Origin of the sequence: Streptomyces sp. NBC_01551 (assembly GCF_026339935.1) — a bacterium.
Taxonomy (GTDB): Bacteria; Actinomycetota; Actinomycetes; order Streptomycetales; family Streptomycetaceae; genus Streptomyces.
On the sequence record NZ_JAPEPX010000001.1, the window covers coordinates 4,507,925 to 4,562,500 of the forward strand.

The 54,576-nt window shown below is 71.9% G+C and carries 57 protein-coding genes, 1 tRNA gene and 1 pseudogene (2 of these 59 only partly in view); 41 read left to right on the top strand and 18 right to left on the bottom strand.

All coding sequences use genetic code 11. The features are described from left to right. Nucleotides 1-1,147, bottom strand: the 5' portion of a protein-coding gene (locus tag OG982_RS20520) for a glycoside hydrolase family 3 protein (RefSeq protein WP_266949012.1). It extends 629 nt beyond the left edge of the window; the window shows 1,147 of its 1,776 coding nt (coding positions 1-1,147); it begins with the start codon at nt 1,145-1,147; the stop codon falls past the left edge of the window. Between the two features lie 145 nt (nt 1,148-1,292). On the opposite strand from OG982_RS20520, the gene OG982_RS20525 reads away from it, so the two are divergent. Next, nucleotides 1,293-1,943, top strand: a complete 651-nt coding sequence (locus tag OG982_RS20525) for a TetR/AcrR family transcriptional regulator (protein WP_266784638.1) — start codon at nt 1,293-1,295, stop codon at nt 1,941-1,943. A 34-nt stretch (nt 1,944-1,977) separates the two neighbouring features. On the opposite strand, the gene OG982_RS20530 is transcribed toward OG982_RS20525, so the two are convergent. Continuing rightward, nucleotides 1,978-2,529, bottom strand: a complete 552-nt coding sequence (locus OG982_RS20530) for a hypothetical protein (RefSeq protein ID WP_266784636.1) — start codon at nt 2,527-2,529, stop codon at nt 1,978-1,980. Nucleotides 2,530-2,637: 108 nt separating this feature from the next. Here OG982_RS20530 and OG982_RS20535 point away from each other — a divergent pair, with 108 nt between their 5' ends. The 7 genes from OG982_RS20535 (at nt 2,638) to OG982_RS20565 (ending at nt 10,038) form a co-directional block, all read left to right on the top strand. Then, a complete protein-coding gene (locus OG982_RS20535; protein WP_266949014.1) occupies nt 2,638-3,996 on the top strand; it encodes a hypothetical protein in 1,359 nt (452 codons plus the stop codon). Nucleotides 3,997-4,136: 140 nt separating this feature from the next. Then, nucleotides 4,137-4,970: a helix-turn-helix transcriptional regulator gene (locus tag OG982_RS20540; RefSeq protein ID WP_266949015.1), complete on the top strand. Its 834-nt coding sequence runs from the start codon at nt 4,137-4,139 to the stop codon at nt 4,968-4,970. A 2-nt stretch (nt 4,971-4,972) separates the two neighbouring features. Beyond that, entirely contained in the window at nt 4,973-5,212 is a 240-nt protein-coding gene (locus OG982_RS20545; protein WP_266949016.1) for a DUF397 domain-containing protein, read from the top strand. Nucleotides 5,213-5,273: 61 nt separating this feature from the next. Then, nucleotides 5,274-6,098: a sulfurtransferase gene (locus OG982_RS20550; RefSeq protein ID WP_266949017.1), complete on the top strand. Its 825-nt coding sequence runs from the start codon at nt 5,274-5,276 to the stop codon at nt 6,096-6,098. A gap of 78 nt (nt 6,099-6,176) precedes the next feature. Continuing rightward, on the top strand, nt 6,177-6,932 hold the full coding sequence (locus OG982_RS20555; RefSeq protein WP_266949019.1) for a DUF4097 family beta strand repeat-containing protein: 756 nt from the start codon (nt 6,177-6,179) through the stop codon (nt 6,930-6,932). 120 nt (nt 6,933-7,052) lie between these two features. Next, the gene (gene lon / locus OG982_RS20560) at nt 7,053-9,449 is read left to right on the top strand and encodes an endopeptidase La (RefSeq protein ID WP_266784624.1); all 2,397 of its coding nucleotides are present in this window, start codon (nt 7,053-7,055) and stop codon (nt 9,447-9,449) included. Nucleotides 9,450-9,597: 148 nt separating this feature from the next. Then, the gene (locus OG982_RS20565; protein ID WP_266784622.1) at nt 9,598-10,038 is read left to right on the top strand and encodes a MarR family winged helix-turn-helix transcriptional regulator; all 441 of its coding nucleotides are present in this window, start codon (nt 9,598-9,600) and stop codon (nt 10,036-10,038) included. A gap of 64 nt (nt 10,039-10,102) precedes the next feature. Here OG982_RS20565 and OG982_RS20570 read toward each other — a convergent pair whose 3' ends face one another. Next, on the bottom strand, nt 10,103-10,876 hold the full coding sequence (locus OG982_RS20570) for a protein phosphatase 2C domain-containing protein (RefSeq protein ID WP_266784620.1): 774 nt from the start codon (nt 10,874-10,876) through the stop codon (nt 10,103-10,105). 455 nt (nt 10,877-11,331) lie between these two features. On the opposite strand from OG982_RS20570, the gene OG982_RS20575 reads away from it, so the two are divergent. The 5 genes from OG982_RS20575 to OG982_RS20595 all read left to right on the top strand — a co-directional run bounded on the left by OG982_RS20575 (nt 11,332) and on the right by OG982_RS20595 (nt 17,598). Continuing rightward, nucleotides 11,332-14,745: a nitrate- and nitrite sensing domain-containing protein gene (locus OG982_RS20575; protein ID WP_266949020.1), complete on the top strand. Its 3,414-nt coding sequence runs from the start codon at nt 11,332-11,334 to the stop codon at nt 14,743-14,745. After that, entirely contained in the window at nt 14,742-15,230 is a 489-nt protein-coding gene (locus tag OG982_RS20580; RefSeq protein WP_266784616.1) for a roadblock/LC7 domain-containing protein, read from the top strand. The genes OG982_RS20575 and OG982_RS20580 overlap by 4 nt, the downstream gene beginning before the upstream one ends. Next, the gene (locus OG982_RS20585; protein ID WP_266784614.1) at nt 15,227-15,646 is read left to right on the top strand and encodes a DUF742 domain-containing protein; all 420 of its coding nucleotides are present in this window, start codon (nt 15,227-15,229) and stop codon (nt 15,644-15,646) included. The genes OG982_RS20580 and OG982_RS20585 overlap by 4 nt, the downstream gene beginning before the upstream one ends. After that, complete coding sequence (locus OG982_RS20590; protein ID WP_266949021.1) at nt 15,627-16,247, top strand: ATP/GTP-binding protein; 621 nt, start codon at nt 15,627-15,629, stop codon at nt 16,245-16,247. Before OG982_RS20585 ends, OG982_RS20590 begins: the two co-directional genes overlap by 20 nt. Nucleotides 16,248-16,314: 67 nt before the next feature. Further along, nucleotides 16,315-17,598 carry a styrene monooxygenase/indole monooxygenase family protein gene (locus OG982_RS20595; RefSeq protein ID WP_266784610.1) on the top strand — a complete coding sequence of 428 codons (1,284 nt, stop codon included), beginning with the start codon at nt 16,315-16,317 and terminating at the stop codon, nt 17,596-17,598. Here the strand turns inward: OG982_RS20595 and OG982_RS20600 are convergent. The 3 genes from OG982_RS20600 to OG982_RS20610 all read right to left on the bottom strand — a co-directional run bounded on the left by OG982_RS20600 (nt 17,595) and on the right by OG982_RS20610 (nt 20,105). Beyond that, entirely contained in the window at nt 17,595-18,716 is a 1,122-nt protein-coding gene (locus OG982_RS20600) for an NlpC/P60 family protein (protein ID WP_266784608.1), read from the bottom strand. The genes OG982_RS20595 and OG982_RS20600 overlap by 4 nt on opposite strands. Nucleotides 18,717-19,137: 421 nt before the next feature. Further along, nucleotides 19,138-19,716: a hypothetical protein gene (locus tag OG982_RS20605; protein ID WP_266949023.1), complete on the bottom strand. Its 579-nt coding sequence runs from the start codon at nt 19,714-19,716 to the stop codon at nt 19,138-19,140. Next, a complete protein-coding gene (locus OG982_RS20610; RefSeq protein WP_266784604.1) occupies nt 19,716-20,105 on the bottom strand; it encodes a DUF6325 family protein in 390 nt (129 codons plus the stop codon). Before OG982_RS20610 ends, OG982_RS20605 begins: the two co-directional genes overlap by 1 nt. Nucleotides 20,106-20,232: 127 nt before the next feature. On the opposite strand from OG982_RS20610, the gene OG982_RS20615 reads away from it, so the two are divergent. Together OG982_RS20615 and OG982_RS20620 are read left to right on the top strand one after the other, a co-directional pair. Further along, the gene (locus OG982_RS20615) at nt 20,233-21,609 is read left to right on the top strand and encodes an FtsW/RodA/SpoVE family cell cycle protein (protein WP_266949024.1); all 1,377 of its coding nucleotides are present in this window, start codon (nt 20,233-20,235) and stop codon (nt 21,607-21,609) included. Further along, nucleotides 21,606-23,066, top strand: coding sequence for a penicillin-binding transpeptidase domain-containing protein (locus OG982_RS20620; protein ID WP_266784600.1), 1,461 nt, complete (start codon nt 21,606-21,608; stop codon nt 23,064-23,066). The genes OG982_RS20615 and OG982_RS20620 overlap by 4 nt, the downstream gene beginning before the upstream one ends. A 9-nt stretch (nt 23,067-23,075) precedes the next feature. On the opposite strand, the gene OG982_RS20625 is transcribed toward OG982_RS20620, so the two are convergent. Further along, on the bottom strand, nt 23,076-23,327 hold the full coding sequence (locus OG982_RS20625) for a hypothetical protein (RefSeq protein ID WP_266784598.1): 252 nt from the start codon (nt 23,325-23,327) through the stop codon (nt 23,076-23,078). 122 nt (nt 23,328-23,449) lie between these two features. After that, nucleotides 23,450-24,556 carry a ferritin-like domain-containing protein gene (locus OG982_RS20630; protein WP_266949025.1) on the bottom strand — a complete coding sequence of 369 codons (1,107 nt, stop codon included), beginning with the start codon at nt 24,554-24,556 and terminating at the stop codon, nt 23,450-23,452. A 186-nt stretch (nt 24,557-24,742) separates the two neighbouring features. On the opposite strand from OG982_RS20630, the gene OG982_RS20635 reads away from it, so the two are divergent. The 3 genes from OG982_RS20635 to OG982_RS20645 are packed head-to-tail and all read left to right on the top strand — an operon-like array spanning nt 24,743 to nt 26,737. After that, the gene (locus tag OG982_RS20635; RefSeq protein WP_266949026.1) at nt 24,743-25,711 is read left to right on the top strand and encodes a diiron oxygenase; all 969 of its coding nucleotides are present in this window, start codon (nt 24,743-24,745) and stop codon (nt 25,709-25,711) included. Nucleotides 25,712-25,740: 29 nt separating this feature from the next. Continuing rightward, on the top strand, nt 25,741-26,454 hold the full coding sequence (locus OG982_RS20640) for a TetR/AcrR family transcriptional regulator (RefSeq protein WP_266784592.1): 714 nt from the start codon (nt 25,741-25,743) through the stop codon (nt 26,452-26,454). 10 nt (nt 26,455-26,464) lie between these two features. Continuing rightward, nucleotides 26,465-26,737, top strand: a complete 273-nt coding sequence (locus tag OG982_RS20645) for a hypothetical protein (RefSeq protein ID WP_266784590.1) — start codon at nt 26,465-26,467, stop codon at nt 26,735-26,737. 250 nt (nt 26,738-26,987) lie between these two features. Here OG982_RS20645 and OG982_RS20650 read toward each other — a convergent pair whose 3' ends face one another. From OG982_RS20650 to OG982_RS20660, 3 genes are all read right to left on the bottom strand, one after another. Continuing rightward, a complete protein-coding gene (locus OG982_RS20650; protein WP_266784588.1) occupies nt 26,988-28,268 on the bottom strand; it encodes a HAMP domain-containing sensor histidine kinase in 1,281 nt (426 codons plus the stop codon). Beyond that, a complete protein-coding gene (locus OG982_RS20655) occupies nt 28,265-28,936 on the bottom strand; it encodes a hypothetical protein (RefSeq protein WP_266784586.1) in 672 nt (223 codons plus the stop codon). Before OG982_RS20655 ends, OG982_RS20650 begins: the two co-directional genes overlap by 4 nt. 92 nt (nt 28,937-29,028) lie before the next feature. Then, the gene (locus tag OG982_RS20660; protein ID WP_266784584.1) at nt 29,029-29,706 is read right to left on the bottom strand and encodes a hypothetical protein; all 678 of its coding nucleotides are present in this window, start codon (nt 29,704-29,706) and stop codon (nt 29,029-29,031) included. 280 nt (nt 29,707-29,986) lie between these two features. Between OG982_RS20660 and OG982_RS20665 the strand changes: the two genes are divergently transcribed. From OG982_RS20665 to OG982_RS20680, 4 genes are all read left to right on the top strand, one after another. Beyond that, nucleotides 29,987-30,820 carry a nuclease-related domain-containing protein gene (locus tag OG982_RS20665; RefSeq protein ID WP_266784582.1) on the top strand — a complete coding sequence of 278 codons (834 nt, stop codon included), beginning with the start codon at nt 29,987-29,989 and terminating at the stop codon, nt 30,818-30,820. Between the two features lie 102 nt (nt 30,821-30,922). Continuing rightward, nucleotides 30,923-32,098: a Ku protein gene (locus OG982_RS20670; RefSeq protein WP_266949028.1), complete on the top strand. Its 1,176-nt coding sequence runs from the start codon at nt 30,923-30,925 to the stop codon at nt 32,096-32,098. A gap of 61 nt (nt 32,099-32,159) precedes the next feature. After that, on the top strand, nt 32,160-33,074 hold the full coding sequence (ligD, locus tag OG982_RS20675) for a non-homologous end-joining DNA ligase (RefSeq protein WP_266784578.1): 915 nt from the start codon (nt 32,160-32,162) through the stop codon (nt 33,072-33,074). Beyond that, nucleotides 33,071-34,006, top strand: a complete 936-nt coding sequence (locus OG982_RS20680; RefSeq protein ID WP_266784576.1) for an ATP-dependent DNA ligase — start codon at nt 33,071-33,073, stop codon at nt 34,004-34,006. The genes ligD and OG982_RS20680 overlap by 4 nt, the downstream gene beginning before the upstream one ends. Nucleotides 34,007-34,105: 99 nt before the next feature. On the opposite strand, the gene OG982_RS20685 is transcribed toward OG982_RS20680, so the two are convergent. Next, entirely contained in the window at nt 34,106-34,501 is a 396-nt protein-coding gene (locus OG982_RS20685) for a DUF6479 family protein (RefSeq protein ID WP_266784574.1), read from the bottom strand. A gap of 133 nt (nt 34,502-34,634) precedes the next feature. Here OG982_RS20685 and OG982_RS20690 point away from each other — a divergent pair. After that, nucleotides 34,635-34,920, top strand: a pseudogene (locus OG982_RS20690) (plasmid stabilization protein). 505 nt (nt 34,921-35,425) lie between these two features. Here OG982_RS20690 and OG982_RS20695 read toward each other — a convergent pair. Beyond that, nucleotides 35,426-36,409, bottom strand: coding sequence for an XdhC family protein (locus tag OG982_RS20695; RefSeq protein ID WP_266784572.1), 984 nt, complete (start codon nt 36,407-36,409; stop codon nt 35,426-35,428). Nucleotides 36,410-36,656: 247 nt separating this feature from the next. On the opposite strand from OG982_RS20695, the gene OG982_RS20700 reads away from it, so the two are divergent. Continuing rightward, nucleotides 36,657-37,952 (top strand): alpha/beta family hydrolase, encoded by a 1,296-nt coding sequence (locus OG982_RS20700; protein WP_266784570.1) that lies wholly within the window; start codon nt 36,657-36,659, stop codon nt 37,950-37,952. Between the two features lie 414 nt (nt 37,953-38,366). Here the strand turns inward: OG982_RS20700 and OG982_RS20705 are convergent, their stop codons facing one another. Then, nucleotides 38,367-39,572, bottom strand: coding sequence for a restriction endonuclease (locus tag OG982_RS20705; RefSeq protein WP_266949030.1), 1,206 nt, complete (start codon nt 39,570-39,572; stop codon nt 38,367-38,369). Between the two features lie 315 nt (nt 39,573-39,887). Between OG982_RS20705 and OG982_RS20710 the strand changes: the two genes are divergently transcribed. Together OG982_RS20710 and OG982_RS20715 are read left to right on the top strand one after the other, a co-directional pair. Further along, nucleotides 39,888-40,481, top strand: coding sequence for a hypothetical protein (locus tag OG982_RS20710; RefSeq protein WP_266949032.1), 594 nt, complete (start codon nt 39,888-39,890; stop codon nt 40,479-40,481). 527 nt (nt 40,482-41,008) lie between these two features. Then, entirely contained in the window at nt 41,009-41,896 is an 888-nt protein-coding gene (locus OG982_RS20715) for a nuclease-related domain-containing protein (protein ID WP_266949034.1), read from the top strand. A gap of 8 nt (nt 41,897-41,904) precedes the next feature. On the opposite strand, the gene OG982_RS20720 is transcribed toward OG982_RS20715, so the two are convergent. Next, nucleotides 41,905-42,369, bottom strand: coding sequence for an NUDIX hydrolase (locus OG982_RS20720; protein ID WP_266949036.1), 465 nt, complete (start codon nt 42,367-42,369; stop codon nt 41,905-41,907). 18 nt (nt 42,370-42,387) lie between these two features. Between OG982_RS20720 and OG982_RS20725 the strand changes: the two genes are divergently transcribed. The 12 genes from OG982_RS20725 (at nt 42,388) to OG982_RS20780 (ending at nt 50,314) form a co-directional block, all read left to right on the top strand. Further along, nucleotides 42,388-43,170: a GntR family transcriptional regulator gene (locus OG982_RS20725; RefSeq protein WP_266949037.1), complete on the top strand. Its 783-nt coding sequence runs from the start codon at nt 42,388-42,390 to the stop codon at nt 43,168-43,170. 139 nt (nt 43,171-43,309) lie between these two features. Next, a complete protein-coding gene (locus OG982_RS20730) occupies nt 43,310-43,648 on the top strand; it encodes a hypothetical protein (RefSeq protein WP_266949038.1) in 339 nt (112 codons plus the stop codon). A 2-nt stretch (nt 43,649-43,650) separates the two neighbouring features. Beyond that, nucleotides 43,651-44,991, top strand: coding sequence for an FtsK/SpoIIIE domain-containing protein (locus tag OG982_RS20735; protein ID WP_266949039.1), 1,341 nt, complete (start codon nt 43,651-43,653; stop codon nt 44,989-44,991). 102 nt (nt 44,992-45,093) lie between these two features. Next, nucleotides 45,094-45,747: a DUF2637 domain-containing protein gene (locus OG982_RS20740; protein WP_266949041.1), complete on the top strand. Its 654-nt coding sequence runs from the start codon at nt 45,094-45,096 to the stop codon at nt 45,745-45,747. Nucleotides 45,748-45,758: 11 nt separating this feature from the next. Then, entirely contained in the window at nt 45,759-45,950 is a 192-nt protein-coding gene (locus OG982_RS20745) for a mobile element transfer protein (protein WP_266949042.1), read from the top strand. A gap of 16 nt (nt 45,951-45,966) precedes the next feature. Continuing rightward, nucleotides 45,967-46,125, top strand: coding sequence for a hypothetical protein (locus OG982_RS20750; RefSeq protein ID WP_107419551.1), 159 nt, complete (start codon nt 45,967-45,969; stop codon nt 46,123-46,125). Nucleotides 46,126-46,148: 23 nt separating this feature from the next. Then, nucleotides 46,149-46,454 (top strand): hypothetical protein, encoded by a 306-nt coding sequence (locus tag OG982_RS20755; protein WP_266949044.1) that lies wholly within the window; start codon nt 46,149-46,151, stop codon nt 46,452-46,454. A gap of 94 nt (nt 46,455-46,548) precedes the next feature. Beyond that, entirely contained in the window at nt 46,549-47,097 is a 549-nt protein-coding gene (locus tag OG982_RS20760; RefSeq protein ID WP_266949045.1) for a GGDEF domain-containing protein, read from the top strand. Between the two features lie 89 nt (nt 47,098-47,186). Further along, complete coding sequence (locus OG982_RS20765) at nt 47,187-47,372, top strand: hypothetical protein (protein ID WP_266949047.1); 186 nt, start codon at nt 47,187-47,189, stop codon at nt 47,370-47,372. Nucleotides 47,373-47,419: 47 nt separating this feature from the next. After that, on the top strand, nt 47,420-48,754 hold the full coding sequence (gene repSA, locus OG982_RS20770) for a replication initiator protein RepSA (protein ID WP_266949954.1): 1,335 nt from the start codon (nt 47,420-47,422) through the stop codon (nt 48,752-48,754). A gap of 16 nt (nt 48,755-48,770) precedes the next feature. After that, the gene (locus OG982_RS20775; protein ID WP_266949955.1) at nt 48,771-48,944 is read left to right on the top strand and encodes an AlpA family transcriptional regulator; all 174 of its coding nucleotides are present in this window, start codon (nt 48,771-48,773) and stop codon (nt 48,942-48,944) included. Next, nucleotides 48,941-50,314, top strand: a complete 1,374-nt coding sequence (locus tag OG982_RS20780; RefSeq protein ID WP_266949049.1) for a tyrosine-type recombinase/integrase — start codon at nt 48,941-48,943, stop codon at nt 50,312-50,314. The genes OG982_RS20775 and OG982_RS20780 overlap by 4 nt, the downstream gene beginning before the upstream one ends. Before the next feature lie 221 nt (nt 50,315-50,535). On the opposite strand, the gene OG982_RS20785 is transcribed toward OG982_RS20780, so the two are convergent. After that, nucleotides 50,536-50,621: transfer RNA gene (locus tag OG982_RS20785), tRNA-Arg, on the bottom strand. Between the two features lie 276 nt (nt 50,622-50,897). On the opposite strand from OG982_RS20785, the gene OG982_RS20790 reads away from it, so the two are divergent. The 3 genes from OG982_RS20790 to OG982_RS20800 all read left to right on the top strand — a co-directional run bounded on the left by OG982_RS20790 (nt 50,898) and on the right by OG982_RS20800 (nt 53,892). Further along, complete coding sequence (locus tag OG982_RS20790; protein ID WP_266949051.1) at nt 50,898-51,692, top strand: TIGR04255 family protein; 795 nt, start codon at nt 50,898-50,900, stop codon at nt 51,690-51,692. Between the two features lie 1,150 nt (nt 51,693-52,842). Then, a complete protein-coding gene (locus OG982_RS20795) occupies nt 52,843-53,280 on the top strand; it encodes a GntR family transcriptional regulator (protein WP_266949053.1) in 438 nt (145 codons plus the stop codon). Between the two features lie 48 nt (nt 53,281-53,328). Beyond that, nucleotides 53,329-53,892 (top strand): HD domain-containing protein, encoded by a 564-nt coding sequence (locus OG982_RS20800; RefSeq protein WP_266949054.1) that lies wholly within the window; start codon nt 53,329-53,331, stop codon nt 53,890-53,892. Here the strand turns inward: OG982_RS20800 and OG982_RS20805 are convergent. Together OG982_RS20805 and OG982_RS20810 are read right to left on the bottom strand one after the other, a co-directional pair. Beyond that, nucleotides 53,885-54,358 carry an NUDIX domain-containing protein gene (locus OG982_RS20805; RefSeq protein ID WP_266949056.1) on the bottom strand — a complete coding sequence of 158 codons (474 nt, stop codon included), beginning with the start codon at nt 54,356-54,358 and terminating at the stop codon, nt 53,885-53,887. The genes OG982_RS20800 and OG982_RS20805 overlap by 8 nt on opposite strands. Next, nucleotides 54,355-54,576, bottom strand: the 3' end of a protein-coding gene (locus OG982_RS20810; protein ID WP_266949057.1) for an XRE family transcriptional regulator. The gene runs 525 nt beyond the window's last position; the window shows 222 of its 747 coding nt (coding positions 526-747); the start codon falls outside the window, past its right edge — the gene reads right to left on this strand; the stop codon is at nt 54,355-54,357. Before OG982_RS20810 ends, OG982_RS20805 begins: the two co-directional genes overlap by 4 nt.

The following is a 54,576-nucleotide window of genomic DNA, read 5'->3' on the forward strand; positions in this document are numbered from 1 at the left end:
TGAACTTCTCCCGCAGCAGCCGGCGCACCGAGGCGTCGATCCGGGACTCGGGGATCCGGCCCGAGCGGACCAGCTCGACGACCACCTCCGGGCACTGCTCGCCGCCGAACTGGTCGCAGCCCGCCTCCAGCGCGCGGGCCGCCCGCTCGGCGACCGTCAGGTGCTCCACGCCCCAGGCGCGCGCAGGGTGGACCTCGCCGAAGATCGACGCGTCGTTCAGCAGCCCCCAGTCGGTGCAGACGATGCCCTCGAAGCCGAGCTCCTCGCGGAGCAGGCCGGTGACCACGCCCTCGTTGAAGCCGAAGCCGACCTCTTCCCAGTCCGTGCCGATCGGCTGGCCGTAGTACGGCATCATCTGCGCGCAGCCCGCCGCGACCGCCGCCCGGAACGGCTCCAGGTGGTGCTCGCGCATCCCGCCCGGGTAGACCTGCTCCTTGCCGTGGGCGAAGTGCGGGTCCTCGCCGTCCTTCTGGGGCCCTCCGCCCGGGAAGTGCTTGACCATGGCCGACACCGACCCGGCGCCGAGCCGGTCGCCCTGGAGGCCGCGTACGTACGCCCCCACGAGCTCGCTCGTCAGCCGGGCGTCGGAGCCGAAGGTGCCGGTCTGGCGGGCCCAGCGGGGTTCGCTGGCCAGGTCGATCTGCGGGTGCAGGGCGACCCGGAACCCGACGGCGAGGTACTCGCGGCGGACGGTGTCGGCGAAGCGGTGGACGAGTTCGGGGTCGCCGATCGCGGCGAGGCCGAGGGCCTCCGGCCAGGCGGAGAAGGCGCCCGCGTTGAAGGAGGCGCCGACGTTGTCGGTGAAGGCGTGCCGGGGGTCGGTGGAGAGGGTGACCGGGATGCCGAGGCGGGTGGCGGCGGCCATCTCCTGGACGGCGTTCTGCCACTGGGCCATCTCGCGGGCGCCGTAGGTGCCCAGCAGGTTGAAGTGGCTGAGGAGGCGGCCCTCGATCAGCTCGGGGGTGGTGAACGGGAGCATCGAGCCGTCGGTCTCGGTGACCGGGGTGCCGTCCGCGTTCATCATCAGCATCGCGTGGAAGAGCTGGCCGGCCTTCTCCTCCAGCGTCATCCGGGCGAGCAGGTCCTCGACGCGTCGCTCCACGGGGAGGGCGGGGTCCTTGTAGGCGGGGGAGGGCGTCGCGGTCATGGCGGAACTCCTGAGCTCCCGGGAACGGGCTGCGTGGCGGGCGCTTCGGCCCGGAGCCCCACGGTAAGCGCGAAAACCTAGTGCCCACTAGGTTTTCGCGTGTGGCCTGGATCACAGGATCCGGGCACCCCCTAGGGTGGTCCGCATGGCACAGGACAGCGGGGCGGCCCGGCGGAAGACCGCGGCGGCGCGCGGGAGCTACGCGGTGGGCGACGCCCGCCGGCAGAAGATCCTCGACACCGCCGTGGAGCACTTCGCCCAGTGGGGGTTCCACGCCTCCTCGCTGGCCCGGATCGCCCGCGACTGCGGGATCACCCAGGGCGGGCTGCTGCACCACTTCCGCGGCAAGGAGGACCTGCTGCTGTCCGTCCTGGCCCAGAGCGAGCGCCGCGACGTCGAGCGGCTGTTCGGCGAGCCGGCCGAGTCCGTCGCCGCGTACTACGCGAGCGTCGTCGCCCTCGCCGAGGACAACACCCGCCGGCCCGGCCTCGTCCGGATGTTCCACACCCTGGTCGGCGAGGCCGGCAACCCCGGCCACCCGGCGCACGCGTACTTCACACAGCGCTACGAGCGGGTCCTCGGCCACACCGTCGCCGTCCTGGAGGCGGGCGTGGCGCGGGGCGAGCTGCGCCCCGACACCGACTGCGAGGGCGCCGGCCGGGAGGTCCTCGCCGTCATGGACGGCCTCCAGATCCAGTGGGTGCTGGCCCCGGAGGCCTTGGACATGCCGGAGCGGCTGCGCGGCTTCCTGGACCGGCAGCTGCGCGGGATGTCGGCTCCGGGGCGGGCCGCCTAGTGCGGTGACCGGAAAGGTTCACCGGGTCGCGGCACTAGCCGTCGAAGGACGGCAGTTCGGACAGGACGTCCTGCAGGCCCGACGGGACCGACCCGTCGGCCGTGACCACCTCGAAGCCGCCGTGGACGAAGACGTACGTGAAGCCGTCGTACACGGTTCCGCCGCTTTTCGAGACCCGGGGCAGGTGGGCGAAGTCGGCCGCCTGGAGCGCGGAGCGCAGCCGCCGCAGCTGGTCGGGGGGCAGCTTTCCGGTGCCGATCGGCTTGGCCTTCGCGTCCAGCCGGGTCCACGAGCCGTCGCCCTTGATCAGCAGGCTGTTGGTCTTCCCGGCGAAACCGCCGCTGCGGGTGACCGTGACCAGGCGCTCGGCCGCGGAGGTGGGAGCCGGGGCGGACGAAGAGCCGGACGAGGCCGCCGGGCCGGGGCTCGTGGGCGGCGACTGCGAGTCCGAGGGGCCCGGGGCCGATGTCGCGACCGGGGACGGGACCGAGGTCGGGGACGGGGTCGGGCTCGCGGAGGCCCCGCCCGAATCGCCGCCCGCACCGCATCCGCCCAGGATCACCGCACCCAGAAGCGCCGTGGCCATCGCTCGTAGCGCTCGCACACCCCCACCTCCCCGTGGAACCGGACCGAACCCCGAGTATGGAGGCTCCCGCACCCCTGTGGACAGCACTTGGAGGCAGTGATCAGCCGCATGGCTCCCTGGCGCTGGCTCCCGCCGCTGCTCGCCGTCCTCCTCGGCCTCTGGGGCCTGGAACGCGGCGGCCACGGCGGCAGCATGTGGCGCGACGAGTCCGTCACCTGGCAGGCGGCGCACCGCCCGCTCGGCGGCCTGTGGGCGCTCCTCGGCGAGGTGGACGCCGTCCACGGGCTGTACTACCTGCTGATGCACGGCGTCTTCGCCCTCTGGGACGGCGGCCTGTGGGCGCTGCGGCTGCCGTCCGTCGCCGCCACCGCGCTGGCCGCCGCCGGGGTCGCCGCCGTCGGGCGCCGGCTGGCGGGGGAGCGGGCCGAGGGCGAGCGGGCCGCGCTGCTCGCCGGGCTTTGCTACGCCGTGCTGCCGCCCGTGCAGACGTACGCGCAGGAGGGGCGCTCGTACGCCCTGGTCGCCGCGGCGGTGGTGTGGGCGACGTACCTGATGCTCCGCGAGCGCTGGGTCGCGTACACGGTGGTGATGCTGCTGGGGTGCTGGCTCCACGAGTTCGCGGTACTGGCCCTGCTCGCGCACGCGTTCACGGCCCGGCGGGCGCGCGGCTGGCGGTGGAGCGCCGGGGCGGTGGTGGCGCTGCTGCTGCCGCTGGCGGTGGTCAGCCTGCGGCAGGCGGAGCGGCAGCTGGGCTGGCTCGGGCGGCCGAGCTGGCAGGACTGGGCGGCGTACGGGGTGGTCGCGGGCCTGTCGCTGCTGCTGGCGCGCGGGGCCGGGCGGGAACTCGTACGGGTGGCGCTGCCGTTGGTGCTGCTGCCGCCGGGGCTGCTGATGGTGGTCTCACTGGTGAACCCCTGGTACGTCGACCGGTACGTGCTCTACGCGCTCGCGGGGTTCGCCCTGCTGGCGGGGGCGCGGCTGGCGTGGGCGCGGGCCTGGTGGACGTGGGCGCTGGTGGCCGCGGTGCTGGTGGGCCTCGGGTTCTGGTCGGCGTGGCTGCGGACGCCCGAGAGCCGCAAGGACGACGTGCTCGCGGTGGCCGCGGCGGTACGCGAGCGGGCCCGGCCCGGGGACGCGGTGCTCTTCATGCCGGCGCGGCGGCGCGAGTGGCTGCTGTCCTCCCCGGACGTGTACGCCGGCGTGCGCGACCTGGCCCTCGACCGCTCCCCGGCCGCCTCGCACAGCCTGTGGGGTACGGAGCTGGGCCCGGGGGAGATCCGGGCACGGCTGGCGGCGGCGCCGCGGGTACTGGCGCTGCTGGACCCGGCGGGGCAGCCGCTGGACCCGTATCCGGCGGAGGTGGCGAAGCGGGAGGCGCTGGCCGCGGGGTTCGAGCTGTGCGGGGTGAGCGAGGTCCGGGGGGCGAGGGTGGCGCTGTACGCACGGCCGGGACTCTGTGCAACGTAGGGCGTCAAATTACACCGCTATCTTGCGAATTGAGGGTGGCGGGCGTGACTTTCCGCATTCGCATCACTGCGCTGGGCGCACGGGTCTACCGTTTTTCGTGACCCTGAGCGGCGCGGTATCCGGTGGAGTGGAGAAGCCCTATGGCGAAGGCGGACAACAAGGCGACGGCGAGCGGGGTGACCCGTCTCGTGGCCCGTCTGGCGCGCGCGTTACGGGAGAGGGAGAAGCTCACGCAGACGGCGCTGGGGGAGAAGCTGGGGTACACGGGCTCCGCGATCAGCGCGCTGGAGACGTGTGCGCAGCCTCCGAGCGACGAGATGCTGGTGGCGCTGGAGCAGACGATCGGGGGCGGTCTCGGGGTCTTCGAGGAAGCGCGGGAATGGGTGCGGCTGGAGAAGTTCCCGCAGCACTTCCAGGACTTCGCCTTGCTGGAGAAGCAAGCCCTGACGCTGTCGATGTTCGAGACCCAGGTGATCAGTGGTCTGTTTCAGACCGACGCCTATGCCCGAGCGCTGATCGCGGGTGGCTTTCCGGTGCTTTCGGACCAGCGGGTCGAGGAACTGGTCGAGGTGCGGCTGGCAAGGAAGGCTCTCTTCGAGAGGGAGCCTGTAGCGCTCATCGAGCTCATCCTGGATGAGGCCGCATTGCACCGGGCGGTTGGAAGCAGGGACATCATGCGTGATCAGTACCAACATCTGGCTGAACTCGCCCATCGTCGTAATGTCACTGTTCAGATCCTCCCCCTTGACTGCGGGTTCGCCGGAGAGCAGGCGGGTTTGCGCGGCGGAGGAATGACCCTCATCGAAACCCTCAAACATGAGCGGCTGGTCTACATGGAGCCGCAGGATGAAAGCCTGTTGCTTAGCGACCTGGCAAAGGTAAGTGTGTACTCGCAGCGATATGCGAAGATCCGCGCACAGGCCCTCGGCCCGCGTGAATCGCTGGGCCTTATCAAGAAGTTGGCAGGAGAGTAGCAATGAGTGGCACCCTGCGGTGGTTCAAGTCCAGCTACAGCAGCGACAGCGGCGGCCAGTGCGTCGAGGTGGCCTACGACTGGCACAAGTCGAGCTACAGCAACGATGGCGGCGGCGCGTGCGTTGAAGTTGCGACCTGCACCCACGCAGTCCACGTCCGGGACTCCAAGGACCTCGCCGTCCCGTCCCTGACCTTGGCGCCCTCGGTCTGGGCCGACTTCACCACCTGGGCCGCGCGCTAGGTAGCGGAGGATGTACGGCGGGCCGCCTCCCGTGGCCCGCCGACTCTTCCGGAGGTTGCGCATGACCGGCCCGCTCGTGGGGATCGACTGGCTGGAGGAGCGCCTCGGCGCGCCCGGACTCGTGGTGTTCGACGCCTCCGTCGGCGCGCACCGCGGGGCGGACCACCGGATTCCGGGGGCCCGGCCCTTCGATCTGGACGGCGCCCTGTCCGACCACGACGCCGCCGCCCCGCACACCATGCCGTCGGCCGCCGCGTTCACCGAGGCGATGCGGGAGCTCGGTGTCGACGACACCGCCACCGTGGTCGTCTACGACGGCGTCGGCATCTACTCCAGCGCCCGCGCCTGGTGGATGCTGCGCGCCATGGGCTTCGACCGGGCCGCCGTGCTGGACGGCGGACTGCCCGCTTGGACGGCCGCCGGGCTGCCCGTCGAGGCCACCGGCCCGGCGTACGAGGGCCCGCGCGGCTCCTTCACGGCCCGCCCCCGCCCGGGATCGCTGGTGGACGGTGCCACCGTCGAGGCCGCCCTGACCGACCCGGCCGTCGCCGTCCTCGACGCCCGCACCCGCGAGCGGTTCGCCGGAACGGCTCCCGAACCCCGGCCGGGGCTGCGCGGCGGGCACATGCCGGGGGCGGTGAACCTGCCGTTCGGGGACCTCCAGGACCCGGCCGGCCGGATGCGCCCCGCCGCCGAGCTCCGCGACGCCTTCGCGGCGGCGGCCGGGGCGCGCGAGCGCCTCGTCCTCAGCTGCGGCTCCGGCGTCACGGCCTGCGTCCTCGCCCTGGGGGCCGACCTCGCGGGCTACGGCGATCTCGCCGTGTACGACGGCTCGTGGAGCGAATGGGGCGTCCCCTCGGCGCTGCCGGTGGTGACGGGCCCGTAGGACCGGGGGGATAACCCCACCCCGGGTCCGGGTACCGGCCCCATCGGACCGGCGGGGCCGCGGCCCCAGACTCGGGGCATGGCTTATCACACCACGTCAACCCGGCTCCTCCCCACGGCGGTCGCCGCGCTCGCGGCCGGGCTGCTGCTCTCCGGCTGCTCGTTCGGCGAGGGCGACCGCAAGACCGCCACCGCCGACGCCGAAGTCACCGAGGCGGTCACCGCGGTCGAGGTCACCGGGGGCCGGCACGGCTCCATCGAGGTCACCCCCGGCAAGGGGCCCGGCGTCACGGTCCACCGCACCGTCCACTACCGCGGCGACGCCCGGCCCACGCCCGGCCAGCGGGTCTCGGGCGACGGCGTGCTGACCTTCAGCCACGGCTGCACGGGCAGCTGCTACGTCGACTACCGCCTGGAGGTCCCCGCCACCGCCACGGTCCGGCTGGACAACAGCAGCGGCCGGATCTCGGTGGCCGGTGTGGCGGGAGCCGAGCTGGTCTCCGACTCCGGGTCGGTCCGGGCCGAGCGGATCGCGGGCCCGCTGAAGATCCGTACCTCCTCGGGCGACATCACGGCCGCCGGCCTGACCGGCCCGAGCGCGGACGTCCGCTCCGACTCCGGCGACGCCCGGGTGGACTTCGCCGCGCCGCCGGCCTCCCTCGCGGCGCGGACCACGTCCGGCGACGTCACCCTGAAGGTCCCCTCGGCCCCGTACCGGGTGGACGTCTCCACCAGCTCCGGCGACCGCGCCGTCTCGGTGCCGACCTCCCCCTCGGCCGCGTCCCGCCTCTCGGCGAAGACCACCTCGGGCGACGTCAGCATCTCCGCCCCGTAACGGACGAGGACCGGCCCGTGCCGGAGGGTGTTCGCCCGAGGCGAACGGCGGCCCGGGAACATTGCGGCGCTCAGGTGCATTGAGTCGGCATAGCTCAACTTGACTGCCGGAGGGAAGATCATGGCTTCGACGTCCGTAACACTCACTCTGCCCGTGTTGCCGCTCGACGAAGAGGTCGTGCTGCCGGGGATGGTCGTTCCGCTCGACCTGTCCGATGCCGAGGTACGGGCGGCGGTGGAGGCCGCCCAGGCGGCCGCGACCAGCGGGAAACCCCGGGTGCTGCTCGTGCCGCGGGTCGACGGGAAGTACGCGGGCACCGGGGTGCTCGGGACCGTCGAGCAGGTCGGGCGGCTCTCCGACGGCGACCCCGGGGCGCTGATCCGCGGCCGCGGCCGAGTCCGGATCGGCGCCGGCACCACCGGGCCCGGCGCGGCGCTCTGGGTCGAGGGCCACACCGTCGAGGAGAACGTCCCCGACCCGCTGCCCGGGGCCGTCGCCGAGCTGGTCACCGAGTACAAGGCGCTCGCCACCAGCTGGCTCAAGAAGCGAGGCGCCTGGCAGGTCGTGGACCGGGTCCAGCAGATCGAGGGCGTGAGCGCCCTCGCCGACAACTCCGGGTACTCGCCGTTCCTGACCCTGGCCCAGAAGGTCGAGCTGCTGGAGACGGCCGACCCGGTCGCCCGCCTCCGCCTCGCCATCAAGGCGCTCAGCGACCACCTCGCCGAACAGGACGTCGCCGAGTCCATCGCCAAGGACGTCCAGGACGGCGTCGACAAGCAGCAGCGCGAGTTCCTGCTCCGCCGCCAGCTGGAGGCCGTGCGCAAGGAGCTTCGCGAGCTCAACGGCGAGAAGGACGGCGAGGAGTCCGACGACTACCGGGCCCGCGTCGAGGCCGCCGACCTGCCCGAGAAGGTACGGGAGGCCGCCCTCAAGGAGGTCGAGAAGCTGGAGCGGTCCAGCGACCAGTCCCCCGAGGGCTCCTGGATCCGGACCTGGCTGGACACGGTGCTGGAGCTGCCGTGGAACGAGCACACCGAGGACGAGTACGACATCCTCGGCGCCCGCGCGATCCTCGACGCCGAGCACGCCGGCCTGAGCGACGTGAAGGACCGCATCACCGAGTACCTGGCCGTCCGCAAGCGCCGCTCCGAGCGCGGCATGGGCGTCATCGGCGGCCGCCGCGGCGGAGCCGTGCTCGCCCTCGTCGGCCCGCCCGGCGTCGGCAAGACCTCCCTCGGGGAGTCGGTCGCGCACGCCATGGGCCGCAAGTTCGTCCGCGTCGCCCTCGGCGGCGTCCGCGACGAGGCCGAGATCCGCGGCCACCGCCGCACCTACGTCGGGGCGCTGCCCGGGCGCATCGTGCGGGCCATCAAGGAGGCCGGGTCCATGAACCCGGTCGTACTGCTCGACGAGATCGACAAGGTCGGCTCCGACTTCCGCGGCGACCCGGCGGCGGCCCTGCTGGAGGTCCTGGACCCCGCGCAGAACCACACCTTCCGGGACCACTACCTGGAGGTCGAGCTGGACCTGAGCGACGTCGTCTTCCTGGCCACGGCCAACGTCCTGGAGGCCATCCCCGAGGCGCTCGCCGACCGGATGGAACTCGTCCGCCTCGACGGCTACACCGAGGACGAGAAGGTCGTCATCGCCCGCGACCACCTGCTGCCCCGCCAGCTGGAGCGCGCCGGACTCGGCGCCGACGAGGTGGTGCTGGGGGAGGACGCGCTGCGCAAGCTGGCCGGCGAGTACACCCGCGAGGCGGGCGTGCGCACCCTGGAGCGGTCCATCGCGCGCCTGCTGCGCAAGGTGGCCTCGCAGCACGAGCTGGGCGAGCGGGAACTGCCCTTCCGGATCGGCGCCGACGACCTGCGGGGGCTCATCGGGCGGCCGCACCACGTCCCGGAGTCCGCGCAGGACCCCGCCGAGCGGCGCACGGCCGTCCCGGGCGTGGCCACCGGCCTCGCGGTGACGGGCGCCGGCGGTGACGTCCTGTTCGTCGAGGCCTCGCTCGCCGATCCCGAGACCGGCGCCGCCGGGCTCACCCTCACAGGGCAGCTCGGCGACGTGATGAAGGAGTCCGCGCAGATCGCGCTCAGCTTCCTGCGCTCCCACGGCGCGGAGCTGGAGCTCCCGGTCGCCGACCTGAAGGACCGGGGCGTGCACATCCACTTCCCGGCCGGCGCGGTGCCGAAGGACGGCCCGAGCGCGGGCATCACCATGACGACGGCGCTGGCCTCGCTGCTCTCCGGGCGGCAGGTGCGCACCGACGTCGCGATGACCGGCGAGGTCTCGCTGACCGGGCGGGTCCTGCCGATCGGCGGGGTCAAGCAGAAGCTGCTCGCCGCGCACCGCGCCGGGCTGACCACGGTGATCATCCCGAAGCGGAACGAGGCCGACCTGGACGACGTCCCGGCCGAGGTGCTGGAGGGACTGGAGGTGCACCCGGTGACGGACGTCCGCCAGGTCCTGGAACTGGCCCTGGCCCGGGCGGAGGCGGCCTTCACCACGGCCGCCTGATCAGGCGCCCCGATCCGGCACTGCGCCCGCGTGGCACACGGCCCGGGTTCCCGCTCCGGCGGGGCCCCGGGCCGTCCGCGCACCCGCTGGGAAATACTGGGCACTTCACACAGACCGAGGTGCCACACACCACCGATGGGAGCAGGACGTGCACGGGAGCGAAGACCAGGAGTTCCTTGCCTTGGAGCGGGAGCTGTCCGTCTTCCTCCGGCGGGCCCGCGCCTCCTCCGGCGAGATGGCCCGCGCGCTCCACCCCGAGCTGGAGCCGGCCGCGTACGGGCTGCTCGTACGGCTGGAGGCCGCCGGGCGGCAGCGGGCCACCGAGCTCGCCGCGTACTTCGGGGTCGGCAAGGCCACGATGAGCCGCCAGCTGCGGGCCCTGGAGGTGCTGGGCCTGGTCGCCCGCGAGCCGGACCCGGCCGACGGCCGGGCCTTCCTGGTCGGGCTCACCGAGGAGGGCCGGGCCCGCTTCCTGCGGGTCCGCGGGGCCCGGCGCGAGCAGTACATGCGCAAGCTGGCCGACTGGGACCGGGGTGAAGTGGCGGAGCTGGCGAGGCTGCTGAACCAGCTGAACCAGGGCGCGGAGTAACCGACCAGGGCGCGGAACAGCCCGGAGACCGGCCGCGGCTCCCGCCGGCCGCCGCTCCGGCCGGCTACAGCTCCGCGAACACCGCCGAGGCGTCGTCGTGGCGCTTGTGGCGGGCCGGGGGCCGCGCCGGGTCGGACTCGATCGCGCGGACCCGGCCGATCAGGGACTCCGCGCCCTCCTTGCGGAGCACCGCGAGACACTCCGCCCAGTCGCCCTCCCCGAACGTGTCCGTCCACCGGCTCGCCCCGTCGGTGAGCGCGGCCACCGCCCGGACCCGCGCGCGGGGGGTCCGCCCGGTCACCGCCCGGGAGGCCACCGCGGGGTCCGCGGCCGCCGTGAAGAAGCCGCCCTCGGCGTTGCGCAGCGCGTCCGTCGCCGCCACCGAGCCGAAGACCTCGCGCGGGATCCGGTCCAGCCGGTCGTCCAGCACCGCCCGCACCTCGCCCCCGGGCGCCTGGAGCAGCAGGACGGAGTCCGAGAGCACCAGGTGCTCCACGTACGCCTCGTCCCAGCGCACCACGACCACCGTCGCCTGCGGAGTACGGACGTGAGAAAGGTCACACGTTTGCCGGTGCGCGTTGGCCGTGTCCCGGATGGACTCCGCCAGAATCCGGTCCAGTGGCATGTCCCGCCGCGATCCGGACAGTTCGGTCAATCGGCCGCCGAGCCGGGCCGCGAACCACGGCACGCCGTGCCCGCAGCCGACCTCGCCGCGCGGTGGGGTGACCCCGTCGAGGAGTACCAGGACGCCCCCGCCCGAGGCGGGGATCGCCGCCGACACCCAGTCCTCATTGGGGCGTTCCGGGTTGCCCGCGGCGGAGGCCAGGTCGATGCGCATGCGGACATTCTGCCCGGCGGGCCGTTCGGAAGGGGGCGGGACCCCCAGGGAAGGTCCGTACCAACGGGGGAGGAGGAGCGCGGCCCGTCGGCCCCGGACCCCGGGATGTGGGCGGGCATACTGCCAAAAGCCGCGCCGATGTTTCAACCGACCGTCCACGACCGCCCCCTGACACAAGGACGCCGAGTTGGTTGCCAACTCTTCCGTACTGTTCACTCGTTCAGGTGGCCGGGTGGGCGATGTGCGGCTCTCTCCCCAACACACTGCGAAGGTCTGAGGCGGTACGAGGGGGCAGGGGGCGTTTACTTGTTGACCGGCCGTTACCTCGGCCACACGAGTAGACGAGCTAGAGCACACGTACAGGATTGCGAGCACCGGTGCAGAAGAAGCGGTCTCGGAAGAACGGCACCGCCATCGACGGACCAGCCCCCGCTCCCGCAGGACGTCGTGTCCGCGTGCGCAGCAGGCTGGTCGTCGGCGTAGCCGTCGCCGGTCTCACCGTCCTCGCGGCAGGCAGCCCCGCCGTGGTCTCCGCCATGGCGGAACTGAACGACTCCCAGCGACTGGTCACCCTCGCGGAACAGACCGGGCAGACCCTCACCCTCGCGCACCTCCTCGGCGACGAGCGCGACGCCGTCGTCGAGTACGCGGCCAAGGGGCGCCCCGGCGCGGGCAAGGCCGCCGTCCAGGAGCGCGTCGCGCGCACCGACCGGCAGCTCGCCGAAGTGCGCGCCGAAGCCGACGAGGACCTCGCCCGCGCCCTCGGCCGGGTCCAGGCCGTCCGCACCGAGGCCGTCGACGGCAAGGGCACCGCCCTCGCCGCGCACCAGGCGTACGCGGGCGTGATCGCGGACCTCCTCGCGCCGGGCGACCGGCTCGCCGAGCTGACGCCGCCGCGCGCCGAGGCCGCCCTCGCCACCACCCGCCCGCTGGCCCCGCTCGGCCAGGCCGTGGACCAGGCCTCGGCCACCCGTGGACTGCTGCTCGCCGCGCTGGCCGTCCCCCGCGGCGAGCAGCCCCCCGGCGCGGCCGTGGTGGACGAGCTGACCGCCGCCGCCCAGCGCTCGCGCGTACGGGAGCAGGCCGCCCTCGACGACTTCAACCGGGCCGCGCGGCCCGACGTACGCCAGACCCTCGCCGCCACGGTCACCGGCCCCGAGGTCAAGACGGCCGACGACTTCCTCGGCCGCCTCACCGACCGGCCCACCCTGAGCGCGGCCGACCGCAAGCTCGACGGGGCCGCCGTCGGCTCGGCGCTCACCGCCCGGATCGACCGGATGCGGTCGGTGGAGTCCACCCTCGCCGGCCAGCGGGCCACCGCGCTCGCCACGCTGCGGGACGACGACGTGACCGCGCTGGAAGCGCTGATCGCCGGGCTCGGCGTGCTGTTCCTGATCGTCGTCGGCGTTTCGACGGCCGTCGCGCGCTCGCTGACCCGGCCGCTGTCGGTGCTCAGGCGCGGCGCGGAGCGGCTGGCGACGCCGGAGGGCTCGGTGGAGCCGGTCCGGTTCACCGGCCGCAACGACGAGTTCGCCGAGGTCGTACGCCACCTGAACGCGGTGCGGGACCAGACGGTCTCGCTGCACACCCGGATCGCCGGCCTCGACGCCGACCGCCGGCGCCTCATCGGCCGCAACGAGGCGCTGGCCTCGGGCCGCGAAGCGCTGGAAGCCGAGCTGAAGGAGCTGCGGACCGGGCTGGAGGAGCACCGCCGGGTCATGTCGACGACCTCGGTGTCGCTGTCGCTGCGCACCCTGGGCCTGGTGGAACGCCAGCTGACGGTGATCGAGGAGCTGGAGTCCAAGGAGCAGGACCCGGACCGGCTGGCGACGCTGTTCAAGCTGGACCACCTGGCGACGGTGATGCGCCGCCACAACGAGAACCTGCTGGTCCTGGCCGGGCAGGAGCACGGCCCGGGCGCGGGCGGCGCGGTGCCGCTGGTGGACGTCATGCGGGCGGCGGTCAGCGAGATCGAGCGCTACGAGCGGGTCGAGCTGGCTGCGCTGCCGTCGTTCACCCAGGTCGCGGGGCATGCCGCCGACGACATCTCGCACGTGCTGGCGGAGCTGCTGGAGAACGCGACGACCTTCTCGCCGCCGGAGGCCCGGGTACGGGTGTCCGGGTGGCTGACGGAGGCCGGGGACGCGGTGCTGTCGGTGGTGGACGAGGGCATCGGCGTCACCGAGGACCGCCTGGCGGCGCTGAACCTGCGCCTGTCGACGCCGGAGGCGTACGACGAAGAGCCGGAGTCGGAACACGGCCTGGGCCTCGGCCTGTACGTGGCCGGCCGGCTCGCGGCGCGGCACGGCGTCACCGCGGAGCTGCGGGTGGCGCGGCACGGCGGCACGGAGGCCCTGGTCGTCGTCCCGGCGCCCCTCCTCCCGACGACCCCGCCGGCCTCGCCGGTCCACACCCTGGCCACGCCGGGCGCGCCGGAGTGGGTGCTGCCGGGCGTCATCGCGGAGGCGAACGAGAACACCCTGCCGTGGGGCCGCGGAGCCGGCACCCCGACCCCGACCCCGGAATCCCGAACCGCCGCCACGCCGTCGGCGGACGAGGAGCTGCTGGCCCGGGTGGTCCCGGACGCGGCCCCCGCCGAGTCGGCGGAGGAGTTGTTCGCGGCCGCCCCTGCCTTGGACGGCGAGCTGCCGTCTGCCGACCAGGTCTTCACGGCCTCCGGTCTGGAGGGCGAGCTGCCGTCTGCGGACCAGGTGTTCACTGCGTCCGGCGCGGAAGCGGTCCTGCCGTCGGCGGACGAGACCTTCACGGTTCCGGCCCCGGAGGAGGAGTTGCTGGCCCGGGTGGTCCCGGACGCGGCTCCTGCCGAGTCGGCGCAGGAGCCGTTCGCCGTGGACGGCGAGCTGCCGTCTGCGGACCAGGTGTTCACTGCGTCCGGCGCGGAAGCGGTCCTGCCGTCGGCGGACGAGACCTTCACGGTTCCGGCCCCGGAGGAGGAGTTGCTGGCCCGGGTGGTCCCGGACGCGGCTCCTGCCGAGTCGGCGCAGGAGCTGTTCGCCGTGGACGGCGAGCTGCCGTCGGCGGACCAGGTGTTCACGGTTCCCGGTCCGGAGGGCGAGCTGCCGTCTGCGGACGAGGCGTTCGCCGCGTCCGGTGCGGAAGCGGGTTTGCCTTCGGCGGACGAGACCATCACCGACTCCGGACCGGAGGGCGGCCTGCCGTCCGCCGACCAGGTGTTCACGGTTCCGGCCCCGGAAGAGGAACTGCTGGCCCGGGTCGTTCCGGACGCGGAGCCGGCGGGCGCCGGTGAGGGGTTCGCCCCTGCGGAAGGTGACGTGCCGGCTGCGGACCAGGTGTTCACCGTGCCCGGACCGGAGGCCGAGCCGTCGGCTCCGGTGGTTCCGGACGCGGGCCCGGAGGACGGCGCGGAGCCGGCCCCGGCAGACGCGGCCCCGGCAGACGCGGCGCAGGCAGACGCGGCGCCGGCGACGGAATCGGCAGCGCCCGCCGGGTACGGGGCGCGGGGAGCGGCCCCGTTCGGGCAGGTGCCCGAGGCGATGCGCCGGCCCGTGCCGTTGCACGAGGCCGAGCCGCTGTCCGCCGCCGCCGACGGACACGGGCGCGCCGCCGATGCCCAGGGGAACTGGCTGCCCCGCCAGGGCAGTCACCCCGAAGAGGCCGTCACCGACAAGGGCCTGCCCAAGCGCACCCCCCGCGCCGTGGCGGCCCCGCGCGTGGACGCCGTGAGACCCGAGCCGCCGCGCCGCGTCGACGCGGAGGAACTGCGGCGCCGGCTCGGCGGGTTCTACCAGGGGGCCCAGGACGGCCGCCGCGTCGTCGCCGCCGAGCTCGCCCAGGAACACGGGCAAGACACCGACCAGGGGGACACCGCACAGGAGGCACGCACATGACCGCGCCCAGTACGTACGGACTGAGCACCCAGGCCCGCAACCTGCAGTGGCTGCTGACCGACCTGGTCGAGGAGGTGCCCGGCGTCAACTCCGTCGCGGTCGTGTCCTCGGACGGACTGCTGCTGCTCTCCTCGGAGCCCACGGCCGCCGCCGCCGAGGCCGAGGCCCGGGGCGAGCGCCCCAAGGGCCCCCGCGGCGCCTCCGCCGACCTGGCCACCATCGTGTCCGGCCTCGGCAGCCTCACCACCGGCGCCGCCGCCCTCATGGACGGCGGCGGGGTCAAGCAGACCATGGTGGCGATGGAGCACGGCTCCGTCTTCGTCATGGCCATCAGCGACGGCTCCCTGCTCGGCGTGCACGCCACCCCGGACTGCGACATGAGCGTCGTCGCCTACCACATGGCCCTGTTCGTCGGCCGCGCCGGCCACGTCCTGACCCCCGAAGTCCGCAGCGAGCTGCGCCAGTCGATGGAGAAGACCCCGTGAGGAGTACGGCCTCCGACCGGCTGCCGATACGCGGCGCCGACCGCCGCCCCGCCCGCGTCCGCCCGTACTCCCTCACGGGCGGCCGCACCCGCTTCGCGCAGGTCCTGCACGTCGAGACCTTCGTCGCCGCCCTCGACCCCAAGGCGTCCGAGCCGCAGCGCGGCGAGAGCGGCGACGGGACCCCGTCGAAGGGCGACCGCATGCCCGAGATGCCCGCCATAGTCGAGGTGTGCCGCCGCATGCGCACCATCGCCGAGATATCCGCGCTGCTGAAGCTGCCGCTCGGCGTGGTCCGCGTACTCGTCAGCGACCTCGCCGACCAGGGCCGGATCCGCGTCTACGGAACGGGGCACGGCCCCGGCCGCCCCGAACGCGCGCTGCTCGAAAGGGTGCTCGATGGCCTTCGCCGTCTCTGAAACCGCGCTCCTCGACGACGAGCCCGTCCAGCCCTGGCAGTACGACCGCTCGCGCGCGCCCGTCGCCGTCAAGGTGCTGGTCGCGGGCGGCTTCGGGGTCGGCAAGACCACCTTCGTGTCGTCGGTCTCCGAGATCACCCCGCTGCGCACCGAGGCGGTGATGACGCAGGCCAGCGTCCCCACCGACGACCTGTCCGGGACCCCGGACAAGAACACCACCACCGTCGCCATGGACTTCGGCCGCGTCACCCTCGCCGACGACCTCGTGCTCTACGTGTACGGGACCCCCGGCCAGGAGCGGTTCTGGTTCATGTGGGACGACCTGGTCCGCGGCGCCATCGGCGGGCTCGTCCTCGCCGACACCCGCCGGCTGCGCGACTGCTTCCCCGCGCTCGACTACTTCGAGAGCTGTGGGCTCCCGTACGCCGTCGCGGTGAACCACTTCGAGGGCTCCCGCTCGTACGAGCCGGAGGACGTGCGCGAGGCGCTCACCATCGCGCCCCGGGTGCCCGTCGTGATCATGGACGCGCGGAGCCGGGACACGGTCGTCGAATCGCTGCTCGCGCTGGTCGCGCACGCCCTCGACAGCACCCCCGAATAGCCCGGAACAGCAGCCCGGAACGGCAGCCCGAACGGCAGCCCGAACAGCTCCGAATCGAGAACGTGAGATGCGCAGGATACTCGTCGTGGGAGCCGGCCAGTCCGGGCTCCAGCTCGCCCTCGGACTCCAGGACAAGGGGTACGAGGTCACCCTGATGTCCAGCCGGACGCCGGACGAGATCCGCACCGGCCGGGTCATGTCCACGCAGGTCATGTTCGACTCGGCGCTCCGGCACGAGCGGGACCTCGGGCTGAACTTCTGGGAGCGGCAGGCGCCCCGGATCGAGGCCCTCGGCTTCTCCGTCGCCGCCCCGGGCACCGGCACTGGCACCGGTCGCGCCGTCGACTGGCTCGGCCGGCTGAAGGGCTACGCCCAGTCCGTCGACCAGCGCCTGAAGATGGCCGGCTGGCTCGACGCCTTCGTCCAGCGCGGCGGGCAGCTGGTCGTCCACGGGGCCTCGGTCGCCGACCTGGACTACTTCTCCCGCGCGTACGACCTGGTGCTCGTCGCCGCCGGCAAGGGCGAGCTGGTGTCGATGTTCGGGCGGGACGCGGCGCGCTCCCCGTACGACGCGCCGCAGCGCGCGCTGGCGGTCTCGTACGTACACGGCCTGGAGCAGCGCCCGGAGCACCCGGGGACGGAGGCCGTGCGCTGCAACCTGGTGCCGGGGGTCGGTGAGCTGTTCGTGATGCCGACGCTGACGCTGTCGGGGCGGGCGGACATCCTGTTCTGGGAGGGCGTCCCGGGCGGCCCGCTGGACGTCTTCAACGGGGTCAAGAACCCGGCGGAGCACCTGGCGCTGACGCTGGGGCTGATGGAGAAGTTCACGCCGTGGGAGTACGAGCGGGCGGCGCGCGTGGAGCTGACGGACAGCGGCGCCACGCTCGCCGGCCGGTACGCGCCGGTCGTGCGCGACCCGATCGGGCGGCTGCCGGGCGGCGGGCTGGTGCTGGGCGTCGCGGACGTGGTCGTCGCGAACGACCCGATCACGGGGCAGGGGGCGAACTCGGCCGCCAAGTGCGCGGCGTCGTACCTGTCGTCGATCCTGATGCACGGGGACAAGCCGTTCGACGCGTCCTGGATGAAGGCGACGTTCGACAAGTACTGGTTCACGACGGGCAAGCCGGTGACCCAGTGGACGAACGCGATGCTGGCCGCCGCGCCGGAGCACGTGCTGGGCCTGATCGGTGCGGCCGGGCGGCTGCGGCCGGTGGCGGACCGAATCGCCAACGGCTACGACAACCCGGCCGACTTCGACGCGTACTTCTACGACCCCGAGGACGCGGCGGACTACCTGGCGGAGGCGGAGGCGGAGGCCTCCGTCTCGGCGTCCGTCTCCGTCTCCGTCTAGGCGGGGCTCTCCTCGGCGGAGTAGCCGGTGTCGTCGCCGTCGGCCGTCCCGTCGGACTCGGGCAGCGGCGGCGGGGTGAACTCCTTCAGCGGGGTGGCGTCGGAGTCCGGGCGGACGGCGCCGAGCAGCGGGTTCGCGGCGATCGGCGAGACCTTCACCTTCGTTCCCGGCCGGGGCGCCTGGATCACCTTCCCCTCCCCGATGTAGAGCGCCACGTGCGTGGCCTTGGGGAAGTAGACGACCAGGTCCCCGGGGCGCAGCTGGTCCAGCGGCACCCGGGGGAGCTGCGCCCACTGCTCCTGGCTGGTCCGGGGGATGGACCGGCCGGCGTGCGCCCAGGCCTGCGAGGTGAGGCCGGAGCAGTCGAAGGACCCCGGCCCCTCGGCGCCCCAGACGTAGGGTTTGCCGATCTGGGCGGTGGCGTAGGTCAGCGCGACGCCGCCGGCGGCGGTGGGGGTACGGGTACGGGGGCTCCCGAGGGCCCCCGACGTCACCAGCTGCCGCTGCGCGTCGGCGGTGTCGGCGGCCTCCTGCGCGCCGAGCTGCGCGAGCTCCTCGGGGGTGAGCGCGGCCAGCATCCGCTCGACCTCCTTGAGCTGCCGGCCGACCTCCTCCTTGCGCTCCTTCATCTGCCCGGCCAGCCCGGCCTCGGTGTCCCGCGCCTTGCGGGCGGCGGCGGCGAGCCGGTCGGCCTGCCGCTCGCCCTTGGTCAGCCGGTCCAGCAGGGCGGCCTGCCGGGCGCCCTCGCGGGCGGCGAGGCGGCGTTCGTCCAGGGCGGCCTGGGGATCGCCGCTGAGCAGCATCCGGGCGAACGGGGAGAGCCCCCGGGCCCCCTGGTACTGCTCCCGGGCCAGCCGGCCGGCGACGGCCTTCTCGGCGGCGAGGTCCCGGCGGGTCTTGCCGAGCTCGGCGGCGAGCCGGTGCTCCTCGTCCTGGCGGTCCCTGAGGGCGGCCTCGGTGGCGTTGTAGGCCTCGGCGGCCTCCTCGGCCTTCTGGTACAGCCCTTGCAGCCGGGTGAGCAGCACCCCGACGGGTTCGGCCCGCGCCTCTTGGGGCGGCGGGCCGATGACGACGAGCGCCGCGGCGACGCAGGCCGCGCGGAGCAGCCGGTTCGACATGTGATCACCTCCGGGCCGCCGATGCTGCCACGCCCGGTATGACAAAATCCCCGCCCCACCCCGCCCCCCACTCCCCCCTCACCCATCCGGCCCCACCCCACCACCCCCAACGCCCAGCCACCCCCGACAACGCACCAGGCCCCCACCCCGAACACCGCTCGCACCTGCACCTGCGCCTGGGCCTGGGCCTGCGGTTGGGCTGCGCCTGAACCTGCGGCTGGGCTTGAGGCTGCGCTGGCTAGGCCTGGGCCTGCGGCTACGCCTGGGCGTGGGTCTGGGCCGGCTACGCCTGCGCCCGCGGCCAGGGCCAGCGCCCCGGTCCGGGCCCTGGTCCGGGCCACCCGCCCCGGTGGGCCGGCCCCCCGGGGCCGTCGGCCAGGGACTTCGTCGCGGCGGCGCCGGTACCCCGGGCCCCTCCGGGTCAGGGGTGGAGCAGGAGGGCTTTGGCGGCGGTGAATTCGTCCGGGGTCAGGAGCCCCTCGCGGGCCAAGGCGGCCAGTTGCGTCAGCTGCGCCGACAGTCCGGCGCCCGGCCCCGACGGGGCCGCGGCCGGGGGCGAGGGTGGCGGTGCGGGGGCCGGGGTCCCGGGTTCCGGCCGTGCCGCTTCCCCGCCGGGGGCACCCGGGCCCGTCCGCCCGGCCTCCTCGCCGGGGACGGCCGGCCCCGGCCCGTCGGCCTCCTCGCCGGGGACCGCCGGGATCGGCGCGTCGGCTTCGCCGCCCGGGGCGGGCCGGCCCGGCCAGTCGGCTTCCTCGCCCGGGGCCGCCGGGCTCGTCCAGTCGCCCTCTTCGCCCGCGGCGGCCCGGCCCGTCCAGTCGGTTCCCTCGCCCGGGGCGGGGCGGCCCCTCCGGGCGGCCGGGGACATCCAGTCGGACTCCTCGTACGCGCCCTGCCCCGGCGGAGCCACCCCGGCGGCGCGCGCCAGGAGTCCCCGCAGCAGCGGGCGCCCCGGCGGGCGGATCGCCGCCGAGACCGTCACACCCACCGGTCGGATGAACATCAGGCCACCCCCACCCGCTCCGCCGGGATCCGGACCGAGCCGACGATCCGCCCGCCCGCCGCCCGTACGGCGATCGCCGCGTCCTCGGCCCACACGTGCTCCACCAGCAACAGCAGTGCGCAACTGCCCCGGTCCAGGAGATCCGTCGCCTCCCGGACGTCCTCCGGCCCGATCAGCCGCGCCGCCTCCCGGTGCGCCAGCAGGCCCCGTAGCTCCATGAACTCGTCGAACTCCGCCGCCATCACCTCGCCCGCCGCCGTCTTCGTCGCCACCAGCCCGTCGATCAACCGGACGACCCCCGCCTTGCGGAGCCCCATGACGGCTTCCACCGCCGGCACCCGCAGCTGCTCCTCCGGGAAGGCGAGGACGATGAACTCCACAGGTCCCATGCGCCGCGGCACCCCACTCCTGACCGTTCCGACCACTTCTGACGACTGTTCGGCAACCTTCTGACGACTCTTCGGCACACTATGACATAAGCGGACATACAACCCGCCCGCTTGCTACGTTTCCCGTATGACCGCTCTGACGGCAAAGGTGGCCGAGCCCGCCCCGCCCTCACCCCCCGGCGCCCCCGCCCCCCGGCGCCGCCGCGGCGTCGAGCTGACGCTGCTCGCCGGCGCGGTCTTCGTCTCCGTCCTCGGCTACCTCTACGTCGGCGTCGCGGCGACCGGCCAGCTCCCCCGCCCCGCCGCCCGCTACGCCGGCGGCCTCGCCGCCGCCGCGCTGTTCGCGCACCTCGCCGTCCGGCTGCGCGCCCCGTACGCCGACCCGCTCGTGCTCCCGATCGCCTTCCTCCTCAACGGACTCGGCCTCGTCCTCATCCAGCGCCTCGACCTGACCACCCCCGGCCACCCCACCGCCGGGGAGCAACTGCGCTGGTCGGCCCTCGGGCTCGCCCTCTTCGTCCTCGTCGTCGCCGCGCTGCGCGACCACCGGGTGCTCCAGCGCTACGCGTACCTCTCCGTCGTCGCCGCGCTCGCGCTGATGCTCGTCCCGGTCTTCTTCCCGGCCGTCAACGGCGCCCACATCTGGATCCGGTTCGCCGGGTTCTCCTTCCAGCCGGGCGAGTTCGCCAAGATCCTGCTCGCGGTCTTCTTCGCCGCCTACCTCGCCGCGAACCGCACCGCGCTCGCCCTGGGCGGACGCCGGCTCTTCTGGAAGCTGAAACTCCTGCCGGGCCGCGTCCTCGGCCCGATCCTCGCCATCTGGCTGCTCAGCGTCGGCGTCCTCGTCCTGGAAAGGGACCTGGGGACCTCGCTCCTCTTCTTCGGCCTCTTCGTCATCATGCTGTTCACCGCCACCGGCCGGATCGGCTGGATCGCCATCGGGCTGCTCCTCGCCGCCCTCGGCGCCTACGCCGTCGGCACCTTCGAACCCCACGTGCACGGCCGCGTCAACGACTGGCTGAATCCTTTCGCCTCCATCGAGCGCGGCGAGGGCCCCGGCCAGCTCGCCCAGTCCCTCTTCGCCTTCGGCGCCGGCGGGCTCCTCGGCTCCGGGCTCGGGCACGGCCAGTCCTTCCTCATCGGCTTCGCCGCCAAGTCGGACTTCATCCTGGCCACCGCCGGCGAGGAGCTCGGCCTCGTCGGCCTCACCGCGATCCTGCTGCTCTACGGACTGCTCGTCGCGCGCGGCTTCCGCGCCGGGCTCGCCCTGCGCGACCCCTTCGGGCGGCTCCTCGCCACCGGCCTCGCCTCGATCGTCGCCCTCCAGGTGTTCGTCATCGCGGGCGGCGTCACCGCACTGATCCCGCTCACCGGCATGGCCATGCCCTTCCTCGCGCAGGGCGGCTCCTCCGTCGTCACCAACTGGATCATCGTCGCGCTGCTGGTCCGGCTCAGCGACAGCGCCCGCAGACCCCGCCCCGGCGGCGCGGAGGCCGCGCCGTGATCCGCTACATCCGCTGGTGCGCGTACTTCTGTGCCCTGCTGCTGACCGCCCTGCTCGTGAACATCGCCCGCGTGCAGGTCTGGGAGTCCGCCGGGTACGCGGTGAACCCGGCCAACAAACGTCCCGCCATCGAGCGCTACGCCGAGCGCCGCGGGGACATCCTGGTCGACGGGCGGCCCGTCACCGGCTCCCGCGACAGCGGCCAACTGCTGCGCTACGAGCGGACGTACACCAACGGCCCGCTCTACGCGCCCGTCACCGGGTTCTCCTCCCAGACGTACGGGACCAGCTTCGTCGAGCGCGCCGAGGACCGGATCCTGGCCGGCACCGACCCGGGGCTCTCCGCCTTCCCCCTCTGGTACGACCTCTCCCGCGGCCGCCCGCCCGGCGGCGACGCGGCGACCACCATCCGGGCCGGGGTCCAGCTCGCCGCGTACACGGGGCTCGGTGGCAAACGCGGCGCGGTGGCGGCCGTCGAACCGGCCACCGGGCGGATCCTCGCGCTGGTCAGCAGCCCGTCCTACGATCCGGCCGTGCTCTCCGGCACGGGCAGCCGGGTCAAGGACGCCTGGGCCCGGCTGGGCGCGGACCCGGCCCGGCCGATGCTCAACCGGGCGCTGCGCGAGACGTATCCGCCGGGCTCCACCTTCAAGATCGTGACGGCCGCGGCGGCCCTGGACTCCGGCGTCGTCACCGATGTGGACGCGCCCACCGAGACCCCCGACCCGTACCCGCTGCCCGGCACCAGCACCCTGCTGCCGAACGCGAGCACGGGCTGCGCCGACGCCTCGATGGCGGAGGCGGTGCAGTGGTCCTGCAACACCGTGATGGCCAAGATCGGGGTGCGGGTCGGGCTGCGCGGGATGGTGGAGGCGGCGCGGCGGTTCGGGTTCAACGACGACGGGCTGTACGTGCCCTCGTGGGTGTCGCGGTCCAACTTCGACACCGACATGAGCCCCGACCAGCTGGCCCTGTCCTCGATCGGGCAGTTCAACACCTCGGCCACCCCGCTGCAGATGGCGATGGTGGCGGCGGCGGTCGCGAGCGGCGGGGAGGTGCTCTCCCCGTACCTGGTCGAGCGCACCACCCAGGCCGACGGCTCCCCGGTCCGGCGCGGGGAGCGGCGCGGGCTGGGCCGCGCCATGAACCCGGCGACGGCGCTGCGGCTCCAGGAGCTGATGGTGAAGGTCGTGGAGAACGGCACCGGGCGCAACGCGGCGATCCCGGGCGCCGTCGTAGGCGGCAAGACGGGCACCGCCCAGCACGGCGTCGGCAACGCGGGCACCCCGTACGCCTGGTTCATCTCCTGGGCCAAGGCGGAGGGTGCGCCGCTGCCTGCGGTCGCGGTGGCGGTGGTGGTCGAGGACGCCTCGGCCGACCGCGGCGACATCAGCGGCAACAGCGCGGCGGCCCCGATCGCCCGCGCGGTCATGGAGGCGGCGCTGGCCGGGCGCTGAAGCGGGGGATCACTCGGCCTCGATGACATCGCCGACGACGCAGACGAATCCCTTGACCAGTGCGTGGGGGCGTCGGCCCGTTCGACCTGAGGCGGCCACACTTCCGTCGCGCGGGAAGATCACGGCCTCTGCCGCTTCAACGCCCTCGCGAATGATCCTCACGCGATCGCCGGCCCCGAAATCCCCCTCGACGGGATCGATGTAAACGGCACTGTCCCCCTTCGCGAAGACGAAAACATCCGTGACCTCGGCTCGGCTCACGCGCTGCCCCTCCATCGATGCACCCAGACGAGTTTCCGCCGTCGAGCTTTTCCGAGCATCGTATGGGCCGCGCACAGGGCTGGTTGGCCTGACCGTTGACCCTGGCGGGCCCGGCCGCGGCGCTACGGGAGGCCGCCCTCGGCGATGGCCGCCTCGACCTCCGCCACCCGGTCGCGCTCCTCGGCCGCGAACCGCTCGCGGTCCATCGCCTCGGCGATCTCCTCGTCCTGGCGCATCAGCAGGTCCAGGTTGGAGTCGCCCATCTCGAAGACGCCCATCTCCAGGTACGCCTTCTGCAGCCGCTCGCCCCAGAGCCCGATGTCTTTCACGCACGGCACGATCCGGCTGAAGAGCAGCTTCCGGAACAGGTGCAGGAACTCGGACCGCTCGCTGAACTCCTGCGCCTCCTTCCTCGATATGCCGAAGTTCTCCAGCACCTCCACGCCCTGCAACCGGTCCCGCATCAGGTAGCAGCCCTCGATCACGAACTCCTCGCGCTCGCGCAGCTCGGCGTCGGTGAGCTGCTTGTAGTAGTCCCGCAGCGCCATCCGCCCGAACGCCACGTGCCGGGCCTCGTCCTGCATCACGTACGCGAGGATCTGCTTCGGCAGCGGCTTGTCGGTCGTGTCGCGGATCATCCCGAAGGCGGCCAGCGCCAGCCCCTCGATGAGCACCTGCATCCCCAGGTACGGCATGTCCCAGCGGGAATCGCGCAGGGTGTCGCCGAGCAGCCTCTGGAGGCTGTCGTTGACCGGGTACAGCATCCCGACCTTCTCGTGCAGGAAGCGGCCGAATATCTCGGCGTGCCGGGCCTCGTCCATGGTCTGGGTGGCCGAGTAGAACTTCGCGTCCAGGTCCGGCACCGACTCGACGATGCGGGCCGCGCACACCATCGCGCCCTGCTCGCCGTGCAGGAACTGGCTGAAGTTCCACGCGGTGTAGTGCCGGCGCAGCTCGCCCTTGTCCTTCTCGGTGAGTTTGGACCAGTACCGGGTGCCGTAGAGGGTCAGCGCCTCGTCGGGGGTGCCGAGCGGGTCGCGCGGGTCCACCTCCACGTCCCAGTGGATCCGCTTGGCGCCGTCCCACTGCTTGTCCTTGCCCTTCTGGTACAGCGCGAGGAGCCGTTCGCGACCCTCGGCGTACTCCCAGCTGAAACGGGCCGCGCCGGAGGCTGGGACCTGCCAGACGCCCTCGCCCGGGCTGGTGGTGTAGAGCTCGTGCGTCGACACTGACGCCCCCTCGTCTCGCGTACTGCCGTACAAGACCGGACAGTTGGCAGGGTCACACGTTGGTAGACAGCGGGTCAACAAGTCGTGCGCGGGGGATTGACGACCTTGCTGACAGGCAGTCTCATAAGGGGTGACCGCAGCGGTGACCGCTGGTGACGCCGGAAACAAGGGCGAGGTGCCCCCGCCATGACGACCACGACCGACCGCGCCGACCGCAGCGCCGAACGCCCGGGCCGCACCGACCGCACGGTGCTGCGGGACGCGCTCGGCACGCTCAAGGACCGCGAGGAGATCGCCGTGCGGCTCCTCGAATCCTCCGCCAAGCACTCCTTCGACCCCGACACGGAGCTCGACTGGGACGCCCCGCCCATCGACGGCAAGTACTACTGGCCGCCCGAGCTGCTCTCCCTCTACGACACCCCGCTCTGGAAGAGGATGGGCGAGGAGCAGCGCATCGACCTCTCCCGCCACGAGGCGGCCGCCCTCGGCTCGCTCGGCATCTGGTTCGAGATCATCCTGATGCAGCTGATGGTCCGGCACATCTACGACAAGTCCCTGACCAGCAACCACGTCCGCTACGCGCTCACCGAGATAGCCGACGAGTGCCGCCACTCGATGATGTTCGCCCGGATGATCCAGAAGGCCGGCGCCCCCGCCTACCCGGTCTCCCGCGTCAACCACAACCTCGCCCGAGTCCTCAAGACCATCTCCACCACCCCGGGTTCCTTCGCCTGCACCCTCCTCGGCGAGGAGATCCTCGACTGGATGCAGCGCCTGACCTTCCCGGACGAGCGCATCCAGCCCCTGGTGCGCGGGGTCACCCGGATCCACGTCATCGAGGAGGCCCGCCACGTCCGGTACGCCCGCGAGGAACTGCGCCGTCGGATGCTCACCGCCCCGCGCTGGGAACAGGAGCTCACCCGGATCAGCTGCGGCGAGGCGGCCCGCGTCTTCTCGCTGGCGTTCGTCAACCCCCAGGTCTACGAGAACGTCGGCCTGGACCGGCGCGAAGCCGTCGCCCAGGTGAAGGCGAGCGGCCACCGGCGCGAGGTCATGCAGACCGGCGCCAAGCGGCTCACCGACTTCCTCGACGACATCGGCGTCCTGCGCGGCGTCGGCCGCAGGCTGTGGCAGAGCTCCGGACTCCTCGCCTGAAGCGCGTGCCGTGGGGCTACCCTGCGGACATGACCGTACGCGCGTACCGCAGGCTGAGCGTCGAGGAGCGGCGGGCCCAACTCCTCGACGCGGCCCTGTCGCTGTTCGCGCACCGGGCCCCGGAGGAGGTCTCGCTCGACGACGTCGCCGAGGCCGCCGGGGTCTCGCGACCGCTGGTCTACCGGTACTTCCCCGGCGGCAAACAGCAGCTCTACGAAGCGGCCCTGCGCTCGGCGGCCGACGTGCTGGAGCTCTGCTTCGCCGAACCCCAGGCCGGCCCGCTCACCCAGCGGCTCTCCCGCGCGCTGGACCGCTACCTGGCCTTCGTCGACGAACATGACGCCGGCTTCGCCGCCCTCCTCCAGGGCGGCAGCGTGGTGGAGACCTCCCGTACGACGGCCACCGTGGACGGCATCCGCCGGGCCGCGGCCGATGCGATCCTCCTCCACCTGGGGGTCCCGGCGCCCGGGCGGCGGCTGCGGATGATGGTCCGCACCTGGATCACGGCGGTGGAGGCGGCGTCGCTGATCTGGATCGACGAGGGCAAACAGCCGGGCGTCGACCAGCTGCGGGACTGGCTGCTGGACCAGTTCGTCGCCCTCCTCGCGGCGACGGCGGCCACCGACCCGGAAACGGCCGGGGCCGCGCGGGCCGCGCTGGCGCTGGAATCGGCGGACGGCCCGGTCGGCGTCCTGGCCCGCCGCGTGATCCCCGTGGTCTCCGAGGCGGCGCACCTGCTGTGACACTGGTGGGGTGAAGAGCGAACCCACCCCCTTCGAGGGCGGCCCGATGGACGGCCGGGTCCTGCCGGTCCTGGTCGGCCCGACCGGGCACCCGCCGAAGTGGTACGAGATCCCGGTCCCCTCGGCGGAGGGCGGGCCCGCGGTGGTCCTGCTGTACGAGCGCGTCCCGGCGGGCTACTCGAAGCGGCTGCACCTCCAGAAGGGCTGGAAGTACACGTACGCCCCGTCCGGCCAGAAGCCGAAGATCCGCTGGCCCTGGACCAAGCCAACCCCCCAGCCCTAGCCGGCGCCACCACGCCGGGGCTCGGCGCCTTCGGGCTCCGCCATCCCCGTGCGGCACGATGCCGGGGCCGCGCCCCGGGGTGGCACGGTGCCGGGCTCCCGACCCGGGTGGGAGGTGCCGGGTCCCCCGACCCGGGGCCCCCGACCCGGACCCGGGGCCGCGACCCGGGGAATTACTCCCCGCCCCGCCCCGCCCCGCCCCGCCCCGCCCCGCCCCGCCCCGCCCCGCCCGGTCAGGGCATCGGCAGTGGTCAGGCCCCGCCAGGCTCCCCCAATGGCCACGGCAGGGCGAGGGTCGCTTCCGCCCCGCCCTCCGGGCCGGCGTCACCCCCGCAGGGCCCGGTGTTGCGGAAGGTCAGGGACGCCCCGATCGCCTCCGCCTGGCCCGCCGCGATGGTGAGGCCCAGGCCGTGGCCCTTGCCCGTGCCCGCGCTGCGGAACCGCTGGGGGCCGTGGGTCAGGAGGTAGTCCGGGTAGCCGTCGCCGTGGTCCCGGACCGTCAGGACCGGGCCGTCCACCGTCACCACCACCGGCCCCCGCCCGTGCCGGTGCGCATTGGCCACCAGGTTGCCCAGCACCCGCTCCAGCCTCCGCCGGTCCGTCTCCACGTGCACGTCCCGCACCACGACCACCTCCGTGTCCGTCCCGGACGCCCGGACGACCCGCTCCGCCACCCGCCCCAGCCGGTGCAGATCCGTCTCGACGACCCCGCTCCCGGAATCCAGCCGCGAGATCTCCAGCAGGTCCTCCGTCAGCCCCCGCATGGTCCGCACCCGCTCCCGTACCAACTCCGTCGCCCGCCCCTCCGGCAACAGCTCCGACGCCGCCTGCAACCCCGTCAGCGGCGTGCGCAGCTCATGCGCGACGTCCGCCGTGAACCGCTGCTCGCTCACCAGCTTCGCCTGGAGCGTCCCCGCCATCGTGTCCAGCGCCCGGGCGACCGTCGCGACCTCGTCCTGATGCCGGGACGGGCGTGACCGGGCCGCCCCCACCCGCGCGTCCAGGTCCCCCCGCGTGATCCGCCGCGCGACCGTCGCCGTCTGGTGCAGCCGCCGCGTCACCCGCGTCACCGCGAACGCGCCCACCAGCAGCGTCCCGCCGATCGCCAGCACCGAAGACCCGATGATCGCGTTGTCCAGCCCGGTGATGGTCCGCGCGCTCTGCCCGTAGTCGACGGCCGTCGCCAGCACCCGCCCGTCGGCCGGGGCCGCCGCCCACATCGTCGGCGTCCCGTCCCGGTCGGCCACGATCGTCCCGCGCCGCCCGCTCAGCGCCAGCTCCCGCAACGACTTCGGGAGCCCCGCCGGGTCCACGCCCGCATCCGGCGGCAGCGCCTCGCCCGCCTCGTACGCGCGCGACGCGTCGTGCAGCTTCTCCAGCGCCTTGTCCCGCGCCGACGCCACCGTCTGGCGGGTCACCTCCACGTGCACCAGCACGCCCAGCACCGCCGCCAGCGAACAGCACATCAGCACGATGAAACAGGCCGACTTCCAGGTCAGCGAGGCCGTCCACGCGGGCCGTCGCAGCCTCACGGCGACCCGCCCGGCACCCGTACGATCTGCTCCCGCGCCGGCAGCATCGTCCGCTGCTTCCCGTCCCAGGACCACGCGGTGATCAGCTCGTAGCCCGGGTTCCCGCTCGGCATCCGCAGCACCACGTCCCGCCCGGCCAGCTCCACGCTGATCAGGGTCTGCGTCGTCGCCATGATCCGGTTGAGCCGGCCGTCGGGGTCCGCCGTGTAGACCCGTACGGACATCATCTTGTCGGGCAGCTCGATGCCGACCACGACCTCGTCCTTGCCGTTGCCGGTGAGGTCCCGGTAGTACGGCGTCAGCACGGGGCAGTCGTGCCCCTGCGTCCCGCACGCCCGGATCGCGTCGGCGGTCTCCGGCGGCATCCCGTCCGGCCCGACCTCGGCCCCCGGACGGGCCCGCAGCTCCGCCTTGACCAGCGCCACCGGGTCCACCTCGTGCACGTTCTGGTTCCGGACCGGCGCCAGCCCCGTCACGTACTCCGGCGGCGCCCCACCCGGATCGGCGGGCGGTACGTCGGCCCCCGCGCGCCCCGGCCACAGATGTACGGGACCGCGCGCGGTCGGGGTCGACCCGGCGCTCGCCAGCCCGCCGGTGTCACCGCAGCCGGCCACCAGCGGCAGCGCGGCCAGCAGCAGAACGGCCGCGGCGGTACGGGAGACACACATCCGTCAACCTTATGCAGAGGTACGCCCCTTTTGCCCCGGCGTCCGCGCGCTGGACATGATCAGACGGCCCTTGGGCCCGCGGGGCCGCCCGGTCAGGCGTTCGTGCGACCCCGGCGCAGCATCGCGAAGCCGAGGCCGGCGGCGCCGACGGCCGCGATCCCGCCGCCCGCGGCGAGCAGCAGCAGGCCGTCGCCCGGTCCGTCGGCGAGCGAGTCCAACTTGAGCGCCTCGGCCGCCCCCGTGCGCCCAGCCGCCGCGACCGTGCCGCTCGTGCCGCCCCTGCCGTCCGTCGCGCCCGCTGCGCGGGTGCCCGGCGCCGACGCCGCCACGACCTGGCCGTCCCGCGTCCCGGTCTTGTGCCCGTCGCCGCCGATCCGGTGCGAGCCGCCCGCCGGCCGGGCCTCGCCGACCCAGGAGGACAGCCGTCCGTCGGGCTGCAACGCGGCGTGCAGGGCGCCCGCCTCGCCCCGGGCGGGCACGCCGTCGCGGCTGGTGAGGGTGGCGACCGTGGCGCCGTCGCGCAGGATGTCCGCCTGGTACGCGTTCCTCGCGACCCGGTAGACGTGCGCGGTGGACACCCCGTCCGCCAGCGAGAGGCTCTTCACCAGGGTCCGCTGCGGGGCCGCCGCGGCGGCGGGGGCGGCGGCCGACGCGGAGACGGCCGGCAGCCCCTCGGCGAGGGCCGCGGCGGTGGGCAGCGCCAGCAGGCTTCCGGCGCAGGCGGTCACGGCGGCGGCGCGTACGAGAGTGCGGCGGCTGTCGGTGCTCACGGGGGATCCTTCGGTACTGGTCAGGTCGGGGCTGCTCGGGTCAGGTCGGGGCTGGTCAGGGCTGGTCGGCGGGTCGGGGCCGGCCCCGACCGGGGCCCGGCGTCCCCGGGTGGCACCAACCTAGGCGGCCGCCGTTGCGGAAGGGCGGTGGCCGTGTAACAGCGAGCCAGCGGGGTCCCGTCGGAGTTGTTACACGACCGCCGGATTATCCACAGGTACTCACCCGGGGGATTGCCGCGCGCGGCCCGGCCTGCTCCCATGGACGGCGGGGGTGAGGGCGATGCGGGGACTCAAGGTGCTGCCGAGCGGTCGGCCCGGACGCGGCCGGCTGTATGTGAACCAGCCCGACGGCCGGGCGGTGGCCTGGTACGACCGGGAGACCAACCGGATCAGCGTGCTCGCGGACCAGCACCGCGAGGCGGTCCTGGCGGCGTTGCGTCCGTACCTGCAACGGGGCTACACGCTCGGCCCGCCCCCCGTACCCACGGCGGCGGACCTGCGCAGACTGGCCCTCCCGCCCGACGAGGACCTGGCCCCGAACCGCCCGGGCGAGGCCCTGCTCGGCGAGCTGGCGCACGGCTCGGCCGGCGCCCGCGCCCGGCACCGGATGCGCCTGGAACTGCTGGCCCAGCAGCGGATGGGGGAGGAGCTGGACGCCCTGGAACCGCCGGAGTGGCGGGTGCTGCACGCCGTCCCGCTCCCGGGGGCCGGGCTGATCGACCACCTGCTGATCGGCCCGCCCGGGATCCTCTGCGTCCGCACCGTCCCGGGCCGCCGCCAGCGCGCGGCCGTCGGCGACCTCCTGCTCACGGTGGGCCGCGCCGAACCCCGCCAGGACCCGCGCTGGATCCGGCTGGCCGCCACCCGGGCGGGCCGGGCCCTGACGGCCCCGGTGATCCCGGCCCTGGCCCTGGTGGAGGCCTCGCGCGTCGAGGTGGCCCCCACGGTCCGCGACATCCGCGTCCTCCAGCCGGCCACGGCCCTCGCGTACCTCGCCGAGGCGCCGGTGACCCTCAAACCCCCGGACATCGAGGCCCTGTTCACCCTGGCCCGCGACTGGCGCACCTGGACGGGCCGGCCCGTCGGACCCGCCTTCCGCAGACCCCGCCGGTAGCGGGGGAGCCCCGCGCGCGGCGCCGTCACCGGATGGGACGGCGCCGAGTGTCGCGCTCCCGGACCCCGGCATAGCCTGAGGGCCCCAGGGAAGGAGCCACCCATGCGAGCGACCTGGAAGGGAGCCATCTCCTTCGGCCTGGTCACGATCCCGGTCCAGCTCTTCACGGCGACGGAGGAGCATGACATTCCGCTCCGCCAGGTGCACGAGAAGGACGCCTCCAGGGTCCGGCTGCGGCGCGTGTGCGAGGCCGAGGACGTCGAGATCCCCTACCAGGAGATCGCCAAGGGGTACGAGGCCCCGGACGGCAGCATGATCATGCTGACCGACGAGGACCTAGCCGGCCTCCCGCTGCCCAGCAAGAAGCTCATCGACGTGCTGGCCTTCGTCGACGCCGGGACCATCGATCCGCTGATGTTCTCCAAGGCGTACTACGTCGGCACCGCCGACAAGGCCGCGGCCAAGCCGTACGCCCTGCTCAAGGAGGCCCTCACCGAATCCGGGCAGATCGCCGTCACGAAGATCGCCATCCGCTCGCGGGAGTCCCTCGCCGTGCTGCGGGTACACGAGGACACCCTCGTCCTGCAGACCTGCCTGTGGCCCGACGAGGTGCGGCCGGCCGCCGGGATCACCCCCGAGGACGAGGTCACCATCCGCCCGCAGGAACTGCAGATGGCCAAGTCGCTCATGGACATGCTGTCCCAGGACTTCGACATCTCGGCGCTCCACGACGAGTACCAGGAAGCGCTCCAGCAGGTCATCGAGGCCCGGCTGATGGGCATCGAGCCCCCGCACGAGGAGGAGGCCGCCCCAACCGGCGGCCAGGTCATCGACCTGATGGCGGCGCTGGAGAACAGCGTCCGCGCGGCCCGGGAATCGCGCGGGGAGACGGGAACGGGATCGGGGACGGGGACAGGGACGGGGACCGCCGAAGTGCGCGAGCTGCCCGTCCGTACGGCGGCGGGGAAGACCGCGGCGAAGCGGACCGAGAGAACGGCCACGAAGACGGCCGCCAAGACCGCGGCCAAGACCGCCGTCGTCCCCAAGGACACCGGCGGCAAGAAGAGCACCGCGGCCCGCAAGACGGCCGCGAGGAAGACCACCGCCAAGTCCACCTCGGCGAAGACGGCGAGCGCGGCGAAGACGACCGCCAAGAGCACCGCGACGACGGCGAAGACGACCGCGAAGACGACCGCGAAGACGACGGCGAAGACGACCGCCAAGAGCGCCGCGAAGACGGCCACCGCCAAGAAGGCCACCAAGCGCGCATCCGCCTGACCGGGGTGGACCCGGCGGGCCGCACCGCCCGGTTTCTCCCGATCCATGGCAGTCTCGTCGTATGGCGCCGATCACCATGGTGGAGGGGCGTCGCATCTCGCTCAGCAATCTCGACAAGGTCCTGTACCCCGAGACCGGCTTCACCAAGGGCGAGGTGCTGCACTACTACGCCACCGTCGCGCAGTCGCTGCTGGCCCACATCCACAACCGGCCGGTGTCGTTCCTGCGCTATCCCGACGGCCCGGACGGCCAGCGGTTCTTCACCAAGAACCCGCCGCCCGGCACCCCCGCATGGGTGCGGACCACCCCCGTCCCCCGATCGGACGACCCCGACGCCGAGCAGGTCGTCATCGCCGACATGCCCTCCCTCATGTGGGCCGCGAACCTCGTCGTCGAGTTCCACACCCCCCAATGGCCGGCCGACAGCCCCGCCGTCGCCGACCGCCTGGTCTTCGACCTCGACCCCGGCCCGCCCGCGAGCGTCGTCGAGTGCTGCGCCGCCGCGCTGTGGCTGCGCGACCGGCTCGCCGCCGACGGCCTGGAGGCGTACGCCAAGACCTCCGGCTCCAAGGGCCTCCACCTGGCCGTGGCCCTGGAACCGGCCCCGTCCGACCGGGTGTCCGCGTACGCGAAGACGCTCGCCCAGGAGGCCGAGCGCGAGCTCCCCGACCTCGTCGTCCACCGGATGGCCAAGGCGCTGCGCCCCGGCAAGGTGTTCGTCGACCACAGCCAGAACGCCGCCGCGAAGACCACCGCCGCGCCGTACACGCTGCGCGCCCGCGCCCGGCCCACCGTCTCCGCTCCCGTCTCCTGGCAGGAGGTCGAGGACTGCCGCGATCCCGCCGACCTGGTCTTCCTCGCCGACGACATCCCGCCGCGGCTGGAGCGCGACGGCGATCTGCTGGCCCCCCTGGCCGATCCGAACCGCGCCGGGCGACTCCCCGGCACCGCGCGGAGCCGGCGGGCCCGGTCATGATCACCGTCGCGCTCGCCACCGCCGTCTCCACGCTCCCGCGCGCGCCGGGACTCGCGTACGAGCCGAAGTTCGACGGCCACCGGCTGGTCGTGGTGCGCACCGTGGAGGACGTGGTGCTCCAGGCCCGCTCCGGCCGGATCGTCACCGCCGCCTTCCCCGATCTGGCGGCCGCCGCCCGGCAGTTGCCCGCCGGGACCGTCCTCGACGGGGAAGTGGTGGTGTGGCACGAGGGGCGTACGGACTTCGCCCTGGTCCAGCGCCGGGCGGCCGCGACGCCCGTACGGGCCGCCGTGCTCGCGCAGAGCCTGCCCGCCTCGTACGCGGCCTTCGACGTCCTGGAGCTGGCCGGGCTCGACGTCCGCGCCCGCCCGTACGAGCGGCGGCGCGCCCTCCTCGTGGACCTGCTGCTCCCGCTCGGCCCGCCGCTGCAACCGGTGCCGATGACCACCGATCCGGAACTCGCCGCCACCTGGTACGAGACGCTGCCGGCGAGCGGCATCGAGGGCCTGGTCGTCAAACGGCTGGACCAGTCCTACCCGGCCGGGCGGCGCGGCTGGCGCAAACTCCGGCACACGGACGTGCGGGACGCGGCGGTCGTCGGGTACACCGGGTCACCGCGCAAACCGGTGGCGCTGGTCCTCGTACTGCCGGTCGGGGACGAGACGCCGCTGGTGTCGAGCCCGCTGACGGCGGCGCTGCGCGCGGAGCTGGCGGCGGCCGTGGCGGAGCGGGCGACGGGGGGCGCGGCGACGGGTGCTGCGGCGCCGGGTGCCACGGCGCCGGGCGGCACGGCGAGGGGCGGCACGGTCACCGCGATCGGGCTCGGCGAGGTCCCCTTCCGGCCGCTCGACCCGCCGCTGACGGCGGAGGTCCGGCACACCTCGGCGCGGCACCCGCCGCCGGAGGTGCTGCGGCTGCGCACCGACCTCTGACGGACAGCCCCGCGGCCCGCACCGGGAGGGTGCGGGCCGCGGGGGCTGTTGGGCGTCGGGCGTTGGGCGTCGGGCGGTCGGCGCCGGGCCTCGGGCGTTTCAGGCGTGCGCGCCGCGCCCCGCGTCCGGGGGCGCGCCGGGCTGGACGTGCGGGTGAGGGCCCTTCACCTGCTGGTGGGCGGCCTCCCGTTCGGCCCGGACTTCCTCCGGATGGCTGGAGGTGGTGGAGCCGAAGTTGCCGTAGCCCTGCATCTCGTGCGGCCTCAGGCCACCTTCGGGGATCTCCACGGGATCCCGCTCCTCGCGCACCTCGTAGACCGCGCCGCCGTCCGGCAGATGGGGCTGGCTCTCGGGGTCGGGCGGCGGGGGCTCCTTGGCCCGGACGCGCTGACCCAGCTTGAAGGCGGCGAGCAGGAAGCCGACGGTGACCAGCCCGGCGAAGAAGAACCAGGCGATGTTGCCGAGGATCGCGTCCACGCTCAGGATCATGTCCATACGGACCAGTTTCCCGCACTTGTGACCGATATGCGCATCTCTGGGTAGATACCTTGGGCCGTCCGGGGTACGTGCGAAGGGCCGACGCGAGCCGGTACACCCCAGGCGGAAGGAGGCCGGCCATGCCCCGCGGATCCTCAAGGAGAGCGCCGAGCAGCGCGGCGAGTCCGAGAAGTGGGCGAAGGAGATCGCCGCCCGGACGGTGAACAAGGAGCGAGCCCGCGCGGGCGAGTCCAAGACCGCGAGCAAGCAGTCGCTGGACGACATGTCCTCGTCCCGTCGCGGCGGCCTGCGCTCCCACTCGGGCGCGCAGGGGCCCACGTACGACCAGCTTCTACGCCGAGGCGCAGCGCCGCGGCGTCCACGGCCGCTCCGACATGAACAAGGCCGAACTCAAGCGCGCCCTCGGCTCCGACTGACCGGGGCGACCGGGGCATCCGCGTTCGGGGCGATCGGGGTGTCCGCTACGTCCGGGGTGTCCGGGGTGTCCGCGGCGATCGGGGTGTCCGGGGCGACTGGGGTGTCCGCGGGGATCGGGGTGTCCGGGGTGTCCGCCGCGACCGCGGCGACCTCCGCGACCCGCGACCGGGGTGCCTCTGGAGGCACTCCGGAGCCGGCACTCCGGAGCTGGCACTCCGGAGCTGGCACTCCGGAGCTGGCACTCCGGAGCTGGCACTCCGGAGCTGGCACTCCGGGGATGCTCCCGAGCCGCCATCCCGGGGATGCTCCCGAGCCGCCACTCCGGGGATGCCCCCGAGCCGCCACTCCGGGGATGCTCCCGAGGCGGCACCCCGGGGATGCCCCCGAGCCGCCACTCCGGGGATGCTCCCGAGGCGGCACCCCGGGGATGCCCCCGAGCCGCCATCCCGGGGATGCTCCCGAGGCGGCACTCCGGGGATGCTCCCGAGCCGCCATCCCGGGGAGTCACCCCCGCAGCGGCCCGTCGGCGTCCCGTACCCCGCGGGCGTCCCGCCCGCCGAGCACCGCCAGCATCTCCGCGCAGATCGCCAGCGCCGTCTCCGCCGGCGTCTGCGCCCCCAGGTCCAGCCCGATCGGCCCGTGCACCGTCTCCAGCCGCGCCTCCGAGACCCCCGCCGCCAGCAGCCCCTCCCGGCGCCGCGCCGTGGTCCTCCGGGAGCCGAGCGCACCGACGTACGGGATCCCCAGCGCCAGCGCGGTGCGCAGCGTCGGAACATCGAACTCCGGGTCGTGGCTGAGCATCGCCAGGCAGGCCGCGTCCCGCCGCGCCGCCAGCACCTTCTCGGCCTGCGCCGTCTCCGTCACGACCACCGCTTCCCACCCCAGCAGCCCGGCCTGGCGGGCGATGACCTCCCCGAGCTCGCCGCCCCCGCCGATCACCACGTACGGCGCCGACGGGTACGCCTCCACCAGGACCAGCCCGGACCCGCCGTACAGCGCGTCCCGCCCCGGCCGGCGCGTCGCCAGCAGCTCGCCGGCCCGCCGCTCGGAGTCCGACCCCGGCTCGTCGGTGGCCCGTACGACCTCGCTCACGGCATGGTCGGCCCGCTCGTTCAGCCGGGTCACCAGGGCCACCCCGACCCCCTCGGCCAGCAGCTCCCACCACGCCGCCGGCACCGACTCCAGCGGCTGGAGCAGGATCTCCGCCTGGCCACCGCAGGTCAGCCGCGCCTCCACCGCCTCGCCCGCCCCGACCGAGACCTCGCAGACCCGCGCGGTCTCCCCGTCGCGCATCGCCCCGGCCTCGGCGACGAGCTCCGCGTCGAACACCCCGCGGTACAGCGCGCCCACGCATTCCCCGCGCGGATCGATCAGCACCGCCCCGGCGGGGTCACGCGGACCGAACCCCTGCTCGGTCACCGGCCGCGCCAAAAACCCGCCGCGCCCCTCGACCGCCCACTGCCGTGCCGTCTGCGCAAGCTCCCGCATCGCGATGCCCCATCCTCGTCGTCAGAGCCCACCACAAAGCGCCAGGTCAGCGGCGCTACATGGCCTCACCTTCAACCTATGCACGCCCTCCGGCCCGATCCACCCCCCAAAACCCACAGACCCCGCGCCACCTCCCTCGTACAGACCACCGGAAGCACTGCCCCCGCCCGAGTTGCGCGACACCCGCGCATGGGGTTGCGTCGAAGAGAACGGGGGTGCTGCGCGAGCGGGGCGGAGGCGAACCCGCATGCTGTTCACCGATCGCGACGACGCGGGGCGACGGCTCGCCGTGGCCCTCGGGAAGTACGCGGACCTGCGCCCCGTCGTCCTGGGCCTGCCGCGCGGCGGCGTCCCGGTGGCGTTCCACGTCGCCCGGGCGCTCGGTGCCCCGCTCGACGTGGTCATCGTCCGCAAGCTCGGCGTCCCGTACCAGCACGAGCTGGCGTTCGGCGCGCTCGGCGAGGACGGGGTACGGGTGATCAGCGAGGACATCGTCCGACGCGGCCGGCTCCGCCCCGAGGACATCCGCTCGGTAGAGCAAGCCGAGTCGGCGGCCCTGGCCCGCCAGACCGACCGGTTCCGCGGGAACCGCCCGCGCCTCGACCTGACCGGCCGGACGGTGATCGTGGTGGACGACGGCATCGCCACCGGCGCGACGGCCGCCGCCGCGTGCGAGGTGGTACGCGCCCAGGGCGCGGCCCACGTGGTGATGGCGACCCCGGTCGCCCCACCGGACGCGGCGGCGACGCTCTCCACGGCGGCGGACGAACTGATCTGCCTGTCCACGCCAGCCGGCTTCTCCTCAGTGGGCCAGTGGTACGAAGACTTCTCCCAAACCTCGGACGAAGAAGTCACAGCCCTCCTAACAGAGGCGGCCGGGCCGCCGGCCGCGGCGCGCCCGGTGGAGGTCACCGTCGACGCCGCCGGCCTGTCCCTGGCCGGGGACCTCACCCTCCCCGCCGGCGCCCCGGCCGTGGTGATGTTCGCCCACGGCTCCGGCAGCAGCCGCCACAGCCCCCGCAACCGCTCGGTGGCCTCCGACCTGAACCGGGCCGGCCTGGGCACGCTCCTCTTCGACCTGCTGACCCCGGCCGAAGAGGGCGACCGGGCCCGCGTCTTCGACATCGACACCCTGGCGACCCGCCTGACCGACGCGACGGCCTGGCTCCGCACCCGTACCCCGACCCCGATCGCCTACTTCGGCGCGAGCACCGGCGCCGCGGCCGCCTTGACCGCCGCCGCCTCCCCCGGAGCGGACATCGCCGCGGTGGTCTCCCGCGGCGGCCGCCCCGACCTGGCCGCCCCGCACCTCGCCGAGGTCCGCGCCCCGACCCTCCTCATCGTCGGCGGCGACGACTCCCTGGTCCTCGACCTCAACCGCGAGGCCCAGTCCCGGCTGCGCTGCGAGAACCGCCTGGAGGTCGTCGAGGACGCCACCCACCTCTTCGAGGAACCCGGCGCCCTGGAAGAGGTCTCCGCCCTGGCCCGCACCTGGTTCCTCACCCACCTCCCGGCCGGACCGACCCCGCCTGCAACTCCGTGATCCCCCTGCCCGACACGGGGGTTGACCCAGCAGCCGCTTCCCCCGGCCCCCGACCGCCGCGGACCCCTGGCGATGCCCTGAGGCACAGTCGGCCACGGGACCCCACTCATCTCGGTGTCTCGGCCTCACCGCAGCGATCACTCCGGCACCACGAGGAGGCTGCGCTCCGCCGCAAGGTGGCCATACGCCTGCACAGCAGGGCAGTTGACTGCGCATACGCGAAGACCCCGTCTCAGCTAACTCGCTGATGGCGGGGTCTTTGGGCACTTCCTGCGAAGTGCCCCCGGCAGGATTCGAACCTGCGCACACGGCTCCGGAGGCCCCGTGCATCTCACGCGTTTCACCTGGTCATGGGCTCAAGATGGGCGTGCTCCGGCGTTGCTGTCCACGAATAGGCCACGGCTCGCAGACAAGCTACTCAAGCAAGATCTCTTCAGGGCGGCGGTTCGTGACCGCGGTCTCCCGGCCGGTCAATATGTGCTCGATGCAGGCTTCGAGGTCTCCGCCGTGGTCGTCCCGGGCCATGCTCCGGAGTTCTCGGGCCAGCTCCATGCCGTTGACCAGGACGATCGGGTACTGGTCTTCGACCATCTCGGTCTGTGCAGGCACGGAGTAGGCCCCGGTCGTGACGTACACGCCGATCCAGCCGCGGCGCAGACGAGCCACGACGCGAGCGATCTGCTCGGCGGTGACCAGGTTGTCGAGCTTGACGCACTTGGCCTGACCGAGGACGACGAGACTGGTGCCAGCCAGCCCACTGCCGATGTCGAGCCGGCCCACGAAGTCCGCCCCGCCATCACCGGACCTACGGGTCAGCCATCCCTCGACGTAGCTGTTCCCGGCCCCCCGCAACACACGGGCCGCGACCGCGGAGGCGACGGCCTCAAAGTCGTGCTTTCGCCCGTCGAAGTACTTGTAGATCAGCTCCAGGTCCTTGGCTTCGGTGGTTCCCGGCTTGGGTCGCTGCTCGGGCACCTTGGTCACCTTGGCCCGGGCGACCCGCCGGCGGATCCTGGGCAGGGCCGAGTTCCCGTGCTTGACCCACTCACGCCAAGCCCGCGGGGCGAGTTCGAGCGTCTCCGTGTCGGGCACGGTCTTGTCCCTGCGGGAGTCGATCCACTCCCACGAGACCTTGTCGTCCTCGTCCGTGAGGTCGATGAGAGCGATGTCGTAGACGTAGTTCGTGAACGTCGTGTGGTCGCTGCCACCCCACTGCACCAGCCGCTCTGCCCGCTCGATGATCCCCAGACCGCAGAACTCGACGTGCCCCTTGACCTTGCCGCTGCGCGAGACCGCCCGGAACAGCAGCAACGGGATGGCGCCGGCCCGCTCCTCGGGCGTGTGCCCCTGGTGCCCCGTGAAGGCATCAAGCAGGGCCGCATTGCCGTTGGTCTTCCCCGGCGCGACGGTGGTGGTGGCCTTGTGGTCGCCGAAGTAGCGGACGTGCCCGTTGTCCATGTCGAACACGTCATGCCAGGGCGTCTGCTCGGTGCCGGCCTTCCAGGGACTCGACCGGATGAGAATCACCGGCCGCCGCTCCCCGTCCGGCGTCCGCACCTTCGCCATACCGTTGATCCCGGCCTCCAGCAGGGCCCGGGCGAGGTCCGGCGAGTGAGTCACATGGTGGAAGTTGGGATACCCCTGCAACTCCTCCGGCACCGGATCCTTGCCGGTCGCGTAGCGATACACCTGACCAACACGCAACTGACCGCCCACGCGTCCCCCTGTCGCAGCCCCACCTGATCGATCTTCCTGACAGTAACGGCAGGCGCTGACAATGGTCCAAGTTGGTACGACCTTGGCCTGGCGCTGCTCCCTGCAGTACGAGCGGTGTCACACCGCGACAACCGGTGGAGTTTCGGCCGCTGGATGCTCAGCTGGTGCGGGTTGCGGTGAACCGCTGACAGCAAGTCGACACTGACTGAAGATCTGAGCATGGAAGAATGGAAGTACACCCTGCTCAACGGGGTGATATCAACGGGTGGTGCCGTATTGGTGGGCATCTTCGCCCTCTACGGCATGTTGCGCCAGGCTGCCAGGGCTCACGAGGCGGCGTCCCAGCAGGCGGTTGCCCTCCTTGAGCAAGTGGCTAAATCCGCCGAGGCTGCCCGAGACCAGGCCAGGTGGCAGCTGAGGCGGGATTCGTATGCCGCGATGCTGGCCGCTTGCGACGGATATGAGGATGCCATTGATGAAGTCGGATGGTTTCTCGCGGATCAGTATGATGATGCGGGACGGGTGATCACGAATTTTGAATCCACCAAGGCGGAAGTGGCAACTGACGCCATAGGTAGAATTAGAGCGCATGTGCATACGTTGCGTCTTGAGGGGCCCAAGGAGCTAGAACCGCAGATTAAGGAATTCCTTAAAATGGCGGGGGAAACATATGAAATGATGAGAACCTGGACATCGCTGTTGCATGACGGCCAGGATTCAGACTTTCCTGACGAGTGGCAGTATCAGCAAGGCGCTTTGAGCGAGGCCAGGGAAGCGCTGTTTCAAGCGATGTACGAAGTCCTTCATAAATGATTTGGATGCGAGTCAGGGTGCAGCGCCCGTCGACTTCCCTGATACCTGCACCTACCCCAACTCCCATCCCGTCCGCCGTCGGCCCACACGTATGTGGAGCGGGCGCGGTGCCGGGCGTCCAGGTGGAGCGCCCAACTGGACGTACGACCTGGACGCCCGGTGCCGTGTCTGCTCGGCTTGCCTGGGTCGACGGTGGACGGGATGGGAGTTCCCCCACCCCAACCATCCACGGGCCGGCACCCGGCGACGGTGCCCCCGCCATCCCGGTGCCGGCTGGTCCCCCGCCGGAGGCATGTCGGTGAGCGATGAAGCGCCGGCCCGCGGGTCCGACTCATGCCTTTGGGCCTATCCCACTCGCAGGGGCGGGCGTCGGCGCAGCGCGCGCGGAGCGGGCCGAAGGCAGGAGCGTCGCGCGGAGCGGAGCCGGGAAGCCCGCCCGGCGAAGCGAAGCGCAGCCGGGTGCTTGATGAAGTAGGGAAAGTCTTACCGCAGGGGCGCTCTTGTGGCCCCGCTAGTCCGCTGTTCCCATGGCCCGTGACATTTCTGCGGAGCTTGGGGGGCTAGTGAACAACCTGAAGGTGACCTCGTGGAAGCGGCACGGGCATGATCGCCTGTACGTGAACCTGCCCGATGGGACAGCGGTCGGCTGGATGGATCGCAAGTCTGGGGAGACCACTGTCTTAGTCAGCGAGTACCGGGATGCCGTCGGTGCTGCGCTGGCCCGGTTTGCCGGTCCGGCCCCAGGCCTGGCGACGCCGGCCGTAGGCGATGACGCCCCTCGTGCGCTGCCCCTGCTGACGCCCGAGAACGATCTCGCGAAGAATCGGCCTGGCGAGGAGCTGCGGCAGCGGCTCGCCGCATCCGGGCCAGGGCTCTGGCAGCGAGTGATTGCTTGGGTGCTTCGACGCAGGACCGATGACGACTCCTGGCGTACAGGGCTGGTCGGCGAACAGCGCGTTGGGCGGGAGCTTGAACGGCTGGAACGCCAAGGATGGCGTGTGCTGCATGCGATCCCGTTGCCCCGCCAAGTGGACATCGACCACTTACTGATTGGGCCCGGCGGAGTCTTCACGATCAACACCAAGCGGCACCCACAGAAACGAGTGTGGGTGGGCGACGACATGGTGAAGGTCAACGGTGGCAAGGCCCAGCCCTACGTGATCAAGAGCCGAGCGGAGGCCGGTCGCGCACGCAAGGTCCTGGGACAGTACTGCGACTTCGATGTACCCGTGCGCCCGATTCTGGTGTTCGTGGACGTCCTCAAGCTCGACGTGGTTCCCACGCAGCTCAGCGTCCGGGTCTTACAGGAGCGGGCGGTGTCTGCCTTGGGTCCCTTGTCCGGTGTCCTCACCGCACCCCAGATCGAGCACCTCTACAGCGTCGCCAGGGATCGTCGAGTGTGGGGCGACGCGTGACCCGCCGGTCAGGCTGAGGTCAGCTGTTTGCCGTCGTGGCTGCGCACGTGGGGGCCCTCGTGATCCAGGGCGTCGAGGAGCCGGATCGCGAACACCTCGGACATCTGCTCGGACACCTCTTCCGGAGTGAGCCATGCAACCGCGGTCGACTCTTCCGACGTGCGCTCGGCACCGCCGGAGGGCTTGCAGCGGAAGACCAGGGCGACGATGCCTCGGGCCGTGTTCTTGTAGACCCCGGTGAGCTCGTCCACCTCGACCTCGATGCCCGTCTCCTCCAGGACCTCTCGGCGGACGCCGGCCTCCGGGGACTCTGTGAGTTCGAGAACTCCGCCCGGCAGTTCCCAAGTCCCGTTGTCCGCTCGTCGGATCGCCAGGAGTCGGCCGTCCTCGCGAACCACTGCCCCGGCCACGGACACGGAGTGCAGTGGCGTTGACTTGACCTGCGGGGAACCCGTACTCATGTACAGGAGCATAGGAGGAAGGGAAGGACTATGGGAACCGCAGTAGGAGGTGGCCGAGGGGCTGTGCCGCGCTACGTGCAGATCGCCGACGACATCGTTCAGCAGATCCGGGCCGGCGCATTGAAGGCCGGGGACATGGTGCCGAGCGAGTCGGAGCTGGTGGAGCGCTACGGCGTCGCCGGGGGGACGATCCGCAAAGCCATGGTTGAGGTGCGGGCCAGTGGGCTCGTGGAAACCCGGCACGGCAAGGGGTCGATCGTGAAGGCCCGGCCGCCCGTACGACACCGGTCCTCGGACCGCTTTCGGCGTACGCATCGGCAGGAAGGGCGGGCGGCTTACCTAGCGGAGTCCGCGCAGTCCGGGGCTGAGGCCAAGGTGAGCGTGCTGTTCATCGGGCCCATGGAAGCGCCCGAGGAAATCGCGGAGCGGCTCGGTGTCACCGAGGGGACTCAAGTCCTGGCCCGGCGGCGGTTGTACTTCCGGGACGGAACGCCTGTGGAGACGGCCAGCTCGTACCTGCCGTGGGACGTGGTGAAGGACATCCCCGAGCTGTTCGCCGAGAACCCCGGCCCCGGTGGCATCTACGCCCGACTGGAAGACCACGGCCATGTCTTTGCCGAGTACGTGGAGACGCTCCAGGCCCGGCCGGCTGCCAAGGCCGAAGCCACCGAGCTGTCGCTGAGCCCCGGCGCGCCGGTCGTGCATCTGCTCCGCAACGCTGTTACCGAGGAAGGTCGGGTGGTCGAGGTCTGCGACACCCTCATGGCCGCTGACCAGTTCGTTTTCGAGTACCGGATCCCTGCGCGCGACTGACGCCCGCTCAACTCCCCATAGCCCGCTGCGAGTTTCTCTTCGTAGCGGGTTGACTCATGTATAGGAGTCAGGCACTCTTCTTCATGTCACTCATGTACACGAGTGACGGAGTCGTACCCCTATAGAGGAGTGATCTGCTGTGCGCATGATTCCCGTCGACACCACCGGCGCGACCGTGATGGTCGCCCAGCCCCCGCAGCTCAAGCTGCGCGACAAGAAGACCGGTCAGGTCGCCGTCGACAACGAGACCGGCAGCAACCTCATGACCGTGGACGTGCTGTTCGTGATGAACGGCAACGCCGAAGTCGTGTCCGTGACGGTGGCGGAGCCCGACATCTCCGGCGAGCTGGCCATGGGTACCCCGGTCGCGCTGACCGGCCTGGTCGCCCGGCCGTGGGAGAACGAGTTCAACGGCCAGAAGCGCCACGGGCTCAGCTTCCGCGCCGTCGCCGTCACCTCGCTGGCCCCGGCGAGCTGAGCATGAGCGCCTTATGGGTCACACTGCCGGTGGTCCTGGTTCTGGCCCTCGCCCTCGTCCTGCGCTGGCTGCGGCCCACCTGGTATTGGATGACCTTCGGGGTCACCTTCGCGACGATCCGCGTCCTGATCCGCTACCGCTCGGTCATGGACGCCTGCGGGCTCACCGTCCCGCCCTCCCGCTGGCGGCTAGCGCTGGCCCGAGTCACCAACCGTGCCGTTCCCGAAGCCCGTTCGCCGCGCATCCTGCGGCTGCGGCTCACCTCGACGGGCCTGCTCCTGCGTCTGAAGACCCGGCCCGGACAGGACGCCTTCGACTTCTCCGCCTCCTCCGATCGGCTACGCCACTCCTTCGCTCTGCACAACGTCGTCTGCCGGGAGATCCGGTCCGGCGTCGTCGAGCTGCGGATGACCGGCTACGACGTACTCAAGAGCGTGCGCATGCCGCCGGCCTCGCCTGCTGACGGTGTCAGGGTGCCGGTGGCCTTGCGGGAAGACGGCCAGGTGCACCACCGGGACTACCGGGAGGTCCCGCACGCTCTGAACATCGGTGCGACGCAGTCGGGGAAGTCCGTCTATCAGCGCACGCTCATCGCCGCGCTGGCACCGCGTAACGTCGCGCTCGTCGGCATCGACTGCAAGAACGGCGTCGAACTGACGCCGCTGGCATCACGGTTCACCGCCCTGGCCGACAGCCCGGCTACTGCGGTTGAGCTGCTCGCGGCGCTCGTCCGGTACATGGATCGTGTCTACCTGCTGATCCGCGCCGAGCAACGCATCAGCGTCGCCGTGCCGGATGCGGAAATCACCTCCGACATCTGGGATCTACCCGCGCACCTTCGCCCCGTACCCGTCGTACTCGTCCTGGACGAGATCGCGGAGCTGGCCCTCGCCACGAACAGGGCCGAGGAGGCCCGGCGGGACCAGAGCGTCACGTACCTGGTCCGCCTCGCCCAGCTCGGGCGGGCCGCCGGCATCTACCTCGAAGTCTGCGGCCAGCGTTTCGGCTCCGAACTCGGCAAGGGCATCACCATGCTCCGCGCCCAGCTCACCGGCCGTACCGCCCACCGCGTCAACGACGAGGCCTCGGCGAACATGGCCTTCGGGGACATCTCACCGGACGCCGTCCTAGCCGCCGTCCTGATCGACAGGGAGCGGCCGGGTACCGCCGTGACCGGTGACTCCTCCGGCGGCTGGACCCGGATCCGGGCCCCGCACACCACGCTCCGCCGGGCCGTGGACATCTGCAACGCCCACGCCTACCGCACCCCGGAAATCCCGGAACTGGACGCCTTCCGGCCCGAGCCGCCGGCCCGCGTTCTCGTTGGCAAGGTCCAGCCCTAAGCCGCTTCAGCGGGTGCCTTCCAAGCACCTGATCCACCAGGTCGGCGCGGCCTCATCGCGCCAGGTCCCTACCCACCCCATCCCTGAAAGGAGGTGAAGACCATGACCCGCCTGGTGCGTCCGGACGCCGTCCTCGTCCAGGCCGTCATAGCCGGAGCACTCTCCTTCGCCCACCTGCACGACCTCGCGGAAGCCGCCGGACAGGACGGTTGGAAGGCTTGGGCCTACCCGGTCAGCGTGGACCTGCTCCTCGTTGCCGCCTGGCACCGCCTTCGCAGCCTGCGGGACGCGGGCGAGCCCTCGCGGTCGGCCTGGTCCTGGTTCGCCGTCGCCCTCGCGGCCTCGCTCGGCGCGAACGTCGCGACCGCCGGCCTTCTCGACCTGGGCGACGTCCCGGACTGGCTCCGGATCCTCGTCGCCGGATGGCCCGCGCTCGCCTTCCTCGGCGGAACGCTCCTGGTCCACCGGCCTACGACGGCCAGCACGCCGGATCCTGAGCCCGTCGCGGCGCCGCTCCCCGTGGTGGAGCGGGAGACAGAACCCGGCGTACAAGCCGCGCCAATACCCGCTCTGCCCGCCCCGGCGCCGCCCGAGGCCCCAACGGTCACGGCCCCGCCTGCCCTCATCGCCCACGCCCAGAAGATCGCCGCCGACCACCGCACCCGCACCGGCTCGGACATCGACACCGAGACCCTGCGCGCCCGGCTCGGCGTCCCGCCCCTGATGGCCGAGGCCATCGCCGCCCAGCTCACCTGAGAGGAGATCCCATGCCCACCCGGATCAACTTCCGCTCGCTTATGAAGATCGGCCCGGTCCAGATTGGCACCTACCGCGACCGCAACGGCCGCAGCAAGGACGCCGCCGTGTGCACCGCCGACGGCTGCGGCTGGTCCTCGGACTACAGCTCCTCGACCGCCGCCCAGCTCGCCGCCCGCTCCCACCGCTGCCGCGTCAGCTGAACGGAAGGCCAACCCCATGGACGTCCCGCTCTGGCTCGCGCTGATCGTCATCGGCGCACTCGGAATCAAGCTCATCCGCCCGCCCTGGTGGCTCGTCGCCGTGATCCTGCTCGGCGGTTTCCTCCTCGCGGACAGCTTCCTCGCCCCGGCCATCGACACCGCGATCAACAAGTAACCCGCCCCGGAAGGAGAACGGCCGTGTTCAAGCCCCAGTACCCCCGCCCCGACACCTACATCCCGGCCCCGGCCCCGGCCTCGGTCGAGCACTCCACGTCAGCCCCGGTCCCCGCCAAGCCCCCGACCGCCCTCGACGGCCTGGTCCAGAGCTCGCCCGGTACCGCGCTCGCCCTCGCCGCCGGCGGAGTCGTCGGAGTCCTCGCCCTGGCTTCTGTCGCCGTCTCGCTGCTCCTGGCCGTCGCGGTCACCGCGGTTGCCCTGTCCCTCAGCAGCGTTGTTCTGCTCTTCCTCATCCGGGCCCTGCGCCAGGAGTTCAAGAACCACTGACCCGCCGGTCTCCGAGAGGCGCCACAAGCCACCAAGCATCGCGCCGCCACCCGGAGCCGGTCCGCCACCACTACCGACCGCACGAAGGAGCATCGTGGACACCCAATCGCTCGCCTTATGCCTGCCGCTCGCTGGCTGGGCCGCCCACTCCGCCCTGCTGACCCACCGACTCGCCACCGCCCGCCGCGACCCGCTGACCGGCCTGCGGACCCGCGCCGGATGGACCGCCCGAGCCCAGCGCTTCATCCGTCGGCACAGGGACTCGGTCGTCCTCCTCCTCGACCTGGACGACTTCAAGACCCTGAACGACACCCACGGCCACGCCGCCGGAGACGCCGCCCTCGCCGCGACCGGCGCCCGCCTCACCGCCTGGTGCGACCGCTACGGCTACGTCGGACGCCTCGGCGGAGACGAGTTCGTCGCCGTGCACCGCCGCCGGGACCTGGACGGTCTGAGCACGGCCCTGAATGCCCCCGTGACGTACGACGGGCGCTCGCTGCCTGTCTCGGTCTCCATCGGCACTTGCCGACTCGCCGACCTGTCCGTCCGCAGCCTTTCCGAGGCCCTGGCCACCGCCGACGCCGCGATGTACGCGGCCAAGGGAACCCACGGCCGCCGCAGCCAGCGCAACACCACTCGTTGACCGGCCTCCGGGCGGCGCACAAGCCACCAAGCATCGCCGCCGCCCGGACGGACCGGCCCCTCCCGACCGCAATCGAAAGGACGACCATCATGGCCCAGCCCAACCACACCCCGCCCCCTGTATGCCCGGACTGCGACGGCCACGCCTCCGTCGCGATCACCCTCGGCGGCCGCGACCGCACCGGCACCCTTCGGACCATCACCGCCCACTGCCCGGCCTGCCACGGAACCGGCACCCGCCGCTCCCTCTCCGTCCGCCGGCAGGTGACTGCGTGACCGACCCCGCGACCCTCGCGGACCTGGACCCCGGCCTCCTCAGCGACATGCTGAAGGTGGCCGGGGCTCCCGGTTACGCCCGCTGGGAAGACCAGATCCGCCGCACCAGCGGCTGCTCCGACCCCATCCACATCACTGGCTGGACCGTCGCCAAGGACAAGACCTCGGGCGAGGTCCTGCACCGCTACTCCACGGAAAACGAACCCGGCGCCCGTCTCCGCATCGCCTGCGGCAACCGCCGCGCCTCCCGCTGCCCGGCCTGCGCCTGGACCTACGCGGGCGACACCTACCACCTGATCCGGGCCGGACTCGCCGGAGACGACCGCCGCGACATCCCCGCCACCGTCCGCGAGCACCCCCGGGTCTTCGCCACCCTCACCGCCCCGTCCTTCGGCCCGGTCCACAACCGCCCCGCCGGCCGTCCCTGCCGCTGCGGCAAGCACCACCAGGAGCACGACGCCGAACTCGGCACCGCCCTCGACCCGACCACCTACGACTACGCCGCCGCCGTCCTGTTCAACAACATGGCTGGGCAGCTGTGGCAGCGCTTCACCACCCGCCTTCGCCGAGAGATCGCCGCCTCCGCTGGAGTGACCCAACGCGAGCTGAAGGACCAGGCCCGGATCTCCTACGGCAAGGTCGCCGAGTTCCAGAAACGGGGCGCTATCCACCTCCACGCGGTCATCCGCATTGACGGCCCCGACGGACCGTCCAGCCCGCCGCCCTCCTGGGCGAGCACGGAACTCCTCGACCGCTCGATCCGGGCCGCGGCCGCCCACTCGTACACCTCGGTGTCGGTGCCGGCCGCTGACGACCAGCCCGCCCGTACCTTCCAGTGGGGCACTCAGCTCGACGTACGGCCTATCAAGGCCTTCGGGGATGGCGCGGAGATCACAGAGCAGGCCGTTGCCTCATACGTCGCCAAGTACGCGACCAAGGCTGCGGAGAACACCGGCACGCTCGACCGCCGCATCGGCAACCGCGAAGCCCTCGTCATCCTCGACGTCCCCGACCACACCGCCCGCCTGATCGGTGCGTGCCTCGACCTGGACCCGCTCTACCCGGACCGCCGCCTCGCCGCCTGGTCGCACATGCTCGGCTTCCGCGGCCACTTCTCCACCAAGTCCCGCCAGTACTCCACCACCCTCGGAGCCCTTCGCCAGACCCGCGCCGACTACCGGGCCGCCCAGGAACGCGAAGCCCGCGGCTTCGATGACATCGAGCCGGACACCGTCCTCGTCCTCGCCTCCTGGCAGTACGCCGGCCACGGCCACACCCCCGGCGAATCCGTTCTCGCCGCCACCATCGCGCGCGGCATCCAGCTCAACCGCCAGACCGCCCGCGAAGCCCTGTACGACCAATCGCCCTGGAAGGAGACGTGACGTGAAGGACGAGCTGATGACCACGGCGGAGATCCTTTCTGAGCTGAAGGGGATCTCGCGGCGGACCTTCTACCGGTGGCGTGAGCTCGGCAAGGCGCCCAAGGCCTTCACGCTGCCGAATGGCGAACTGAGGGTGTGGCGTTCCGACTTCCACGCCTGGCTGCGCGCTCGCGAAGGAGCGGCCGCGTGAAGACGACCGATGTGCGGGTCTGGGCGATCCGGACCAAGCCGGGTGAGCGACCGTCCTACGAGGTGCGCTGGACCGTCGCGGGCGTTCCCCGTTCGCGTACACGGAAGACCAAGGCGCTGGCCGATAGCCTTCGGTCGAAGCTTCTCCGTGCTGCACGAGACGGCGAGGAATTCGACACCGATACGGGATTCCCCGATTCGATGGCGGAGAAGAAGTCAGCGCTGACCTGGTATGCATTCGCGCTGCGCTACCTCGCCATGAAATGGCCGCACGCGGCGCCGAACACCCGCGACGGGATCAACGAGTCGCTGACCTCCGTCACCCTGGCTCTGCTTGCAGATCGGCCGGGGCGCCCGGAGTCGAGACTCCTGCGGCGAGCACTGCGGAACTGGGCGTTCGTGCTGCCCGGTCCCGACGGTCGGGAGCTGCCGAGCGATGTCGCCGAGGCGCTGCACTGGGTGGCCAAGGCATCTCGACCGCTCTCGGATCTTGCCGACCCGGTGACTGGTCGAATGGTTCTCGACTCCCTGAAGATCAAATTGGATGGGACCGCTGCAGCCGCGGAGACCGTGCAGCGAAAACGGCGCACGCTGGTCAACGCCCTGCACTACGCGGTGGATCTCTCGGAATTCAAGGAGAATCCGCTGACCGGAGTCCGGTGGCAGAAACCGAAGATCTCCAAAGAGGTGGATCCGCGCGTCGTGGCGAATCCCGAACAGGCGCGGTCCCTTCTCCACGCCGTCTCTTATGTGGGCGGCTACCGGCGGGCTCGTGGGCGGCGGCTCGTGGGCCTCTTCGCCGTCATGTACTTCGCCGGCCTCCGGCCCGCCGAGGCGGTCGGCCTGGCCGAGTCGGATCTCTCGCTGCCGTCCTCCGGCTGGGGAGAGGTTCTCGTGCATCGGACCCGCCCCAGCGTCGGGAAGCGCTGGACCGACTCGGGGGAGAGCCATGATGACCGGGGCCTGAAGAACCGGCCCGCCGAGGACATCCGCCGAGTGCCGGTGCCCCCGCAGCTCGTCTCCCTCCTGGCCGAGCACCTGGACACCTTCGGTACGACCCCGGACGGCCGGCTGTTCTTCAGCGAGGGCGGGGGAGTGGTCTCGTCGTCCAGCTACTACCGAGCCTGGCAGGAGGCCCGGACGCTCGCCCTGCCGCCAGCGGCGGTGGCTTCGCCGCTCGCCCACCGGCCGTACGACCTGAGGCACTCGGCGCTCTCGACGTGGCTCAACGCGGGGGTGGATCCCACCGAGGTCGCCGAGCGGGCCGGCAACAGCGTGGAGGTGCTGCTGAGTCGGTACGCGAAGTGCCTCGACGGGCGGCAGGAGGTGGCCAACCGGCGGATCGAAGATCTGCTGCGCGAGTACGAGTGATCGCGAGCGAGTGGCGGTAGGTTGCGAGGCCCCTGGGTGTTGTCCCGGGGGCCTTCGTCTTTTCCGGGGCTGAGCTGCGGAGATGGAGCGCCGTCCATCCCGCGTATAGCCCGCAGGGGTTGTCATAGGGCTGCATGCGGCAGCACACGGCTGCGCATACGCGAAGACCCCGTCCTCAGCATCTCTGCTGGTGGCGGGGTCTCTAGGCACTTCATCAGAAGTGCCCCCGGCAGGATTCGAACCTGCGCACACGGCTCCGGAGGGCGTGTGGAGTCACGGTATAAGACCGTCGCTCACCTGCGGGGGCGTGCTTCTCTCCGCTGCCAGCCAACGTGGCTCACGCACCACTCACGCGCTTTGTCTCCTGCTTGGTAGGTGTCGTGCCATGGCTCTGCCCGCAGCGGGCGTCTGGTCTCGCCGCTTGCGGTGACGGTGATCGGTCCGCTTCACTCGTGAGGGTGGAAGGACCTGCATATGGTGGACAAACACCGCATATGTCCAATGCCCTAGGCCCATGCTAGATCTCGCCGACAGCTGTCTTTTGATCAGCGCATGCGGGTAGCCTGAACACAGGGGAGGCCAGATGACCGATTCGCTGCGTTTTGAGCAGCCTCCAGTGCGTGAGGTCACCCTCGCGCTGATGCTGGAACCCATTGCCAAGCTGCAGACGCTTGACCTGGCCCCACTGCGCGTTGAGTGGCGCTCCGAGTATCCAACGCTCCAGGAGGCTACCCCGCTCGCTCGTTGGCGCCTCTCCGATGGTGACGACGTCGAGTTCATGGGTTCGGGGGTCTCTTGGCCTATGGGTCTCTGTACGTTTTCGACGGAATCCGGCGACAAGAGCATCAAGTTTCAGCAGGATAGATTCCTGATCACGTGGACGTTCGGTGATGAGGCGCCTACTTATCCGGGGTTTGCGGCCCTCAAGGGTGAGCTCCTGGGGAAGTTTTCCCAGTACGTGAAACTCGTAAGTGAAGCGTCAGGTGCGATCCCCATTGTTCGGCGGGTCGATGCTCAGTATGTCAACTACCTTCCTGGAGTCTCTGCGCAGGATGCCATGGCTGGGATCCTTTCAGGTTGGTCGTCAGGTGGGACGTTCCCGTTTCGCGCCCCGGACTACTGCGGCTTCAGGATTCGATATCGAGAGTCAGAGTTGAATTCTAGGGTTGCCGTTTTGATTGGCGTCGATTCGGCAGGGGGAGAGGACGAGGCGGGCGATTTCGTCTACAGCTCCACCCTAGCGCTGGATGCTGAAGGGGAGGTCGGTGAAGGCCACGACTACGTGAGCATGCTCGAGAGTGCCCATGATGTGCTGACTTCGGCCTTTCTTGACGTTACAAGCATTGCGATGCGGGCGAGTTGGGGTGAAACCCCGTGACGGCGTACGGGGCCTCAATCGCGCGCACCTTCCCCACTCTCGGGGGACGCTCGGGAGAGGGTCGTGAAGCCGGCCTGTGGATGATCCGGCGGGGGAAGTCGACGCGCGCTAGCGGTCGTCGACTCGCTGGCGAACGCGAGATCGAAAGCAAACTTGAGCTGCAGATGTATGCCAGCGACAAGCTCCGTGAGATGCGGAGACTTCCTCGCGGGTGGGATGGGCGTGATGCCGGCCCTGTCTCTCAGGAGGTTACTCAGGCGGCCTATAGGACCCTCGATAAGCTCGCGGACTTCCGTACCATTTTCCCATTTATTACTCCCGGTGAAGATGGTTCAGTTCTTCTGGAGTGGAGGGCGGGACGCGAGCGTCTCGAGTTGGAATTCTTCCCAGACGAGCCTCCGTACGTGCGCTACGTTGATGTCGACGGTCGAGTTCGAATCAGAGGGTCTTGGGGTTCTGACGGCATTGGGTATACCGAAGTCAGGCGTTCGCTAAGGATGCTCTCGTCTCGGATTTGGGTGGCAAATCCGGGCTGGAAGGCATTGTTCTCCTGATTTAATGCGCGAGGGGGGAATGTTGGTCTGGGATGATGCGTCAATTCCTAACAGTGAGATCATGTATCGCCGCGTTCCGAATCACCCGGATTTCTTGATTCCCGACCTCGAGACAGGTGAGAAATTTGTCACTCGAACCGCCTTTCAGTGGGACGATGATGGAATATCTGTCTATCGGAGTTCCATCTTGGAGGCTAAGGGCCTCGGCCCTGGCGCTGTGACGCGCCGCGAGGGACAGATGGCTTTCGGATTTTCGGCTGCCGCACCTCGTACTTGTGGCGCTGGCGTGGTCAACGACCCAATCCCTGACGATCCGCCAGCGGGGATCGCCCACGCGTTGATTCAGTGTGAGACCGTGAAGCCTGATAAAGCGCGACGTCGTGAGATTGCAGAAACACTCGCTGAGGCTTCAAGGATGCATTTTCCTGAAGGGTGAGCGCGGGTGAGGACGGACAGCCCGGACAGCTCCCTACCGTGCTGTCCGGGCCGTTTGCGCTGCTCAGGGTTCCAACCGGACAGTCGGACAGCTGGGACGCCCCGTCCGCGGGGTGGGGGCGTGCGAAGCTGGATCGCGACCCAGGTTGAAGGAGGAGTGCGTGCCGAGCCCCAGTCCGCGTGGGACGTATCAGGTGATCTCTCAGGTGTTGCGTGAGCGGATCGCTGCCGGGGACTACGCCGACGGGTTGCCGTCCGAGGCGGAGATCGGGCGGGAGTTCGGCGTGGCGCGCACGACTGTGCGGCGGGCGCTGCGGACCCTCGAAGAGGCTGGGGCCGTCAAGGCCGTGGCTGGCGTCGGGCGTGCGGTGGCCGGCAGTGCCGAGGCTCCGCCGTACGAGCGGATCATGAACGACCTGTTGGGGCAGATCCGGAGCGGGGAGCTTCCCGCCGGCGCCCGGCTGCCGAGTGAAGCGGCGCTCGCTGAGACGTACGCGGTTGCCCGTGGGACCGTGCGCCGTGCAGTGCGCGAGCTGGAGGCCGCCGGGCACGTCGAGGCTCGGCATGGCGTGGGACGGTTCGTCCGTTCCTCCTCCTGAAGCCCGAACCCTGAACTCCTGGCTCTGACTCCATCGGAGGCGCTGGACATGCAGTTGGCCAAGTGGGCCCACGATCTCGCCGAGTCCCTGCTCGCCGACGACCTGCCGCGGCGGTGGGCTCACTCTCAGCGCGTCTACGCACAAGCCCTGGCACTGGCGCCGGCGCTTGGTGCTGACGCCGAACTGCTGGCCGCCGCCGCCATCGCGCATGACGTCGGGTATGCCGAGCGTGCGGTGGACACCGGTCAGCACATGATTGATGGCGCACGGTATCTGCGGGATGTGGTGGGTGCCGATCCGCGGTTGTGCAGCATCGTCGCCTTCCACACGTCCTCGCCATGGGAAGCATCCGAACTCGGGCTGGCCGATGCGCTCGCGGAGTTCGGGCCTGCGGAGCCAGAGTTGGTCGATGCCATCACCTACTGCGACCTGACCAGCAGCCCGATCGGGGACCTGGTGGACCCGGCCCATCGCCTCGCCGAGGTACTGGAGCGGTACGGCCCGGACCACGTCGTCTTCCGGGCTGTGTCCGCGGCGCGGCCCGAGCTGCTGGAGCGCGTGGCCCGGGTCCGGGAGCGGCAGGCTGAGGCCGTCGGCGCGCGGCTCAGCTGATCACCGGGGTCGCCGCGTCGCGGAAGCCCTCCTCCAAACGCCGGCGCGTGGTGGGGGAGACGTCCAGGGACTCCAGCTCCGCCCGCGGGACCCATCGCACCGCAAACGACTCCGAGCTCACCCTGATCTCCCCGCCGACCGGCCGGGCGCGGAAGCAGAGTGAGAACTCCTGGCGTACCTCTCCGTCCGCGAAAGCGATGACGTGGCCCGGGTCGGTGAAGATGCCGACCAGGCCCACCACCTCCACGTGAATGCCGGTTTCCTCCAAGACCTCGCGGACGACCGTGCCCGCGATGTTCTCGCCGACCTCCTGGACGCCCCCCGGCATGCCCCAACGACCGTTGTCGGAGCGCCGTTCGAGGAGGACGTCACCAGCGTCGTTCACCACGAAGGCAGTGACTGCCGGCACGATGCTGTTGGCCTTCGGGGCTGCGGGATCGTCGAAGTAGTCGGTACGGCGGCTCATGAGGGCCTTTCGAAGGGGACGGCTTCCTCCCACACCTTCTCGAAGCTCTGCTGGTACGTCGACACCAGCTCGGCCCCGGCCACGCGGCGCAGATGCAGGACCGGGGCCATCGGCGCGCTGACGCCATAGACCTGGGTGTTCACCAGCCACTCGTCATCCGAGCGGTACAGGGAGTTGTGGAGCGTGGACCGATGGATCCGGAACTCGATCCCCGGCAC

What these genes read in the sequence shown, in the direction of transcription:
- OG982_RS20525 (WP_266784638.1), top strand. Translation starts at nt 1,293, where the DNA reads ATGGCACAGGACAGCGGGGCGGCCCGGCGGAAGACCGCGGCGGCGCGC.
- OG982_RS20530 (WP_266784636.1), bottom strand. Translation starts at nt 2,529, where the DNA reads ATGGCCACGGCGCTTCTGGGTGCGGTGATCCTGGGCGGATGCGGTGCG.
- OG982_RS20535 (WP_266949014.1), top strand. Translation starts at nt 2,638, where the DNA reads ATGGCTCCCTGGCGCTGGCTCCCGCCGCTGCTCGCCGTCCTCCTCGGC.
- OG982_RS20540 (WP_266949015.1), top strand. Translation starts at nt 4,137, where the DNA reads ATGGCGAAGGCGGACAACAAGGCGACGGCGAGCGGGGTGACCCGTCTC.
- OG982_RS20545 (WP_266949016.1), top strand. Translation starts at nt 4,973, where the DNA reads ATGAGTGGCACCCTGCGGTGGTTCAAGTCCAGCTACAGCAGCGACAGC.
- OG982_RS20550 (WP_266949017.1), top strand. Translation starts at nt 5,274, where the DNA reads ATGACCGGCCCGCTCGTGGGGATCGACTGGCTGGAGGAGCGCCTCGGC.
- OG982_RS20555 (WP_266949019.1), top strand. Translation starts at nt 6,177, where the DNA reads ATGGCTTATCACACCACGTCAACCCGGCTCCTCCCCACGGCGGTCGCC.
- lon (WP_266784624.1), top strand. Translation starts at nt 7,053, where the DNA reads ATGGCTTCGACGTCCGTAACACTCACTCTGCCCGTGTTGCCGCTCGAC.
- OG982_RS20570 (WP_266784620.1), bottom strand. Translation starts at nt 10,876, where the DNA reads ATGCGCATCGACCTGGCCTCCGCCGCGGGCAACCCGGAACGCCCCAAT.
- OG982_RS20580 (WP_266784616.1), top strand. Translation starts at nt 14,742, where the DNA reads ATGACCGCGCCCAGTACGTACGGACTGAGCACCCAGGCCCGCAACCTG.
- OG982_RS20590 (WP_266949021.1), top strand. Translation starts at nt 15,627, where the DNA reads ATGGCCTTCGCCGTCTCTGAAACCGCGCTCCTCGACGACGAGCCCGTC.
- OG982_RS20595 (WP_266784610.1), top strand. Translation starts at nt 16,315, where the DNA reads ATGCGCAGGATACTCGTCGTGGGAGCCGGCCAGTCCGGGCTCCAGCTC.
- OG982_RS20600 (WP_266784608.1), bottom strand. Translation starts at nt 18,716, where the DNA reads ATGTCGAACCGGCTGCTCCGCGCGGCCTGCGTCGCCGCGGCGCTCGTC.
- OG982_RS20605 (WP_266949023.1), bottom strand. Translation starts at nt 19,716, where the DNA reads ATGTTCATCCGACCGGTGGGTGTGACGGTCTCGGCGGCGATCCGCCCG.
- OG982_RS20610 (WP_266784604.1), bottom strand. Translation starts at nt 20,105, where the DNA reads ATGGGACCTGTGGAGTTCATCGTCCTCGCCTTCCCGGAGGAGCAGCTG.
- OG982_RS20615 (WP_266949024.1), top strand. Translation starts at nt 20,233, where the DNA reads ATGACCGCTCTGACGGCAAAGGTGGCCGAGCCCGCCCCGCCCTCACCC.
- OG982_RS20635 (WP_266949026.1), top strand. Translation starts at nt 24,743, where the DNA reads ATGACGACCACGACCGACCGCGCCGACCGCAGCGCCGAACGCCCGGGC.
- OG982_RS20640 (WP_266784592.1), top strand. Translation starts at nt 25,741, where the DNA reads ATGACCGTACGCGCGTACCGCAGGCTGAGCGTCGAGGAGCGGCGGGCC.
- OG982_RS20655 (WP_266784586.1), bottom strand. Translation starts at nt 28,936, where the DNA reads ATGTGTGTCTCCCGTACCGCCGCGGCCGTTCTGCTGCTGGCCGCGCTG.
- OG982_RS20665 (WP_266784582.1), top strand. Translation starts at nt 29,987, where the DNA reads ATGCGGGGACTCAAGGTGCTGCCGAGCGGTCGGCCCGGACGCGGCCGG.
- OG982_RS20670 (WP_266949028.1), top strand. Translation starts at nt 30,923, where the DNA reads ATGCGAGCGACCTGGAAGGGAGCCATCTCCTTCGGCCTGGTCACGATC.
- ligD (WP_266784578.1), top strand. Translation starts at nt 32,160, where the DNA reads ATGGCGCCGATCACCATGGTGGAGGGGCGTCGCATCTCGCTCAGCAAT.
- OG982_RS20680 (WP_266784576.1), top strand. Translation starts at nt 33,071, where the DNA reads ATGATCACCGTCGCGCTCGCCACCGCCGTCTCCACGCTCCCGCGCGCG.
- OG982_RS20685 (WP_266784574.1), bottom strand. Translation starts at nt 34,501, where the DNA reads ATGGACATGATCCTGAGCGTGGACGCGATCCTCGGCAACATCGCCTGG.
- OG982_RS20695 (WP_266784572.1), bottom strand. Translation starts at nt 36,409, where the DNA reads ATGCGGGAGCTTGCGCAGACGGCACGGCAGTGGGCGGTCGAGGGGCGC.
- OG982_RS20700 (WP_266784570.1), top strand. Translation starts at nt 36,657, where the DNA reads ATGCTGTTCACCGATCGCGACGACGCGGGGCGACGGCTCGCCGTGGCC.
- OG982_RS20710 (WP_266949032.1), top strand. Translation starts at nt 39,888, where the DNA reads ATGGAAGAATGGAAGTACACCCTGCTCAACGGGGTGATATCAACGGGT.
- OG982_RS20715 (WP_266949034.1), top strand. Translation starts at nt 41,009, where the DNA reads ATGGCCCGTGACATTTCTGCGGAGCTTGGGGGGCTAGTGAACAACCTG.
- OG982_RS20720 (WP_266949036.1), bottom strand. Translation starts at nt 42,369, where the DNA reads ATGCTCCTGTACATGAGTACGGGTTCCCCGCAGGTCAAGTCAACGCCA.
- OG982_RS20725 (WP_266949037.1), top strand. Translation starts at nt 42,388, where the DNA reads ATGGGAACCGCAGTAGGAGGTGGCCGAGGGGCTGTGCCGCGCTACGTG.
- OG982_RS20735 (WP_266949039.1), top strand. Translation starts at nt 43,651, where the DNA reads ATGAGCGCCTTATGGGTCACACTGCCGGTGGTCCTGGTTCTGGCCCTC.
- OG982_RS20740 (WP_266949041.1), top strand. Translation starts at nt 45,094, where the DNA reads ATGACCCGCCTGGTGCGTCCGGACGCCGTCCTCGTCCAGGCCGTCATA.
- OG982_RS20745 (WP_266949042.1), top strand. Translation starts at nt 45,759, where the DNA reads ATGCCCACCCGGATCAACTTCCGCTCGCTTATGAAGATCGGCCCGGTC.
- OG982_RS20750 (WP_107419551.1), top strand. Translation starts at nt 45,967, where the DNA reads ATGGACGTCCCGCTCTGGCTCGCGCTGATCGTCATCGGCGCACTCGGA.
- OG982_RS20765 (WP_266949047.1), top strand. Translation starts at nt 47,187, where the DNA reads ATGGCCCAGCCCAACCACACCCCGCCCCCTGTATGCCCGGACTGCGAC.
- repSA (WP_266949954.1), top strand. Translation starts at nt 47,420, where the DNA reads ATGCTGAAGGTGGCCGGGGCTCCCGGTTACGCCCGCTGGGAAGACCAG.
- OG982_RS20775 (WP_266949955.1), top strand. Translation starts at nt 48,771, where the DNA reads ATGACCACGGCGGAGATCCTTTCTGAGCTGAAGGGGATCTCGCGGCGG.
- OG982_RS20790 (WP_266949051.1), top strand. Translation starts at nt 50,898, where the DNA reads ATGACCGATTCGCTGCGTTTTGAGCAGCCTCCAGTGCGTGAGGTCACC.
- OG982_RS20800 (WP_266949054.1), top strand. Translation starts at nt 53,329, where the DNA reads ATGCAGTTGGCCAAGTGGGCCCACGATCTCGCCGAGTCCCTGCTCGCC.
- OG982_RS20805 (WP_266949056.1), bottom strand. Translation starts at nt 54,358, where the DNA reads ATGAGCCGCCGTACCGACTACTTCGACGATCCCGCAGCCCCGAAGGCC.